The organism is Roseburia sp. 1XD42-34 (assembly GCF_009917385.1).
Lineage (GTDB): Bacteria > Bacillota > Bacilli > Bacillales > Amphibacillaceae > Virgibacillus.
In genome coordinates this window covers 1-57,671 of the sequence record NZ_QWLJ01000016.1, presented here as the reverse complement: position 1 = coordinate 57,671, position 57,671 = coordinate 1, and the positions used below count along the sequence as shown (strand labels likewise).

52 protein-coding genes are annotated in these 57,671 nt (G+C 36.4%); 6 read left to right on the top strand and 46 right to left on the bottom strand.

The genetic code is table 11. From position 1 onward, the window contains the following. Positions 1-226 precede the first annotated feature (226 nt). Positions 227-466: a DUF362 domain-containing protein gene (locus D1839_RS10775; RefSeq protein ID WP_120379906.1), complete on the top strand. Its 240-nt coding sequence runs from the start codon at positions 227-229 to the stop codon at positions 464-466. 69 nt (positions 467-535) lie between these two features. On the opposite strand, the gene D1839_RS10770 is transcribed toward D1839_RS10775, so the two are convergent. Then, positions 536-805 carry an acylphosphatase gene (locus D1839_RS10770; RefSeq protein WP_120379905.1) on the bottom strand — a complete coding sequence of 90 codons (270 nt, stop codon included), beginning with the start codon at positions 803-805 and terminating at the stop codon, positions 536-538. Positions 806-931: 126 nt separating this feature from the next. On the opposite strand from D1839_RS10770, the gene D1839_RS10765 reads away from it, so the two are divergent. Continuing rightward, positions 932-2,473 carry an FAD-dependent oxidoreductase gene (locus D1839_RS10765; RefSeq protein WP_199690072.1) on the top strand — a complete coding sequence of 514 codons (1,542 nt, stop codon included), beginning with the start codon at positions 932-934 and terminating at the stop codon, positions 2,471-2,473. 265 nt (positions 2,474-2,738) lie between these two features. Here D1839_RS10765 and D1839_RS10760 read toward each other — a convergent pair whose 3' ends face one another. The 40 genes from D1839_RS10760 to D1839_RS10565 all read right to left on the bottom strand — a co-directional run bounded on the left by D1839_RS10760 (position 2,739) and on the right by D1839_RS10565 (position 51,477). Further along, a complete protein-coding gene (locus D1839_RS10760) occupies positions 2,739-2,876 on the bottom strand; it encodes a hypothetical protein (protein WP_158589646.1) in 138 nt (45 codons plus the stop codon). 12 nt (positions 2,877-2,888) lie between these two features. Continuing rightward, positions 2,889-4,157: a helix-turn-helix domain-containing protein gene (locus D1839_RS10755; RefSeq protein WP_120379903.1), complete on the bottom strand. Its 1,269-nt coding sequence runs from the start codon at positions 4,155-4,157 to the stop codon at positions 2,889-2,891. A gap of 454 nt (positions 4,158-4,611) precedes the next feature. Beyond that, positions 4,612-5,460, bottom strand: a complete 849-nt coding sequence (locus tag D1839_RS10750) for an MBL fold metallo-hydrolase (RefSeq protein ID WP_120379902.1) — start codon at positions 5,458-5,460, stop codon at positions 4,612-4,614. Positions 5,461-5,464: 4 nt separating this feature from the next. Continuing rightward, positions 5,465-5,914, bottom strand: a complete 450-nt coding sequence (locus D1839_RS10745; RefSeq protein WP_120379901.1) for a MarR family winged helix-turn-helix transcriptional regulator — start codon at positions 5,912-5,914, stop codon at positions 5,465-5,467. Between the two features lie 179 nt (positions 5,915-6,093). Continuing rightward, on the bottom strand, positions 6,094-6,717 hold the full coding sequence (locus D1839_RS10740) for a DJ-1/PfpI family protein (RefSeq protein ID WP_158589645.1): 624 nt from the start codon (positions 6,715-6,717) through the stop codon (positions 6,094-6,096). A 136-nt stretch (positions 6,718-6,853) separates the two neighbouring features. Beyond that, complete coding sequence (locus tag D1839_RS10735) at positions 6,854-7,258, bottom strand: VOC family protein (RefSeq protein ID WP_120379930.1); 405 nt, start codon at positions 7,256-7,258, stop codon at positions 6,854-6,856. Positions 7,259-7,397: 139 nt separating this feature from the next. Beyond that, the gene (locus D1839_RS10730; RefSeq protein WP_120379899.1) at positions 7,398-8,171 is read right to left on the bottom strand and encodes an ABC transporter permease; all 774 of its coding nucleotides are present in this window, start codon (positions 8,169-8,171) and stop codon (positions 7,398-7,400) included. Continuing rightward, a complete protein-coding gene (locus D1839_RS10725) occupies positions 8,168-9,097 on the bottom strand; it encodes an ABC transporter ATP-binding protein (protein ID WP_120379898.1) in 930 nt (309 codons plus the stop codon). Before D1839_RS10725 ends, D1839_RS10730 begins: the two co-directional genes overlap by 4 nt. Further along, complete coding sequence (locus D1839_RS10720) at positions 9,081-9,830, bottom strand: MerR family transcriptional regulator (protein WP_120379897.1); 750 nt, start codon at positions 9,828-9,830, stop codon at positions 9,081-9,083. Before D1839_RS10720 ends, D1839_RS10725 begins: the two co-directional genes overlap by 17 nt. 703 nt (positions 9,831-10,533) lie before the next feature. Further along, the gene (locus tag D1839_RS10715) at positions 10,534-13,002 is read right to left on the bottom strand and encodes an FtsX-like permease family protein (RefSeq protein WP_158589644.1); all 2,469 of its coding nucleotides are present in this window, start codon (positions 13,000-13,002) and stop codon (positions 10,534-10,536) included. Further along, positions 12,999-13,763, bottom strand: coding sequence for an ABC transporter ATP-binding protein (locus tag D1839_RS10710; protein WP_120379895.1), 765 nt, complete (start codon positions 13,761-13,763; stop codon positions 12,999-13,001). Before D1839_RS10710 ends, D1839_RS10715 begins: the two co-directional genes overlap by 4 nt. Before the next feature lie 715 nt (positions 13,764-14,478). Then, a complete protein-coding gene (locus D1839_RS10705) occupies positions 14,479-15,027 on the bottom strand; it encodes a GNAT family N-acetyltransferase (protein ID WP_120379894.1) in 549 nt (182 codons plus the stop codon). Between the two features lie 984 nt (positions 15,028-16,011). Continuing rightward, complete coding sequence (speG, locus tag D1839_RS10700; protein WP_120379893.1) at positions 16,012-16,533, bottom strand: spermidine N1-acetyltransferase; 522 nt, start codon at positions 16,531-16,533, stop codon at positions 16,012-16,014. 404 nt (positions 16,534-16,937) lie between these two features. Further along, entirely contained in the window at positions 16,938-18,092 is a 1,155-nt protein-coding gene (locus tag D1839_RS10695; RefSeq protein WP_120379892.1) for an MFS transporter, read from the bottom strand. 158 nt (positions 18,093-18,250) lie between these two features. Next, positions 18,251-18,805: a TetR/AcrR family transcriptional regulator gene (locus D1839_RS10690; RefSeq protein WP_120379891.1), complete on the bottom strand. Its 555-nt coding sequence runs from the start codon at positions 18,803-18,805 to the stop codon at positions 18,251-18,253. A 578-nt stretch (positions 18,806-19,383) separates the two neighbouring features. Next, positions 19,384-20,271: a hypothetical protein gene (locus tag D1839_RS10685; RefSeq protein ID WP_120379890.1), complete on the bottom strand. Its 888-nt coding sequence runs from the start codon at positions 20,269-20,271 to the stop codon at positions 19,384-19,386. Next, positions 20,258-21,190, bottom strand: a complete 933-nt coding sequence (locus tag D1839_RS10680) for a WD40/YVTN/BNR-like repeat-containing protein (RefSeq protein ID WP_120379889.1) — start codon at positions 21,188-21,190, stop codon at positions 20,258-20,260. The genes D1839_RS10685 and D1839_RS10680 overlap by 14 nt, the downstream gene beginning before the upstream one ends. A gap of 126 nt (positions 21,191-21,316) precedes the next feature. Next, entirely contained in the window at positions 21,317-21,979 is a 663-nt protein-coding gene (locus D1839_RS10675; RefSeq protein ID WP_120379888.1) for a CPBP family intramembrane glutamic endopeptidase, read from the bottom strand. Between the two features lie 525 nt (positions 21,980-22,504). Then, positions 22,505-23,428: a cysteine synthase A gene (gene cysK / locus D1839_RS10670; protein ID WP_120379887.1), complete on the bottom strand. Its 924-nt coding sequence runs from the start codon at positions 23,426-23,428 to the stop codon at positions 22,505-22,507. A gap of 60 nt (positions 23,429-23,488) precedes the next feature. Further along, positions 23,489-23,914 carry a PH domain-containing protein gene (locus D1839_RS10665; protein WP_120379886.1) on the bottom strand — a complete coding sequence of 142 codons (426 nt, stop codon included), beginning with the start codon at positions 23,912-23,914 and terminating at the stop codon, positions 23,489-23,491. A gap of 112 nt (positions 23,915-24,026) precedes the next feature. Further along, complete coding sequence (locus D1839_RS10660) at positions 24,027-24,821, bottom strand: ABC transporter permease (RefSeq protein ID WP_120379885.1); 795 nt, start codon at positions 24,819-24,821, stop codon at positions 24,027-24,029. Positions 24,822-24,928: 107 nt separating this feature from the next. Then, positions 24,929-25,564 carry an ABC transporter ATP-binding protein gene (locus D1839_RS10655; protein ID WP_286164779.1) on the bottom strand — a complete coding sequence of 212 codons (636 nt, stop codon included), beginning with the start codon at positions 25,562-25,564 and terminating at the stop codon, positions 24,929-24,931. Between the two features lie 657 nt (positions 25,565-26,221). Continuing rightward, a complete protein-coding gene (locus D1839_RS10650; protein ID WP_199690071.1) occupies positions 26,222-27,085 on the bottom strand; it encodes a 5'-3' exonuclease in 864 nt (287 codons plus the stop codon). A gap of 3 nt (positions 27,086-27,088) precedes the next feature. Continuing rightward, positions 27,089-30,733 (bottom strand): dynamin family protein, encoded by a 3,645-nt coding sequence (locus tag D1839_RS10645; RefSeq protein WP_158589643.1) that lies wholly within the window; start codon positions 30,731-30,733, stop codon positions 27,089-27,091. A 612-nt stretch (positions 30,734-31,345) separates the two neighbouring features. Further along, complete coding sequence (locus tag D1839_RS10640; protein ID WP_120379883.1) at positions 31,346-32,239, bottom strand: ABC transporter substrate-binding protein; 894 nt, start codon at positions 32,237-32,239, stop codon at positions 31,346-31,348. Positions 32,240-32,242: 3 nt separating this feature from the next. Further along, positions 32,243-32,995 carry an ABC transporter permease gene (locus tag D1839_RS10635; protein ID WP_120379882.1) on the bottom strand — a complete coding sequence of 251 codons (753 nt, stop codon included), beginning with the start codon at positions 32,993-32,995 and terminating at the stop codon, positions 32,243-32,245. An 18-nt stretch (positions 32,996-33,013) separates the two neighbouring features. Then, a complete protein-coding gene (locus tag D1839_RS10630; protein ID WP_120379881.1) occupies positions 33,014-33,982 on the bottom strand; it encodes an ABC transporter ATP-binding protein in 969 nt (322 codons plus the stop codon). A 10-nt stretch (positions 33,983-33,992) separates the two neighbouring features. Further along, positions 33,993-34,646, bottom strand: coding sequence for an ABC transporter permease (locus D1839_RS10625; RefSeq protein ID WP_120379880.1), 654 nt, complete (start codon positions 34,644-34,646; stop codon positions 33,993-33,995). 697 nt (positions 34,647-35,343) lie between these two features. Further along, complete coding sequence (locus D1839_RS10620; protein ID WP_120379879.1) at positions 35,344-36,873, bottom strand: acyl-CoA carboxylase subunit beta; 1,530 nt, start codon at positions 36,871-36,873, stop codon at positions 35,344-35,346. Between the two features lie 17 nt (positions 36,874-36,890). Then, positions 36,891-37,670 (bottom strand): enoyl-CoA hydratase, encoded by a 780-nt coding sequence (locus tag D1839_RS10615; protein ID WP_120379878.1) that lies wholly within the window; start codon positions 37,668-37,670, stop codon positions 36,891-36,893. 49 nt (positions 37,671-37,719) lie between these two features. Then, positions 37,720-37,929 (bottom strand): acetyl-CoA carboxylase biotin carboxyl carrier protein subunit, encoded by a 210-nt coding sequence (locus D1839_RS10610; protein ID WP_120379877.1) that lies wholly within the window; start codon positions 37,927-37,929, stop codon positions 37,720-37,722. Positions 37,930-38,018: 89 nt separating this feature from the next. Then, a complete protein-coding gene (locus tag D1839_RS10605; protein WP_120379876.1) occupies positions 38,019-39,356 on the bottom strand; it encodes an acetyl-CoA carboxylase biotin carboxylase subunit in 1,338 nt (445 codons plus the stop codon). Beyond that, the gene (locus D1839_RS10600; protein WP_120379875.1) at positions 39,346-41,001 is read right to left on the bottom strand and encodes an AMP-binding protein; all 1,656 of its coding nucleotides are present in this window, start codon (positions 40,999-41,001) and stop codon (positions 39,346-39,348) included. Before D1839_RS10600 ends, D1839_RS10605 begins: the two co-directional genes overlap by 11 nt. A gap of 18 nt (positions 41,002-41,019) precedes the next feature. Continuing rightward, positions 41,020-42,162, bottom strand: coding sequence for an acyl-CoA dehydrogenase family protein (locus D1839_RS10595; protein ID WP_120379874.1), 1,143 nt, complete (start codon positions 42,160-42,162; stop codon positions 41,020-41,022). 87 nt (positions 42,163-42,249) lie between these two features. After that, positions 42,250-42,858 carry a TetR/AcrR family transcriptional regulator gene (locus tag D1839_RS10590; protein ID WP_286164781.1) on the bottom strand — a complete coding sequence of 203 codons (609 nt, stop codon included), beginning with the start codon at positions 42,856-42,858 and terminating at the stop codon, positions 42,250-42,252. Positions 42,859-43,061: 203 nt separating this feature from the next. Then, a complete protein-coding gene (gene parC / locus D1839_RS10585; protein WP_120379872.1) occupies positions 43,062-45,515 on the bottom strand; it encodes a DNA topoisomerase IV subunit A in 2,454 nt (817 codons plus the stop codon). 19 nt (positions 45,516-45,534) lie between these two features. Then, positions 45,535-47,493, bottom strand: a complete 1,959-nt coding sequence (gene parE / locus D1839_RS10580; RefSeq protein WP_120379871.1) for a DNA topoisomerase IV subunit B — start codon at positions 47,491-47,493, stop codon at positions 45,535-45,537. 962 nt (positions 47,494-48,455) lie between these two features. Then, the gene (locus tag D1839_RS10575) at positions 48,456-48,875 is read right to left on the bottom strand and encodes a CoA-binding protein (protein ID WP_120379870.1); all 420 of its coding nucleotides are present in this window, start codon (positions 48,873-48,875) and stop codon (positions 48,456-48,458) included. A gap of 18 nt (positions 48,876-48,893) precedes the next feature. Beyond that, positions 48,894-50,417: an ABC transporter permease/substrate-binding protein gene (locus D1839_RS10570; RefSeq protein WP_120379869.1), complete on the bottom strand. Its 1,524-nt coding sequence runs from the start codon at positions 50,415-50,417 to the stop codon at positions 48,894-48,896. Next, on the bottom strand, positions 50,410-51,477 hold the full coding sequence (locus D1839_RS10565) for an ABC transporter ATP-binding protein (protein ID WP_120379868.1): 1,068 nt from the start codon (positions 51,475-51,477) through the stop codon (positions 50,410-50,412). Before D1839_RS10565 ends, D1839_RS10570 begins: the two co-directional genes overlap by 8 nt. A 333-nt stretch (positions 51,478-51,810) precedes the next feature. Here D1839_RS10565 and plsY point away from each other — a divergent pair, with 333 nt between their 5' ends. The 4 genes from plsY (at position 51,811) to D1839_RS10545 (ending at position 54,401) form a co-directional block, all read left to right on the top strand. Beyond that, positions 51,811-52,392, top strand: a complete 582-nt coding sequence (plsY, locus tag D1839_RS10560) for a glycerol-3-phosphate 1-O-acyltransferase PlsY (protein ID WP_120379867.1) — start codon at positions 51,811-51,813, stop codon at positions 52,390-52,392. A gap of 519 nt (positions 52,393-52,911) precedes the next feature. Then, the gene (folE2, locus tag D1839_RS10555; RefSeq protein WP_120379866.1) at positions 52,912-53,844 is read left to right on the top strand and encodes a GTP cyclohydrolase FolE2; all 933 of its coding nucleotides are present in this window, start codon (positions 52,912-52,914) and stop codon (positions 53,842-53,844) included. 17 nt (positions 53,845-53,861) lie between these two features. Then, on the top strand, positions 53,862-54,086 hold the full coding sequence (yidD, locus tag D1839_RS10550; RefSeq protein WP_120379865.1) for a membrane protein insertion efficiency factor YidD: 225 nt from the start codon (positions 53,862-53,864) through the stop codon (positions 54,084-54,086). A 15-nt stretch (positions 54,087-54,101) separates the two neighbouring features. Then, entirely contained in the window at positions 54,102-54,401 is a 300-nt protein-coding gene (locus D1839_RS10545) for a HesB/YadR/YfhF family protein (protein ID WP_120379864.1), read from the top strand. A 62-nt stretch (positions 54,402-54,463) separates the two neighbouring features. Here D1839_RS10545 and D1839_RS10540 read toward each other — a convergent pair whose 3' ends face one another. The 5 genes from D1839_RS10540 to D1839_RS10520 all read right to left on the bottom strand — a co-directional run bounded on the left by D1839_RS10540 (position 54,464) and on the right by D1839_RS10520 (position 56,897). After that, positions 54,464-54,763 carry a hypothetical protein gene (locus D1839_RS10540; protein WP_120379863.1) on the bottom strand — a complete coding sequence of 100 codons (300 nt, stop codon included), beginning with the start codon at positions 54,761-54,763 and terminating at the stop codon, positions 54,464-54,466. Beyond that, positions 54,747-55,190, bottom strand: a complete 444-nt coding sequence (locus D1839_RS10535; protein WP_120379862.1) for an acyl-CoA thioesterase — start codon at positions 55,188-55,190, stop codon at positions 54,747-54,749. The genes D1839_RS10540 and D1839_RS10535 overlap by 17 nt, the downstream gene beginning before the upstream one ends. 146 nt (positions 55,191-55,336) lie before the next feature. Then, positions 55,337-55,561, bottom strand: coding sequence for a small acid-soluble spore protein Tlp (tlp, locus tag D1839_RS10530; protein WP_120379861.1), 225 nt, complete (start codon positions 55,559-55,561; stop codon positions 55,337-55,339). A 160-nt stretch (positions 55,562-55,721) separates the two neighbouring features. Further along, a complete protein-coding gene (locus tag D1839_RS10525) occupies positions 55,722-55,856 on the bottom strand; it encodes an FbpB family small basic protein (protein ID WP_199690069.1) in 135 nt (44 codons plus the stop codon). A gap of 453 nt (positions 55,857-56,309) precedes the next feature. Next, a complete protein-coding gene (locus D1839_RS10520) occupies positions 56,310-56,897 on the bottom strand; it encodes a TlpA family protein disulfide reductase (protein WP_120379927.1) in 588 nt (195 codons plus the stop codon). Positions 56,898-57,671: the final 774 nt, after the last annotated feature.

Below are 57,671 nucleotides of genomic sequence, written 5' to 3'. Positions count from 1 at the left end.
CACTACACCCCAAAAGATTAAGGGAAGAAGTCTGATTTTTGGGGTGGTTATTATTTTTTATGAAGATTGACAGGAATAAAGACTTGGTAAGCTGTTGTTACCAACTAATCGTTAAGTTTACGTTATCCCTTTCATTTTTTGCTATAAATGCGTTATAATAACTAGTACAATCATTAAATATCTACTTACTATTTGTTGGATGGATCGAAGAAGGAGGAGAGCCGTCTTGGCTTTTGTAATTACATCACCATGTAAAGATGAAAAATCAGGAGAATGTGTGGAAGTTTGCCCTGTTGATTGCATTGAAGAAGGGAAAGATATGTTTTATATCGATCCTGATATATGTATTGATTGTGGCGCTTGTGAAGCTGTATGTCCAGTAGAAGCTATTTATATGGAAGATGAAGTTCCTGAAGAGGAAACAGAATATATAGCGTTAAACCGAAAATTTTTTGAAGAACAATAAAGTGTTGAAAAAGCAAGCTGCTCTACAGCAAGCTTGCTTTTAGTTATGTAGCGTTAATCAAACGTATATTTATCTGACAGAAAACTTTGTATAACCAGCTTCATTTTCGTAAGTCCGTTGGTCAATATGAGACACCTTTATGAAAGGGTTCATACCGTTTTCTAAAGCATTTATAAATCGCTGCAGATTAGTTTCACTACCTTCTGCTTCTAATTCGACTGTTCCATCATCTTTATTTTTAACCCAGCCTCGAATGTCTAATTCCATTGCTTTCTGTTTGGCAGAATAGCGAAAGCCCACTCCTTGTACGCGACCATGAAAAATGGCGTGTATTCGCATATTGATCACCTCATTTAAAATTATCCATTAATGATAAAGGTTAATCCATACTGAACGACTAAAAGAAACAATTGCTGCCCATACTATGTATAAATTATAAACATGGATAGAAAGGAGCGAAGGCTCTTGGTTCATTTGCCTCAACACTCTCAATCTTATTGGCGTGACACAGCAAAGCTAAAAAAATTTCCACCGTTAGATACTTCCATTCATACAGAAGTGGGGATCGTTGGTGGGGGAATTACAGGAATTACAACAGCTTATTTGTTAACAAAGCAAAATGTAAAAGTTACATTGATCGATGCAAATCCTATTTTAAAAGGAACTACTGGTCATACAACAGCTAAGATCACTGCCCAACATGGCCTCATTTATGATGAGTTAATCCAGCATTTTGGACTAGAACAAGCTACTCTTTATTATAAAGCAATGGACGAAGCTAAGCAATTTATCGAAAACACTGTAAAAGAATTACAAATTAGGTGCGATTACTATCAGGATAATGCGTTTATTTATACCAATTCTGATCAGTGGAAAAATGATTTAGAAAAAGAAAAAACTGCTTATGACCAATTAGGGATCAAAAGTGAGTTGCTGGAAGCAATGCCATTGCAACTTCCAATGAAATTAGCTTTACAAATGCATAACCAGGCTCATTTTCACCCATTAAAATACTTAACTGCACTACTTGAAGAAAGTGTAAAGAACGGCTTAACTGTTTATGAAAATACCGTTGCGGTGGATATAGATAATAATAGTCATCTAAAGCCTGTGATTGTAACCAAAGAAGGTCATCAAATCACATGTAATCATATTATTTCTGCCTCTCATTTTCCGTTTTATGATCGAGATAGCTTTTATTTTACAAGGATGTATGCGGAGCGTGCGTACGTAATAGGGATCCAATCAACTGATAAGTATCCAGGTGGAATGTATATTAATGCAGAAGCTCCAACTAGATCTGTGCGCTCCACGAAATGGGATGGAAAGGAACTATGGTTAATTAGTGGGGAAAACCATAAAACAGGGCAAGGCAAACCAACACATGAACATTTTAAATCTTTACAAGCATTCGCCGAGGAAAACTTTACCGTAGCATCCTATGATTATCGGTGGTCAGCGCAAGATTTAACAACATTAGATAAAATTCCATATATTGGTTACCTGAAGAAGTCATCACCTAATATTCTTGTTGCTACAGGGTTCCGCAAATGGGGAATGACCAATGGAACTGCTGCAGCTAATATATTAACCGAATTAGTAATGCAGATAGAAAATGAATATGCTGATCTGTTTGATCCATCACGATTTAAAGCTGATCCAACAATAAAAAAATTCATACAAACGAATACAGACGTAGCAAAACAAATGATACAAGGTAAATTAGATAATACAAATAATCAATTCGATTTAGAACAATTAAAAACCGATCAAGCAACAGTTACACGGATAAATGGCAAACGATCTGGAGTTTATAAAGATACCGAAAATCAACTTCATATTGTCGATACAACGTGTACGCATTTAAAATGCGAAGTGGAATGGAATTCTGGTGAACGTACATGGGATTGTCCGTGTCATGGTTCGCGTTTTTCATATACAGGAGAAGTTATTAACGGACCAGCAAACAAACCTTTGAAGAAAATGGATCCAGATAAACTGAATTAAAACCAAAAAACCTTACGATGATAAATAATTCATAGTATGGTTTTTTTGGTTTTGTCTCAATATCACAAGAATACTTAGCTTCTGAGACAATAAACCATTAACTTCCGATAATATATATTATGTAAACTAGAAACAAACTGCTAAAAACCGTTACCAATACATACTGTCCCTCATGTCCAATCACCAAAAAAATCCTGCCTAATAAACCTCTTATTTACAAAAACGTACCAAAAATGAAGTTGTAATCCATTTTTGGTACTTATAATTAAATATTCTCTATTTCGATTGGTGCAATTGTAGGCCTTGGTTGAAGTGTTGCTGAATCCTCATATTGATTATTTGCAAATAATAATCCGCCAATTAGAAGTGCTCCATATGATAATGATAAGACAACTTTTTTCAAGCTATTCCTCCTCTACAAAATGATTAACTGATCATAGCTACTATTTGCCAATTTATAATATTGTACAGATGCTTTATACTTACCTATTTTTTCTAAATGAACTGCTAGCATTTTTGCGTAAAATACTAAATGTTGAAATTCTTCTTTTCTCTTTAGATAAGGTATAAAATCATCTGCTAATACTGATTTAAACTGTTTTAGATCTCCATCTAGCAAACATGTATATACTTGCAAAATATAATCATAAAGTTTGGTATAGTACCTCTTATCGGTTAAATTCAATATTTCTTTCGCATGCTGCAAGTACTCTTTTGCATTATCATAGTCTCCAATTGTGTAAAGCTCTTGAATTAAACGAGTAAGTGCTTCTAGTTTCGGTTTATCTGTTAAATTTTTATTTTGTATAGCTATTAAATAATGTTTAATTGCCTCTTCAGAGTTTCTCATTATCGAGTGAAGGTAGCCAAGATTATAATGCGTTAGATGGGTTACATCCTCGTTGTTGCTTAATTCGGCTAGTTTCAATGCCAAATTGTAGTTTTTCATGGAAATATCTGGCTTTTTAATTCTTTGATAAGCAATACCTAATAAGATATGGCATTGAGCACAACGAATAAAATTATAATTACTTTGAAAAACTTCCATGGCCTGTTTCGCGTATTCAATAGCCTCTAGGTCTTCCCACAATTTACTATGTTCAATGGAAATTGCATATTGTAAATCTGCGACCTCTTCATTATTGATATTAGCTAAACGAGTAGATTCTTCCGCAAGTTTATAATATTGCATAGAATGTTGATGATCTTCCTGAAATGAGTAATAATTCCCTTTAAATTTATACCAGTAATATTTAAGTGTAGGGTTAAATGAAGCTGCCATCTCATGAAGCTCATTAATTTTATATAACGCATTTACGAAATCACGCAAGACGCAATAGTAACGAATTTTATGGATTTCGAACATGAGGGTTTGATCATTAATACTACGATCCATCAGATTTTCTAGTTCTTCATACTTCGTGACCATCTCTTGTTTGTCAAAATGGTCAAATAGCATTCCGTACCATTCTTGACATTTTTCTGCAATTTGTACATCTGTCGTATCCGTGAGTTCAATTTCTAATCGGTTGCATAGTAATTGGATGATCTCTGGGCTTGCTTTTGTCTTCTTGTTTTCTATTTTTGATAAGTAGGATAATGAAACAATGCCTTCTGACAGTTCCCCTTGTGTCATATTGCGCTTTGTTCGCTGTAATTTGATAATAGAACCTATATCTACCAAACTTTATCACCTACCAATCTCCAATTAATCTATTATGTATCTAGTATTATTGTAACATAAATCCAAAAAATGGCTATTGGGAAAATAATTGGATTTTTCTACTACTTTAACAGCAGATTGCTATAATTAATTGATTGGTTTTCCTCATATAGGAAAATTGCTGTGATTAATCCTTTTTACAGAACAAAGGCTCAGGGCAAAGGCTCAGGGCGCCCGTTTAGCAACGTAGCGACTGGAACGAATCAACTAAAGATAAAGGAATCAAGGTGAGGCCAACCAATGATGATGACTTATCGTAGGGCGATTTCTTGAAGTCGCCTAGGTGATGGGTGCTTGCGCCGTACATGGCTATTCCGTATTTACTTATTTCCTCTGATTTTTCTGTCATTTAATCAACAAGAACCTTTCTCTATAAATAATAGTTTTCTGTTTCAAGAAAACTAAATTAACCACCCTATAATCCATTCATAAAACAATAAACAACTTCTTCTTCTAACTGACTTAATTTACGGTTTAATTGTGCGGATAACTCATTAACCAAATTCAAGTGGTTTCTTTCGTGCTTTTCAGTTAAATTGCAAATTAACTTCAATAAATTTATATATCCTTTGAAATCTTCTTTAGCCAATAGGGGTTCATGTGAAAGCACATAAACATCAGCATCAAACATTTCAATATTTTCGAGGAGGTGTCTAACATTATCAACCTTATACTGCGGTTGTTGTGTGTATATACTTGGGTATAAACAGTCCCCTAGGAAAAGGACTTTTTCCTCCTTTGCAAAGATAAGTGATGAATCATCAGAATGATCCCCACCTACATGTTTGACTACACACTGAATACCACCTAAATCAATCTCCAATTTGTCTTTAAACGTAATATTAGGTAGTGCGATAGTGATATCTCTGTCTGCTCCAAATTCTTTTTTTATCATTTCTGAACAAAACGAATTCTCCAAACCTTTTTCTACACGATCTGCTAAAGCTTCGTCAGTCCAATCATATTCCACCATTTTTTCAAGATGTGTTTTTGTATGTTCATGAGCGATAGTGAACTTGTTCATTTCATTTGCACCAAAGCTATGATCCCAATGCCAATGGGTTAATACGACAGCATGATGGTTCTTAATTTGACATCGATCTAGTTCATTAAGAAATAACTTAGCATGTTTAGCAGAATTTCCCGTATCGATAATTAAAGTTTGGTGCGTACCACATATGGCAGACAGTATTGGCCGGTCAGTTTCAGGGTCATGTGGTAAATAATGTATGCGATCGGTTAGTTGTTTTAATTTTTTCTCCATTATGCTAACTCCCTTTGTTTTTTGTAGTGCCAACAATTTTATTTAATGTGGCAAGAACATTTTTTAAATCCGTTAACGTTACTTTTGAGTAATATTTTTCCACTAGAATATGGTCAATTCTTTTAAGAACCTTTTGAAATTCCTTCCCCCTCTCTCCAAGATAAATCAAGGTTTCTCTGCGATTTTTTGAATTCTCTCTACGATATATCAATCTCATTTCTTCAAGTTTAGAAATCACTTGGCTTACCGCACTTTTCGAAATATCCAAATGGTTTGCAATATCTTTGGCAATTACTGGTTCATTACGAATGATGTAAAACATGATAATTTCTTGTTGCGGAGTTAAATGAAAGCTCTCTAATTTCTCAACCTCTTTGGCTTCTTGTAACACCAATAACTTAAATTGCTCGAATTTTTGGTTGATTTTGTCTATCATTATTATGTAATCATCCATTGATTTATCACCCCCCTACTTTATAATTTAAAGTTTAGTTAAGTTTACTTAACTATTTGATGTTTGTCAACGATTAAGAAGATTCGGTATATTTGTGAAAAAAATCACTAACATTATTTATGCTCTTAAGTTCCTGATCATTTCACACTGTAACATCTCCCCAACTCTATATTTTATTTCTATTTATGATATTCAATAGTTTTAGCGGTCCTCTCAGCAACCGTCTTTCCCATTATTTGTTCAACTAGATATAATGCCATATTAATTCCTGAGGATACTCCTCCTGAGGAAATAATGTTACCATCATGTACAACTTTGCAATCAAAAGCTACTTTTACATTAGGGTATGTTTTTTGTAATATATGTAATGCTAAATAGTGCGTTGTTGCACGTTTCCCATTCAATAAACCCGTTTCACCTAAAATAAATGCTCCCGTACAAACGGAACAGATATATTCAATATGTTTATGCATTAATATCCATTGTTGTAATGGTTCATTTTTCGCTACAGCTTCTACCGCTCTTAAAGGCCCGCCGGATATTATTAAAATATTTAAATCTGGATGCTTATGAATGCTATAGTCAGGTTCTACCGATATACCAGCATGTGTTTTAATTTTTTCTCCAGTTTCTGTAATGGTTTTGACTTCAAAAGGTCGTATTGGTAATAACTGTTTTTTATAAAGCGTTAGCATTTGTTCAGCTTTATTATTTGTAGTTAATGAAAGAACTTCTGCTGGACCAGCAAAATCTAGGATATCTACGTAGTCAAAAAGTAAAATGCCGATTTTTTTCTTTTTCAATAAATTCATCCTTCCTTATAGAACAGTTGTAAGAGAGTATGCTCCCTCTACTATTAGCAGAGGGAGCGAACGATATGCACATATATAGCAATCTGATGCTATCTAAGTAATGTTATACTTTACTTAGACATCCATATCATACATAGGAGCGGTTCATAAATACGACTCTCCATCCATCTGGGTCTTCAATGGTAACTCCTTTTTCCTTCCAATATTCATTTTCAGGTTCTACCTCTTCATATCCCATATCGTCCATCCGCTTCACTAACTGATTGATTTCATTCTTGGCTGGCATATAAAAAACAAGTAGATTATCCTTCGTTGGCGCCGGACAAGGGCTGCCGTTCTCATGGGAGGTGAATTCCAAATGGTAGTCCGAGTGTGGAAGACCAAATATAACTCCTTTATATCCTCTCGTTCCATGGAACTCTTCTATTTTAGTTAAACCAATACCCTCTTCGTAAAATTGAATGACTTCGGTAAATTTATCCGTAGGTCTTGCGATCCGTATTTGTGCTGCGGAAAAATTTCTAAAATCCATCAGCTCACCTTCTTTCAAGTCTAGTTTTTTTTCTTTATATAATTTTTGAACTTTCCTAGAAATATACGAATACATATACCATAATAGATTAATTAATACGAAACAAGTAACTAGTTCTATTTTTTGAATCTTATTCATTCTATAACGTTTTTTGATATTTTTGAAACGCTAACAGAACAAGTGCGCAAGAGACAATAAACATCAAAACTAAATAACTACTATTAGGTATTACAACTGACCAATCTGGTTTTGTCGTAATAACTTCTCTTCCTGCTTCTACTGCCCAATTCAGCGGATTAAAAGCAGCAAAGTTTTCAACCCAATTTGGTACCAGTTTAAGTGGAATAAACATTCCGGAAAGAAATATAAGCGGCATTGTAATTAAACTGGCTGCAGCAGTTAGGCTTTCTTCTTTTAGAACGAATAATGCCACAGTGGTTGATAATATCCCCATTCCCAACCCCAATAATACAGCAATGGTGGTAAGTTGGATGATTCCAATTAGTCCTCCTGAAAATGTTGCTCCTAATAAAGCTGCTACACCAATCATAATCAATGCTTGAATAACCATCGTTACGGTTTCCTGCAATAAAGCTCCTATTGCGATTGCCGAACGATACATCGGTGAAATTAATAGACGGTCAAGAATTCCTTCTCTGTGGTCGTTAATAATCCCTAAGCCAGCATGAGCTCCAGCTATCATCGTACTCATCATAACAATTCCAGGTCCTAAATATTCAATGTATGATTCACCGCCAAATCCAGGGATATCTGCCATACTTGAAAATACTTCACCGAATAAAAACATCCATAATACTGGTTGAATAATCGTCATTAAAACAATAAACGGAACGCGAAAATAGATTTTTAACGAGCGAACAAATATCCATAGTGTATCTGTCAATAGTTTCATTCTGCTCCCACCTCTACGCTCAATTTTTTACCTGTATATAGAAGGTACACATCTCCAAGATCAGGCTTGGAAACAGTAACAGATGAAACATTGATCTGATTTCCTCTTAATTTTTCTAAAATTCCCGCTAGTTTTTGCTCTCCTTCTTCTACCATGACCAACAATTGATCCTTATCCTCTAATGTTTGATACGATGCTTGTAAAATAGAATAAGCTTGTGCTTGTTTATTACACATAATAGTAACGGTATCTTTTCCAACTTTGCTTTTTAATTCCTCTGCTGTTCCTTCTGCGACAATCGTTCCATCATTAATAAAAGCAATCCAATCAGATAATTCATCTGCTTCTTCCATATAGTGCGTAGTAAGAATGACGGTCATCCCGTCTGTATGTTGCAGCCGCTTAATAGTATTCCATAATTCTTTACGTGCTTCTGGATCTAATCCAGTCGTAGGTTCATCCAGAAACAGCAATTTTGGTCGATGAATAATTCCCATAGCAAGATCGAGCTTCCTTCTCATGCCTCCAGAATAATTTTTGCTTAGTCGACCCGCATCTTCTTGTAAATGAAATACACGTAGTAATTCATCCACTCTTTCTTTTAACTTCTTCCCTTTAAGTCCATAGATCCTTCCTTGCAGCATTAAATTTTCTCTTCCTGTTCCCATCGGATCGACGCCAGACGATTGGGAAACGCAACCAATTAAATGTTTATCTATTTTTTTATTCCCAAAAATCAGGATTTCCCCTTCATCTGGATAGGCTAAGGAAGTTAGCATACGAATCGTGGTTGATTTCCCTGATCCATTTGGACCAAGTAAGGAGGATATCTTCCCTTCTGTTAGTTTTAATGTTAAATTATTTAACGCAACAACATTTTTCTTGTATTTTTTCGTCACATTTTTCATCTCAACTGCGTGTTTCACTTTTTATACCTCCTCTCTTTTCTTTTATAAGCATCGCTTCATTAATAAAATTCACCACATCCTTCGTCATGGGATAAAACATTACGCCATCACTTTCTTCATTTATTGCATTCCATGCGTGATCAAGAAATTCTTTATCTTCGCCAAACATGTCAACAACGCCTTCTATCCAACGATCTGCAAGCTTTTGAGCGATCTCGGATTCCGGAGCGGCATGTAAATTTTCTTTTATTTCATTAATAAGCTCCACCCATATCTCCATTTTATCTTCATCCATATTAACCGACAGTATTTTTTCTTTTTCTTCTTCACTCATATACTGATTCAATATCGTATCGATTTTGTTGTTTTTCTTTTGGAATAACTGCATGATTCCAAAAACCAATTCCCAATTTATTTCCTTCTCTATTTGGATCGTATATAGGATGGTACGTAACGATTGTTCTAATTCTTCAATATGCTTTTTCTGTTCTTGCACCATTATTAATTGTTCACCAAATGCATCTTCCCATGAATTTGACGGTTCCTGCAAAATACACTGTATCTTATCCAATGAGAATCCTAAAAATTTTAATGATAAAATTTGTTCCAATCGAAATACTTCCACTTCGCCATATAATCTATGTCCCCCTTCTGTTGTGCTTTGTGGTTGAAGCAAGCCAATTTCATCATAGTAATCCAACGTTCTTACTGTAACACCTGTCTTTTTAGACAGTTTTCCAATGGTGTACATGCGTTCATAGCCTCCTTGTAATTGCTACTTTAAGTATAAAACAGCACGTAACGTTTGATTCAAGCTTTTTTATTTGAAATGCAAGAAAAAAAGATCTACTCCAACAATGAGGAATAGATCTATTGAGGTGTAGTGTAGTAGGGATAATGTGATATACAACGATAAAAAATCCCAATATAGAAAGCGATAATTCTCTATAAAGCGTAACCTTTGTAAAGGACATTAAAAAAGCCTGGATTAGTTGTAAGAAGGTAAAGAGGATCTCTATAAGGAAAAGAGATCCTCGTTTGATATCTATAGTGATTTTTTCCAATGGGGATCCTAATTTATCGCAAATGGGTTCTATAAGCCATGGATTAGCGCTTTGCTTTAATCAGTCGCTTCCTTGGAGGTGACCGCTCTTAGTCATACGAGAACCTTAAAATCGATTATTTTCCCTCCATAATTAAATAATTTTGCAATAGCCTAGCCGTTATCTTTCTGCTTTTTTCTTTTGTATTAAATAAAGAGTGAATTTCTGACTTATTCCCCCCTAATCTTTGCCATAGTAAATTTATTATCTACTTGGGGTTATTTGAACCGTTTCAATTTACTATAGTAAGATAGAGACCAAACCCCTTTAGCCAGTACTTTGCGTTAATTTTTTTCGATAAAAGAACAACCCGCTTTCCTAAATCCAGTTCTCTCCCTCCCAATCCGTCTTCTATTTATTATCCCGTGTCAATTCCTGCATGAGCGAGGATTTACCTATTTTATTTATGATTGGTAACAATACAGAAAAGATGACAAACAATGAGCTGAAAGTAATACCTAACAATAAAGTAATATCAAAATATATAGGTACCGGATCAATTAATCGGATTGCATAGATTAAGATAACACCGATAATAAAACCAGATACTAGGCCAATAGAAAGATAGAGAAAGACTTGCGTTAGAATATATCTCCTTAATCCTCTGTTAGTTAAGGAAACAGCGCGTAGCACAGCAAATTCTTTCCTCTTCATTTGAAAACTATTTATTAGTGTATTGACCACTCCTAGCAACACACTAAATATAATAATAATGAGGACAATAATAAAAATATACCAACGTTGAACGAACATTTTATTGGATTGTTCCAAGGCGTGATTAATATTACTAATATAGAGTTCCGGGTATTTATGATTCATATCCACTAACTGATTCATTGTATTATCAATCTGGTCTGTTTGAATAAAGGCTCTTCCAAATTCAGCATCCTCAGCACCTACCATGCTATTATCCCAATCGATTAGTGCATCGCCCCATTCAGGCATCTTTTTAACAATGGAGACAACTACTAGATTTCCGGATATAGTTTCGTATTCCTGATTAATAAGATTAACCTCTAATCTATCACCAACCTTTATTCCGTTCATTCTTGCAAATTGTTCTTCTAAGATTATACCATTATCTTCCCATTTAAAGGGACTTAATAATCCTTGTTCCACCATTTCCTTCGTCTCAGCAAAGGCGTAATCAAATGAAACAGACTGATTCCCCTTTTGAAGCGTCCCTGCATAGTACAGACTCTGCATACTACTATTTTTCACATCATTTAATTGCTCTATTTCTTCTTTCACCTCATGACGATCCACGTTTGATTGAAATTCAAACTCATTTTGAATGACAATGTCAGTAGGATACTGATTTTTAATATATTCTTGCTCGTTAATCTGGATACTTCTCATAAAGGTAGAACCAAAAGTCGAGATGGTTATCATGACACTAATACTTAAAATGATAAAAATATTTTTTCTTACCTGTGGAATTAAATTTTTTACTGCTAAATAAGAAATTCGTCCAAATAAACGATTAATCATCGCTAAGAGCATTTTTAATATGTTGGAAAGATAGATAGGAATGAAACAATAAAATCCGACTAATAAGAACAGCATACCAAGCAATGTTAACATTGCCATATTATTTGATAAAACACCTAAAAGCAGTAGGAGCATACTGAACATGATTGCTAGAATACCAGTCCATTTTATGACATTCCGGTATGGTATATCTAACATTTCATTATCTTGCATGACAATCATAGGTAATATTTTAGTACTTTTTACAGAAGGATAAAGCATGAACAGTTGAATAATGATAATACAGCTAATAGTAACGACTAACGTAATACCAAAATTTAGTCCCGTATGTGCAACCGATATAGAAAATATTTTCTCCATCCAAGACCTTAGAAAATGATAACTCAACAAGGTTAATAACAAACCTGATGCTGCACCTATAATATTAATAAACAACGTTTGTAATAAGATGATGCTAAATACTTGCTTTGTAGATGCACCGATGGAACGCATAATAGCAAATTGGTTCTTATACTTATATAGGAAAATATCAAAATTAGAAATCATTATTAAAGAGGTAACTACTAAAATCAGAACGGATAATACGATAATAAATTGATTGAGCAAGCTCAAATTAACTTGTTCAACCGAGTCAGCTTGTGCGACTTCCATTGTAAATGCTGAATCCAATTGTCTAAGCTTATCAATATAAGCAAACAAATCTGAGTCTGAATGTAGTTTGATTAAGATTTGTGTTGCTTCTTTCATTTCTCCTGTTCTTCTGTCTTCCAATTCTTGAACAGAACTCCAAGACATCAAAATAAACGCTTCTTGCATTTCCTCTGTTGGGCTCTCAGCATTAGTTACTTCTTTAATCGTATACGTCTGTTCCTCTAATGTAATGGAATCTCCTAGTTGAACCCCTAGATTTTCTGCTAATCTTTCGTTGATGATGATATCTTCACGATCCAGTTCACTATTAAAATGAAACCTACTCTTTGCTAACCGATCATTCTCCACACCGACAACAAGGACTTCCCCATCGATTTTGTCTATGTTTGCATAAGAGATGAGTACTTTCGAATAAGCATCTATATCATCAGATAAAATCTCATGCATTAAATCAGAATCAATATGTTTCAGCTCAGACGGATCATACCCAACCGATAAGTCCATCTCTCCGTATTGTTGCTGCACGTCATCTACAAGTGACTGTTTTCCATCAATGATGAATAGGAGCAATGTATTAATAATAATGATGGATAACATGACGCCAATGATGGAGGAAAATACGATAAACTTATTTTCCCTGAAAAAGCGTAGGGCTAAATTATTAACGGATTTAATCATAATGAACTCTCCATAATGACTTTGAATTCCTGTAAGATACATTCCATATCAGAGGAATCGTTTCGACAATGATATTCATTTTTAATACTTCCATCATGAAAGAAAAGAACCCTATTAGCGAATGATGCAACATACGGATCGTGTGTCACAATGACAATACTCTGATTGAATGATTTATTAATTTCTTCTAAGACATTTAATATGCTAGTAGAAGTATTGAAGTCCAAATTACCAGTAGGTTCATCCGCCAAGATGAGGGGTGGGGAAGTGATTAATGCTCGACTAATCGCTACCCTTTGTTGCTGACCACCGGAAAGTTCTAGAGGGCGATGTTTTCTCCATTTAGTTAACTGGACCAACTCTAACATTTTATTCACGCTTGCCTCAACGGTCGAAAAGTTTACATTCTTTAGAATAAGTGGGAGAGCAACATTCTCCTCTACCGTTAAATCCTTCAATAAATGAAAAGATTGGAAAATAAATCCAACATTTTCACGGCGATATGTTGTTGCATACGGCTCTTTAAATATATTTTGATCATATATTCCTCTTATTTCAATCTCACCAGACGTCGGTTCATCCATTGCTCCTAATATGTTCAGTAGCGTACTTTTTCCTGAGCCACTTGTTCCCATAATAGCTAAAAACTCACCCTCTAACAAACTAAAATGAACGTCTTTTAGTGCCACCACTTTTTCGTCCGCACTTTTGTAGACTTTGTTTAAATTTTTTACGGACAAAATAGCATGTGCCTCTCCCATTTAAATCACCTCAACTTCTAATTCCTCATCTTGATACCATTTAGATTGCGAAGTGTACATTTTATAATATAACCTTGTTTAATTAATTCTTGAAAGCTTCCTTCCTCCACAACTTCTCCTTTATCCACCAGTAAGTTCAAAAAAATAGATAAAGCAGTTAATATGAGCAAATTCCTAAAAGATTACCACTGTTATCTTTAAATTCAAAAAAATATACTCCGTCTTCAAATTTAATCTCCGTATAATGTTCAGTATTCTTTTTTATAATATCAAATATATCTTCTGTATTTTTCGAATAAAAGTATAATATTGCATGGTCTAATTTTTTAGTTGTAACGTTTTCTGTTTCGATTAACGTAAGGGGGGTTTCGCCAACTTTTAATGCTAGATAGTAATCTTCCTTAAAATCAATTTCAAGAATAAAATTTTTTTGTACCAGTTTAATGAATTTTCCGAATTATCCATTTGAATAAATGCTGTATCAGTTTTTTTTACTAATGGATTCATTAAAAAACTCCTTTCTGAATTTTATTAATTCATATAATTAATTTTAAAAAATAACATCTTTAAAACCACCACCGATAATTCCAACCTTTAAGGGAAAACCATTTCATCTATATTGCTCGCATATTAAGGTCATTGCAAGGTATTGCTAATGCGACTAAAAACCTTTAATTATTGCATAAATAGCGCAGCTAATTTAAATATGTTGGTACTAATCATTCTTTAAGAATTCGTCTTTTAATACGCTCATGATTATTGCATTATGATATTCTCCATCATAAAACAATACTTCTCTGCGAATACCTTCTTGTTTAAATCCTAGTTTTTCATACGATTTTTTTGCTCTTGTATTAAAGTCAAAGACTTCTAATTCTATTCGATGTAAATTTAGTTGTTCAAATCCATGGGTTATCAACCGTTCCATTGCTTCTGTACCATAACCATTACCCCAGTATGCTTTGTTAAATAGAGCGATTCGTACGGAAGCATTTCGATTTTTATAGTCAATATCCGTTATTGCTAGATCTCCAATACAAAGATCGTTTTCTTGTAGACAAATTAACAGATCCATTCTACTCTGATCAGTAGCAGCAGATATAATAAACTGTTCTACACCCCTAAGACTAAATACGGTTTGTGTTCCTGTAAGCCGTCTTGCTTCACGATCCCAAAGGCTTGCATACAACATAGGTATGTCCTTTTCTTCAATGGGTCGTAAGTAGATCCGTTTTCCCTCGATGAATTTGATTGGTGTCTCCATTATTCTTACCTCTTTTCTGTTATTGTATTTGGTCATGACTATTGCTTTTCTTGTTATTTGCGTAAATACATTGAATCACATTCCAATTAATGGAATAAATCGTTAAAAATAGAGCAATAAGCAGTAACTATAATTAACCTCTACCTTTACAAACTTTAAGAACCCCGTACTGAATACCTAGCACTTCATTTGAATACTCCTTGTTATCTTAATTAAGATAACGGCGTTAATTTATCAGTTACCGCCTAGCAGTTTATCATTAGCCGCTTATCACTATTATGTTGCAAACTAGAAAAATGAATATTCGGAAAACAATCGCATTTTTTATTTTTTGAATATATGTCCAATATTGAAACCAATTTTTCCCTAAATAAGGAAAATTTGGTTTCAATAATTTGTACTACTAAATCCTTAACAAAAAACTTATGTGGGTAGCCATGAGCTGCATAATACTCTTCTTTCTTTACGAGTCCTACTCTCTAAAAGTTTTTTGTTTAACCATAATTGTTTAAATGCCGATCCTAAATGAATATCATTTTTATATTTTTTCATCTTTTTGATTCTGCGATAATCTTGTTAAAACCGCTTTATCTTACTTGGATAACCATACTTCTCGTACCACGGCTAGAGACAAGATAACCTGATAACCGACCCTAAATATCAATAAGTTTAATGAACCAAATTTTTTAACCTTTTCGACATAACACACCCCATCGGCAGTAAAGTATTTTTTTGAAATACTTTACTATTGAACGATAAGGGATTAATAAGGAAAACCAACCAATAATCTTCTATAAAGGTGGACAAATACCTAGTAAACCCTTTTTCCCCTTGTTTTTTTACAAAGCAAACGGAAAACTATCATACAGTTCTTGAATAGACTAAAACACATACTAGTGAATGTATTGGTGAAGCTTTATCGCGTTTCCATATAAAAAATAAACATATTGAAATTCTGCTATATACTCGCTTATGATCCGTAACTTATGCTTTGTTAAGATATTCACGCTGAAAGATACACATACGTAACACATCGTGGTAGCTTCCATTTACAAAAAATTCTTCTTTTAATTCTGCTTCTACAGCAAAACCCAGCTTTTTATAAATATGAATTGCTTTTTCATTTTGTTTATCAACAATGAGGTATAGTTTATGCAAGTTTAACGTTGCAAATGCATAGTTCATTGCTAATTTCGCTGCATGAATGGCATATCCTTTGCCTTGATGATCGGGGGAAATGATAATTTCAAACTCTGCATTGCGGTGAACATGATAATCAATATAAGCAATATCTACTAAACCAATTTTTTCTTTACCTTTTCCTTCTACGATAAAACGTCGTATATGATGATCCTGAGCTTGCTTCTCATACATTTCCTTTAACCTTGCAAATGAATAGTATGGCTCTTCAAACCAATATGACATAATTTTTGGGTCGTTAGCTAACTTGTGAATAAACGGTAAATCTTCTTCCTCTAAAACGCGTAATTGTAAATGTTTCTTCAATTTTATAAACCTCCATAATAACTTGTTACGAATAATTGTAAAATCAGTATAAACTGAACAAAGGCGCATAGCGCCCGGTTAACAACGTAGCGACTGGAGCGAATTAACTAAAGTTTTAGGAACCATGCTCCTGCAACAGGAGTATGCCGACGTGGGGCGGCAAGCCCGTTGTTAGTCGGCCTTCCTCTTAACCACGAACCGATGATGACTTATCGTAGGGCGATTCGTGAAGTTGCCTAGTTGCTGGGCGCTTAAGCCGGACGTGGCTATTCCATTATATCGGTACTCATAAGCCAAATTTTTATGCTTTCTTAACTCTTAAAAAAAGGAAACATATTATAATCTACTGCTTCAGATAATTATATATGTTTTACCACTCTAAAGAAAACGATACTGCTTACCACCTACGATATAGATGGATATGTTTGCTTTTTCTTAGGGTTAATGAAACTAGCTAATAAACCAGCACACCCAAATATAATAAACGTAAATGCGTATCCCCAAAGGTCAATGAATAAACCAGCAGATAAAGAACCAATTACTTGCCCAACTGCTAATAATAGAAAAGGAACGCCAATTCCGAGCGAAGCATTATGAATAAATACCCGAATTCCCCAAACAAGTATGACACCTGTTAAAAATATATAAGAGCCACCAAATATTCCTGCAGCAGAATATGCGATAAACCACTTTTCAGGCGAAACGGCTAAAAGGATAATAGCAACAGATAATAGTATAGTAGCAAATTTATAAGAAAAAGATAAGCCTTTCTTTTCTATGAGTGAACCAGAAAAGCCACCTAAAATACCTAAAACACCAATAACGACCCAAAATATGGATAATTGCCAATCCTCATATTTTCCAGCGCTTTCAAAAAAAGAACGTGAGAACGTCCAAAATACAGCTGAGCAAGTTCCTAATAGAACGGAAGCAACACCCAGTCTTAAAGCTCCCTCTACCCCTTTAATCGAATAATCTCCTCTTTTTAATATCATTCGGGTGGAATACATCGTTTCCTTTGGGATAATTTGGAGATTCCAAAGCAATGTTATACATGTTAAAAATGCATAAATAAAATAGGTGATGCGCCAATGTGGTGTTAATAATATCGCACCTAATCCAGAAACAATAATACCAATACTTGTACCAGAATTAATCCAAGTATTTGCTGTTCCTTGCTTTTTCTCTTCTATCCAAAGTGAAATCGCAGCTCCATAAGGAGGAGATACCAGCCCTGTACTAGCGCCGGCTAGTAGAACACCTAATCCAAGTATATAGATATTTGGTGCTGACCCCATCAACAGCAGCCCAAATAGTGCAGCAAGACCAGCGACAAAAATCATTTTCCGAGGACCTTTCTTAATAGTTATAAGGGTTGAAAGGCTTATCGTTAAACAAAAAGCTATATAGAATAATGCAGAAATGGTTCCAGAGGTAACATCAGAAAATTGTAATGAATCTTGTATATCAGGAAGTAGCAATCCGAAACTAAACCTAGCTAGTCCGTATGTGGAAGCGATCATTGCTATACCAGGTAAGATAAGCCGCAATAATTTCATGGTACCCCTCCTTGGCTTATATAGATAGATCGGTCTTTCTATTTTTATTTGCATATTTTCCTTATTGGTTATCATTTGCTATCTGCCTATCTGTGGAGAACCAAGTTAAGTACTTTTTCCACCTTGATTTTGACACATAACGTTTTAAAAACAAAAAATTACGAAGCCTGCTGGACAAGTTCCCGAGCCATCGCAATCGAGTGTGAGGTTGCTTTCTCTACGCCAATTAATGTCGCCATCGAAGCCATTCCTTCTAGCAATAAAGTAAATTGATTAGCCAAATCTTGCTGATTTTCCTTTCCTTTTTTAAAAGCTAATTGTTGAAAATAACGAAATAGTTTAGATTTATGATTTCTAGCTATGCTCTCTATTTCGTTATTTTCACCTGCATAATCTTCAATTGCTCGTAAAAACATATCTCCTTTAAACGAATACTCCTTTAACCACCGACTATGTGCCTCTACAGCAAGGATAAATGGAGAATCGGAGTCCACATCAACATATCGATCCAAGTAAGACCAGTAGCGCTTTTCACGTTTTTTGAGAACTTCTTCAACTAGTTTCTCTTTGGAGGAAAAATGATTGTATAATGTCATCGTTGCTACATTAGCTTCTGTAATAATTTGCTTTAAACCAACGCCGCGAAATCCTTTTTCGTAAAATAAACGTTCCGCAACTTCTAATAAAGCTTCTCGTTTCATTGATGAGCTCATATTTTTCACTCCTTATTACTGTAGAATGAACATTCTATCTATTATGGTAGCAACTCCTAAAATGAGCGTCAATTTTTAAAATATAGCATATTTGAACCATTTACACCAAACGAGAGGACATTGTTGCAATAACTTTCATTAAGGTAAATCCCTGAAACTTACCCTTTCTTTATTCCGTCTATTGCTTATGTATTCTGTTCTCTGGAGGTTAATCTCCAGAGAACAGAATAATCAACATCCATTCCAATTGGTTTCAGGAGTAAATAAACGATATCCGTCATCATTTGAAATGAATAAGGTGTATAAGTTTCGAAGCTGCTTTCAAAAGTATTGGCTAGTAAAAATCAACGATTAAGAGGAATTACTATACTGTCCCAGGTTCTTATTGGCATTGCCTATTTTTTTCTCTTTTGCAGCCATCTACTACCGATTTTCGGATAATTAAACGGATCAGACAGGTGCTGTTATCTCCTGCCTTGACATGTTCCGTACACACTCTATTACAATTAAGGTAAAAATCACACAGCACTTATATACGTAAATAAATAGTGTTGACTTACAGATTACATGGAGTGATTTCATTTTTCAGCAGGTTTAATCAGACCACTTTCCCTGCCACGATATTCAAGCTTTATTGGTTGATTATCTTCCATTGTTGCTTTGTATAACGTAATAGTTCCTGTTTGTTGTTTTCCATCGTTGATTGCCTCAGCATCAAAGTTTTCATCTAATGCAATCGTCCATACAGCTTGATTATCTTTTATTAATACAAGGGCAAGTGTTCCATACTGAATGACTTGATCCCAATTAAACGTTTCAGAAGTGGCTTTTGTTATAATCGTAATCCCTTCTGTGTTATTTCTCATCGCTACACTTTCGCCACCCCATCTCCCACGGGTAACTGCTCCTACTTCATAGTAAGAACCCCCTATTCCGCGATCACCATATGTAGCAATAAATTGCTGGAGCTTGGCATCTGGAGATTTATAGGTAACCGCAGCTATATCATTTGCTAACCAGTCTATTTTAGGTGTACTACTTATATCTTCCGGCAGCTTTTGGTGTGGCATTGCTAAAATACCTAATTTGGTCCGATAATATGTAGCCTCTTTTGTATCCACCTGCTTTTTTATGGATAATATTTGTTTAAAGTCAGGTGAAATGCTGATGATATTTTTTATTTGCTGATTAGTGGAAATGAACAACCAACTATTTGCAATTGCAAATATTCCAAAGCTAGTAATGACAAGTAGTCTCCATATTTTTGATAGACGTAGCAAAAACAAAAGCGCTAATGCTAAAAAAATAGCGAAACTTATATTAAACAAGTAAAACAGACGATTATCAACGTACTCTACTTGAGAGTAATTGGATTGAATAAGCAAAAAGCCAATCTGACCACTGAATAGTAAAACCGCTAATAGAAACAGCAACCAACCTGTTATACGTAATCTACTCTGTTTCAACTGATTCCACCTCCGATACGAATTTCCATGTTTCTCCGCCGTCGGTTGATTTAAATTTCCCTTTTACTTTTCCACCTTTATAATCTCCATTTGGCCCTTGTTGTACAAGCATGATGAGGTGATCACCTACTTTTTTAGGAGTTTCCGCAGTCACAAAATGTAGCTTATATTTATCTGGCACGTGAACTTTTGCTTGTTTCCATGTCTGCGCTGTATCTTTTGTTACATAAAGCTCTGGTGCTTCAGGGTTAATGGTACCATAGGACAGAAAGCCCGTGCTTTCATCAATAAATCCACCATTAGCAATCATTCTTGCAGTATTTGGTCTTGATACTTGTCTCCAGCTTTTACCGCCGTCAAAAGTAAGGTAAACACTGGAAGCTTCTTGAGACATCGTTCGACTACCTGAAAGTATGGTATAACCAAAATCATCATTCAAAAATGCTACTTTCCGAAATCGAATAGCTGGATAGTTTTCAACGATAACCGATGTTTGCCATGATTTTCCTTTGTTTAAGGAGTAAGTTATTCCAACAGATCTCTCTCCTTTTGGATGCAAAAATACCGTACGTTCTTTAGAAAGTATGTAACTTTGTGGTATCAGTTCATCCTCCCTTCCGTTGTAATCTCCAGCAAACAAAAGATGTTTCTCGATTGGAACATGAATCCAGTCTATGCCTTTGTTGTAGGTGACGAACAGTTGTTCATTTTCTATAGCATAATCGACAGTTTCATTTGCGACCAATGAATCAGTTGGATTTTCGTCTTCTTGTAAATCTGTTTCATCGGTCGCTTTCCCTTCTTCTGTATCGTGATCATCTATAAGTGAAGCTTTTGAAAGTGTTTGCTGGTAAATAACAGTAGCAATGATTAATCCAATCAACATAAGAGCAGAAATACCAGACAATATTGTTTTCATATGAAGGCTCTCCTTTTTTTAGAAAAATTTCATGCACAAAAGGGATATGTCATTTCGGTTTACACAAATACGTGCCGTGATAGAAAACTAGCTTTCTGTGCCTACATTAGCTTTTTAATCGAAAACTTAAAAATAAAATAACGTCATTCCAATGATAATAATCATCATGTCTGCGCATATATGAATGATCCATGAAGACCAGATCGTTCGATTTTTTTCATTTACCTTATGAAAGACCATAGCAATTCCCCAAAGACTGATAAAGCAAGTACTGATTAAAACAGGACTAAACCATAGAGCAATCATCGGAATATGGTAGGTTGCGAATAGGAGTGGGCTAAAAAAGTAGCCGATTTTTCTCGGCAGATGGAAAAAGATAAACCCGCGAAAAAAATATTCTTCCAAAAAGGAGTTCACAAATGTGATATAAATACCTACAAAAATAAACCCTGTCGCCGTTATTCCTAATCTGCTAGTTAAATCATATTTAATTTGATGAACGGAAAAATAAGGTGAAAGTAATAAATAAGCAACTAAAACAATACCAGCAGATAGTACACCGAGAAAAAGTAACCGTAACCAATTTTGTTTAGTTAATTTCTCTAAACTTAAAACATCACGGAAACGAAAATCGCCAAACAGCCTTGCATATATCCAAATCACGAGGAAAAATAAACTGATTTTACTTATCGTCTTTATGGGATAATTAATCTCTAGACCATGCTCTATAAACGCAAGCAAGGCGCAAATAAGGGTAGAGCTACTAATAATATAGGTGATTTTTTTCATCCTTTCCCCCCTCTGCGGCTTCTTTTTCCAACACCATTGAGCTCTAATAATATTATTTCACGTGAATAAAGGCTGGGGCGCCCGTTTAAAAACGCGTAGTGGATGGAACGAACCAATCGAGATAAAAGAAGCGTTCTACTAAAACAAGGGTATGCCAACATCTGGACGAAAAGCCCGTGGTTAGTCGACTTCCTCTTAGTGATGAAGCGATGATGACTTAGCTTAAGCGCAATAGAGTGAAGTCACCTAGTTGCTGGGCGCATGCTCCTGACGTGACTATTCGACCATTTCATTCACCACCAGCGTCCCATACTATCGTTTTCTATACATTAAAAAAAGCTATACTTTATCCTACCATATAAAAAGCCAACGATCACGAGGATTTCGTTGGCCTTTTATAATAATCGTTATAAATAACAAAATGCACATCCTGTAACTATAACTACTAATGAATATGAACACTTTTCAAATCCCCTTATACCCAAACCATTACTAGTTGAACAACCTTTAAAACGCTATGCTAAATTATTTTTCAGCAAATAAATTCATACTTAAATAACGTTCACCTGAATCTGGTGCAATACAAACAACTTTCTTTTCTCTTCCTAGTCGCTTTGCTACTTGAATGGCAGCAAAGACCGCTGCTGCGCCAGATAGCCCGATAAATATGCCTTCTTTTTGACCAAGTTGTTTAAAGAGATCAACGGCATCTTCATCTCTAATTTGCATAATTTCATCATAAATAGACGTATTTAATATCTCAGGTATAAATCCCGGACTCGTACCGACAAGTTTATGTTTACCTGGTTTTCCTCCTGATAAAACAGGCGAACCTTTTGGTTCAACCACAGCGATATGAATATCGGGAAGCTTTTCCTTTAACACTTCACCAGTACCAGTTACCGTTCCTCCAGTACCTGCTGTACACACAAACGCGTCCAGTTCCCCATTCATTTGCTCCAAAATTTCCAGAGCTGTTGTTGTTTTATGAATATCCGGATTTGCTTCATTCTCAAATTGCTGCGGAATAAAGCTTGCGGGATGTTCTTTTTGCAATTCCAGTGCTTTTTTGATCGCTCCAGGCATTTTTTCTTCGCTAGGTGTCAGTACAACTTCTGCCCCGTATGCCTTTAAGATATTCCTTCGCTCCGCAGTACTGTTATCTGGCATGACAATAATCGCTTTGTACCCTCTGGCTGCAGCATTCATTGCTAAACCAATTCCAGTATTTCCGCTAGTTGGCTCAATTATAGTATCACCTGGTTTTAAAAGTCCTTGTTCTTCGGCAACTCTTATCATATTATAAGCTGCTCTATCTTTGACACTTCTACTAGGGTTATACATTTCTAATTTCACATACAGATCTGCTGCATCATCAGGAACAAGTTTATTTAGCTTTACCATTGGAGTATCTCCAATTAGTTCACTGATATTTTCAACTACACGCATTTTCCATCCCCCTTTTATAACAAACATGCTATTTTTTTGATTCATCCGTTATCATTCTAATTAAGAGAGCGATTGTTTCAAAGACCTTTCTATTTTAATATGTGGGTTAATAGCAACGAGTGCTTGTAAAAATTGATGCTTATCTTGCGGAGAAATGCTCGTTACGTTAAATTTTCCGCAGTGAAGCACCATTCGATCTAGTGATAAAGCTGGTGCTGCAATTAGTGGATTTTTTTTCGCTTTAAAGATCACTTGAATCTCTTTAATATGAATGGTTTGGCGAACCGGTCCATAGCGGATTTTTAGTTTTTCACCGATAATCCGATAATCCGTACGAAACCAAAACCATAATAAAAGCCCAATTAATGGGAGAATCAGTAATACGGATAACAAGTTTCCTGTGCGGATCGGTATAAGCAACCCTATTATCGAAATTCCCCATAAGAGAATGGTAATCCATCGATCCTTCTTGGAAGGAAACACCATAGATTTTTCCTCCTGCATGTTTTTTCTTTATTATAAAAGGAATACAACTATTTTTCCAACCGTACCTATCGGATTAAAGTAATTTCTTTTCAGTAGTATCATCCTGTGTCACTTATTGATCGGAAAACTTCAATTGTGCGCGCTGATTAAAGAACACTTTATATGCTAAATGGAGGAAAATCACTACCGTTATAGCCACCGTACCAGCTACACCAAGCATAATTGCAATTTGATATTTAACCGCACTAACCGGTGAAGCTCCTGCGATGATTTGCCCTGTCATCATACCTGGTAAAAATACAATACCCATACCGACCATGGAATTGATGGTCGGAAGCATTGCGGAGTCAAATGCTTCATTAATAATCGAATGAGACGCTTCTTTAGGTGTTCCTCCAAGCATTAAAGCTGCCTCTACCTTTTCTTTTTGCTCCCTCATTCCAATGAGTAATTGGTTCACTCCTAGGGTAATCCCTGTCATGGCATTTCCAATAATCATGCCACTAATTGGAATGAACAGCTGTGGATTATACCACGGGTCTAACTGTAATACAACAAATAAAAAATAAACCATACTTACAGATATACCTAATACCATGGCAACAGCAATTGCCTTTTTGACCGATACATGAATTGCTACACTTGCACGTTTATATACATTGTAAATAGCAAACCCAAGCATAAATAAGACAATGACTAACGTGATCATTGGATGCGGATTTTCAAACACGATCATTAATAAATAACCAACAAGGATTAACTGTACAGTCATTCGTAACGTTGAAATAATGATAAGTTTCTCTCTTGGTATACCTTTTACACGGACAATCATCCATAAAATAACAATGAAGACATAGGCGAATAATAATTGCCAAAAAGTTAAATCTATCGAAGTTGTTTCATTCATTTTTTAAGCTCCTTTCTAATAATTAGCCGTTCCAAATTCAAAGCATTTTAATATCAATAGCTTGTTTGAATATGAAACCTGTAATCAATGCCCTTATATGACAGCAATTACGAGGCGTTTTTACTATATAAATTCATTTCAATAGTAACGTCTGCCACTCGTTCTGCTAGTCCAAGATCATGGGTGATCATAATTAACGATTTATTTTCAGACTTAATAAAATCAATAAACGCATCGATGACTTCATCCGCTGTATCGCTATCTAACGCGGAAGACGGTTCATCCAATAAAAAAACGTCGGCGTCTAGTAACGTGGCTCTCGCTAAAGCAAGTCGTTGCTTTTCCCCTCCTGATAAGTCGTTGGCTGGAGTATCCAATGATTTATGCAAAGATACACGTTTAAGAGCTTGTTGAAGTGTTACCTCATCCGCCGTACTTAGACCAGATAATCTTTGACCGATTTGCAAATTATCTTTAATCGTTCCCGGAAACATAACCGGCGTTTGCGGAACCATAGTAATAGAACGCCTTAGTTCAATCGGGTCCAATTGTTGAATATCGTTACCACGGTAAAAAATGGTGCCTTCGTCAGGAGAGTCCAAATGGTTTAATAATCGAAGAAAAGTTGATTTTCCACTCCCACTTTTTCCGATAATACAAACAATTTGATTTGCTGGAATTTCTAACTGACTTACTTCTATAATTTCATTTACTTTTACATTTTCAATACGAAACAATAACATATTTATCAACCTCACGACAGAATTTTTCACTATAAACGTCAATAATATATACTTACGTTATTCATTGAGCAATTGAACTTTCAAATAAAACGATAACAAAGCATGATATAAACAGAATTGTTTCATTCAACTTTTACTATAAATTATTTTCTTAGCTTAACCAAATAAAACGAATTCATAATAAAGCAACTTGCAAGAAACATTCAACCAGAATTAACAGATCCACGCAAGCGATTGCTCTTTTAGCAACATCTTATTTTGTCAGGCAATTCTTATAAAAAGAAATTATTTTCGTTCTTAATAAAGAACATAAAAATAAACCCAATAAAGGGTATCCGGGTTACCCCCTCCCTGTATAGCGCATACCCTGCAATTTTGTTATATCCCTGCATAATAAGATGGGATTGCTCATGTTTTACTAGACTAAGAAGCAATACAAAAACAAAAGGACAACCAATAAGCTAAGAACAGTTCATTGGTTTGCCCTTTCTACTAATTAGATAGTTTATTTTACCCACATATAAGGGGCTATAAGGATGTAGCTTCGGAGTTGAATAATCTGTATACTTCAACAGGGAGATAACAGCGCCTAAATGCCCCATTTTCTTAACAATCAGTGAGGATGAATGAAAACCCACCACTGATTGAAGAACTACTTTACACGAGCTTGTCTAAATATTTCCATTCAAACGATTGAAATGTACTAATAATATGCTCCCGATCATAATCCCATAAAGCTTGTTCTAACTCACACGTAATTGGAACATCACATTTAATTTCAGCGAGACGCCTTGATAAATGTAGCATTTTCATGTTTGCTTTCATCTTTGTTTGAACACCTTTTGGCAACGTATCTATATTTGCGATCATATCCTCAATAGTCCCATGCTCTTGGATTAATTTTAATGCTGTTTTTTCGCCAATTCCTTTGACACCTGGATAATTATCGGAAGGATCCCCCATTAACCCTTTCAAATCAATAATTTGTTTAGGATGGATGCCTTTCTTCTCATAGAAATTAGCTTGATTAAACAGGTCATAATTCCCTTGGCCTTTTTTCATAATGGCTACTTGGATACCATCGTCTACCAATTGCAAAATATCTTGGTCGCCGGTCAGAATCGTTACTTCATGATCAGCACCGTACATCTTTGCTAAAGTTCCAATACAATCATCGGCTTCATAATTCTCTAAGCCGATATTCGGCATATTAAAGCTATCTACCACTTTTTTGGCTAAGTCAAATTGCGGTATCAACTCTACCGGAGGTTCGTCACGATTGGCCTTATAAGCAGCATACATTTCTGTTCGAAACGTTTTACTTCCCATATCCCAACAGCATACGACGTGTGTTGGTTGAAATGTGTTCACTGCATCTAGAAAATAACGCAAAAATTGATAAACGCCGTTTGTCGGCACCCCTTCCCTCGTTTTCATAAAATTACCACGGAATGCAGTAGCAAAAAAACCTCGAAATAATAACGCCATGCCGTCCACTAACATAATTTGATGTTTGTTCAATGTTTATCCTTCTTTCTGTTTATAATCCGCTAAAATGGCAGACACTTCATGCTGTTTGTTGATTAATTCTGGCAGCGAAACGTTGGAAGTGATCATTTCATGATAGCTATCCATATGTTTTTGCAACTGTATAGCAATGTTCTCCTTTAAATCTGATATAAGCTTTGTCCATTGCTCTTCATAAAATGCGTACATTCGATGTTCATTTACATCCATATATTCCTTCACTATTGGCTGCAAAAACCCATATATTGCTTCTTTTGTTCGTTCCTTTTCGTTTTTGGCAAAAAAAGTTTTTTTGTTTTTGTATGACTGAGCCATACGATTTAATGGTTGATAGTCCATTGCTGGAAAGGCTTCGGGAAAAACAGGAGTAACTATATCTTTCCTGTCTATTTCCGCAAACATAAATGATGGATCAACGATTTGGCTTTGCTTTTCGATAAAACGGTATACATCCAGCATAGAATCATTCATAAATGCTTCTATTCGCAAAGAAACAGCTTGTAGTTCCCGCATCAACTCTGTTTGGCAGTATGCAAGCAAATTCTTTATGCAATCCAAAAGTTGCTTTCTTCCTTCTTTACCAGATTCCGTAATGGTGGTGGGATTAAACGTTTCTTTAAACATATCATGGAAGCGAATCGAAAACCGCTCCAGAACATAATATAGTTGCTTTTGAATTTTTTGTTTGACTTGGTTGAAATACGGAACAGCTTTTATGTTATCTATTATTTGTTGTATTTGCTGATGCTTTGTTTCAATGGATTGTTTCAACGTTTCTTTCTCTTGTTGATCTAACTTCTGGGAGGCAATGAATTGCTGAAGCTGTTGCTCCAATCGTTCTATATCCCGAAAAGCAGCTGCCACAGCCAATTTCGTTAAGTCCCGATGAATAAACGGATAAAAATCGGTTTCAAATGCTGCCATTAGCTGATCCGACTGTTTATGAAGTTGCTTTTCGCTTAATGCTTTCCTACTGGAGACAGGATACAGACGAGGAAAACGAATCCCTAATTGGGCTAATTGTTCCGTAACATATGTTGACACTAGCGCTAGTTCTTCCTCATCCTTTGCTAAATCAGCTGCATTAACGATAAAAAACATTTTATCTAATTGAAAGGAATCTTTTACTCTTCCTAATTGCATAAGGAAATTTTTGTCAGCTCGATTAAGCGCATGATTATAATACGTTACGTAAAGAATGGCATCGGCATGTTTTATATAATCAAAGGCTACATTTGTATGTCGCGCATGGATAGAATCTGCTCCTGGTGTATCGACTAGACTAATCCCTTGACGTGTTAGCTCACAATCATAATAAAGGTCGATCGTTTTGACAAAGCACGCCTTCGTTTCATCTGTCACATAGCTTGGAAACGCATCGATAGATAAGTACATCGCCTGACCTAAAAGTTGTTGCATAGAAGCATAGCCGTTTAAAACTGCTTGCAAATATGCTTGATACATGTTCTCTACCTCTTCGTGTCGGTATAGTTGTTCTTTATCTATCCATGCTATTAACTCTTTTAGACAATTAGATTCAGGAGAGAATTGTTTCGTCATCGTCATGATTTCTTTGACTAACTCCTCCTGTTTTTTTAATTGTACAATTACTGTTCCATGTCTATGTGTGTTTGTTACAGGGTGAATTCGATTGATGGCTGCTGTGGTTGGATTTGGCGATACTGGTAAAATAGCTTTTCCCATTAGTGCGTTTGCAAACGATGATTTACCAGCACTAAACGCACCAAATAATGCCATCGTATACGTGCGATTTTCCAAACGATACTGTTTACTTTTTAAATCATCCATGATCGATTGAAACCCTGGTAGATCTTTAACGATGCTCGTTGTCTGTTCGATCGCGTTAACAGTTGTCTCTACAGGATGACTTGCTCCCGTTTCTTTGCTAGATATTTGTTTTTCAACCGTTAATAAACAATCTTCGGAACCTGCCATTTGCCGTTCTTTCAATGCCATTGGTTGAGCTACAAATGTAACGCGTTGTTTTTGTTGGAATAAAATTTCTTCTATCTTTGCGATCGTCTTTTCCCGTGAAGGGACTTCATGATAGATCGCTTCTCTAACCAGGTTTTGTTTGCGGGTTAATGTTTTTTCTATCGCATGATAATGATTTAGCTTTTGCTCTATGCTGCTTATCTCCTTTAATTGGTCCATCAGTTTTGTGTATACAGGCTGGATCCGGTCCTGGATAGCCGCTTCTACCTGATCCCATAACGCATTCGCTTGTTGTTTCGCCTGAATTTTTATTTCGTGTGCCAAATCATTCGTATATTGGATTATGGATTCCCCATTAAGTGTAGCCCCGTGCTTGATTGTTTCTAGTAAATCCGCTTCTTTGATCAAAATCGTAAACTGTTGCAGCTCATCTCGCATTTGTATGTTATCCACTTTATATTCCTTCAACACTAGCAACCACTTATCCCGCAGCTTCCACTGTAATCCCGCTTCCACAGTTTTCTGTAAATCAATTCGAAATTCGTGTAAACGTTTTTTTCTTTCTTCACTCGTTTTTTTCTTTGTTCCTAATAAACCAACTTTGAAATCACGTTGCTGCGATTCTAAAAAGGACGCCGCTTTATCTCTTAGTGCGGCAGGCATTAAATATGCATTTTTTAATGTCTGCTGTAAAGCTTTATAAAAGTCCGTTTTCAAATCAGATTTCTTTTGCTCGTATGCATTCAATTTATTTTGGATAGTAGATTTTTTGCTAAGCTCTTCTTGTTGCTTCGTTGAAATGTAATATGTTTCTAATTCTTCTTCAAATTGCTCCTGAAGAAAGACAACATGTTGTTCTATTACGTCATTCAAGCTATGCTGACGGTCTAATAACTCCCACTTACGGACTGTTAATAGCTCGTGTAATGTGTGTTGAATTTCCTGAAATTGATTATGTTCTAAGTCAGGTTCATATAAAGAAGAATAAAATATTCTCTCCGGTTTGATTTCCCATCCATCGAATGTCTGTCTTATGCTTTCTTTAAAGCTAGTAAAAGTGAGCTCCGACTCTTTATGTTTATCAATTTGATTAATAATGACATAGAATGGTATATTTTTTGCTTGTAGATCTAGCAAAAATTGCAAATTCACTTCCGATTGTACATGATTATAATCCATCACATAAAACAGTGCATCCATTAGGTGTAGTGAACCTTCTGTCATTAATCGATCCGCATCATCTGCAGCATCAATACCCGGTGTATCAATAAACGCTGTCTTCGCTGGTAACAGTGGTTCTGATGTGCTGATTTCAATTTTTTGGATATTATCTTTATCCATGGAATATTGCTTCAACATATCGAGATCAAACGGCTCTTGGTATTCTTCGGGAGTGCTATGCTTGAAATACACCCGAACCCTACCCTTGCCAGATGTGATTTTAACGATATTCGCACTTGTTGGAATGGGACTGTTTGGTAAAATGTCCTTTCCTAGCAATGCATTAATCATGGATGATTTTCCAGCAGAAAAATGACCAGCAAAACAGATCATAAGCTCCTGACGCTTATATTTATCGTAAAGCTCAATTAATTTCTCTGCGCGAATATCATCTCCGTTTTCAAGTACTTGTTCATATACCGCAACCAGTTGATGTAGCACATGTGGTGCGGCTTCTTTCACCATGATGTTTTCCCCCATAATTCTCTCACGCATCCCTTATCCTTTGTACTAGCGTCTATTATACGAGATATGACCCTCTATTTCTACTAATAGTTTTTATTAATGGTTTACATAATAATATTATGATTCACTATTTACTTAAAGCTTCCGACTTCAATAAAGTGAAACTTCATTCAGTTAGGGTTTTCTTCCAACTCCTACTGAGTGTTAGTACCTAGAAGGGTAATCACCTAAAGGCCCTAAAATGAATCGGGCATGTAGGTACGTTTCCTCCCACTTAGACCTTTTGTATTAACTCATGCTTTTGAAGTGAGAGTCTTACGGCATCTACATGCGAGATAAATAGCCAAAACTAGAGATACAACACCTAAATCCTTGATTCGATCCACTAACCATGAAAAGAAATCCCCTCTATAGAAGGTTCACTTTATCTCGGTTTCTCGGGAGCTCGCGCCTTTATTCACAGAAGAAAAATCCGAACCACAACTCTTTAGGAGAGTTCTAACTAGTTCGGATTTTTGTATCTAAAGTAAAATGCTTTTATTAACAAAATTTATTTGGATGCATCCAACCTATTGGTGATTTTGCGCTTCAATGATGAGTGTCACTTTTTGCTTATTCTTCTAATAATCCATTTTCTATTAAAAACTGTTTGGCAACTTCGTCTACACTCTTCTCTTCAATATCCACTAAGTAATTTAAATTACGCAAAGTTTCATCTGTCAATATTTCAGCTAATGGCTTAGTTATTTCTTCAATTTCTGGATATTTTTCTTTAGTTTCTTCAGTGATAGCTAATGCGATGTTGTAAGGCGGGAAAAATTGTTTATCATCTTCTAAATTAATTAAGTCAAATGCTTCAACTCTTCCGTCTGTTGCATGACCATTTGCTAAATCGACTTCTTCTTTCGCTAAGGCCTTATAATTAAGTCCATAACTCATTTCTTTCACACTTCCATCTTTAAAATTAAAGTTATACGTTTTTTCCAAACCAGGTATTCCATCAGGACGATTTGCAAACTCTGAATCAGAAGCAATCGTAAATGGACTGTTAGATTCGTTCATATATTTACCTAAGTCACTTAACGTTTTTATTCCTAAGTTTTCTGCATCCTTCTTGCGCATGACTACAGTGTACGTATTATTTGCTTCTGCTAAATTACTCCAATATATTTCGTTTTCTGCTTTATCTATTTTTTTGACCTTATTAAAAGCTTCTTGTTTATCATTGATTGGCTCTTGATCTAAATAAGTAACTAAAGCTGTAGCCACGTAATCCCAAGTGACATCTACTTGCTTATTCTCTAACGCCTGCCGTAATGCAGCACTCCCCATATTGCTTTTTTCATCAACCACAAACCCATTATCCTCTAACAGCAGAACTGTCATTTTGGCTAAGAGAAATTGTTCTGTAAAGTTTTTAGCCCCAACTGTAATTTTCTTTTTATCACTACTACAACCAGAAATGACTAGACCTATTAAAATTAAGGCTATAACTAAGCGTTTCATCCATTATTCCTCCATATGTTGTATTTTTCTAGCTAGACGCAACCCTTTGGGATCAACCATCATTTGAACTCCCTTTAGTAGATAATCCATGGCAATAGCTAATACGGTGACTGGAACAGCTCCAGAAATGAGATAGGTATGATCAAACATTTGTATTCCAGTAAAAATCCATACCCCTAAACCACCGCCTCCAATTAAATAAGCAAGAGCAGCAGTTCCCACATTAATAACTAAAGCAGTCCGAATCCCAGCCATAATAGAATATGCTGCATGAGGAAGCTCTATTTTCCACAAAATTTGTAAAGAGGTGAGCCCCATTCCCTCCGCAGCATCGATTGTCTGCTTGTTAACAGATTCTAAACCTGCGATTGTGTTTTGCAGGATAGGCAGAAGTGAATAAATAAATAACGCTACAATGGCAGCTTTGATTCCAATTCCTAATATTCCCATGGCTAGAGCTAGTACAGCTAAGCTCGGAATCGTTTGTCCCAGATTTGCCATGTTCACAATGAGCCAATCCACTTTTTTAAACATCGGTCTAGTTACCAATATACCTAGTGGAACAGCAATCAATACAGCCAATCCGCCAGAGATGAATATAATTGTAATATGTTGCTTTAATAACGCAAGAAATTCAGTTGCTTCATTCGTAATATGAGAAAGCATATTGTTTGTTATTGCCCAATAAAAAAAAACTATTACGATTATGCTAAAAAATAGTTTTACTATAATGGCTATTCGCTTGTTCCAACTCATTATTTCACCCTTCCTATGTCACAGCAGCTTTTGCTGTTCTAAGCGAATAAATTGTTCAATTACACTTATATCTACCATTCCCAACAGCTTATCTTGTTCGACTACTGCGAGCTGCTGATACCCCTGATGTAATAACATAGAAAATACATGATGTAAAGAAGCGTCCAAGTTTATGGATGGCTTATCATTTATATCAGTAATGGAACATAAGTTTACTTCTTTAACTAGGTCCCTTAGCGTATAAAGTTTTAAACTTTTTAGAATACGATCTTCACCAACAAATTCCTCCACAAAATGGTTTTTAGGATGTAGCAATATCTTTGCAGGAGTATCGGCTTGCATCATCTCTCCGTTTCGCATTAATACAATTTTATCTCCCATTTTTACAGCTTCATCCATATCATGACTAACGAATAGTACCGTTTTTCTTACTTCTCGTTGGATTTGTAAAAACTCCTCTTGTAATCTTAAACGGATAATTGGATCAAGTGCTCCAAACGGTTCATCCATTAACATAATAGGAGGATCTGCAGCTAAAGCTCGAGCAACGCCAATACGTTGCTGCTGTCCGCCGGATAGCTCATGCGGGTACCTTCTACGGTATTCATCGGGGTTCATTCCAATTAACTCCATTAAATAATGAAATCGCTTTTTTTGTTTTTCTCTGTCCCAGCCTAATAAGTCCGGAACAATCATTACATTTTTTTCAATAGTCATATTTGGAAATAAGCCGTTGCTTTGAATGACATATCCGATTTGTCGACGGACTTTAATTTTATCAATTTGTTTAATATTTTCTTTATGAAGAATAATTTCCCCAGAGGTCATTGTTTCTAATTGATTGACTAATCGCAGTAAAGTTGTTTTTCCACACCCAGAAGGGCCAATTAAAATCGCCATCTCACCTTCTTTTACGTGCAAATTAATACCACGCAATGCTTGAACCTCATCATTATATACCTTGGAGACTTGTTTAAATTGAATCACGAAACCACCTCTAATTATTAATTCCTTTTGGCGTAAATTTTACTTGAACAAATTTTAAAATTAAATCTGCAACAATTGCTAATATAGAAACAACTATTGCGCCAGCTAAGACCATCGTATGGTTAGACCTAGAGATTCCCTGATTAATTAACACCCCTATCCCGCCCGAACCTATGAAAGCTGCAATGGTTGCAATCCCAATATTTAAAACTGTTGCCGTTCGTATCCCTGCCATAATAAGAGGCATCCCATTTGGAATTTCCACACGGATGAGTCGTTGAAAAGTTGTCATACCAATTCCTTTTGCCGCATCACGAATTTTTGGATCTACATTATTAATGGCAGTATACGTATTCCGAATAATAGGGAGTTGAGAATATAATATTAACGCTATTAATGCTGGTAAAAACCCAATTCCTTGATCAATAATAGAAAGCAACGGAATCATAATGCCGAATAAGGCGATACTAGGAATAGTCATAATAATAGAAGCTAGGTGTAGAATCGTTTCTGCTAATGCTTGATTCGTTGTTAAATAAACACCAAGAGGAACACCGATGAGTATAGAGATAATAATTGCGATACTTACTAGCTCTATATGCTCTATCGTATATTGAATAATTTGTTCAGCATTTTGATTAATAAAGTTTAGCAAACTTTCCATTTTATCAGCACCTCCCTTAAAAAGTCAATACAAAGTTTGTGACATATTTAACCATACCATGAAAGAATATGAACCACAAATGAGGGAAGGCTGTCCAAAACAGCTATAACAATATGTTTATTAAGGAAAACTTCTATTTTATTCGGTTTTAATAATAAATCCCATGTTTTTTTTAGATTTTGGCAATATTTCAAGATCAATTAACGAAAGAGAACAAACGTTCCCATTTTTCTAATGTAGCCCACGCATAAAGACAATCGTCTAGATATTTTGAATGTAGAAATTAAACTAGTAACCTTTTACAATCCCATTTCTCGTTCGCTATTACAAAGTGCAAATGTAACATTCAAGACTTTTTCCCTTTATGAAACGCATAACCCTTTTTAAAAGTTTCTTTATTTCATCGTTCGGTTTGAAGTTTATGCGTGATGAAAAATGTTTTTCTCTCCTATAAAAAGCATAGAGAATCTAGAAATACGGTAGATAAAGAAAATGATAGAGGATGTATTCTCGAAATCCTTATTACTTGTGGTTTAATCGGGGACTTAACCCTCTGTTAGCTGAAGTTTGCCTCCATCCTAACTTGTAAAGGATGGAGGCTTTCTGTTGTAAAGTAAGGAGCAAGTATAAAGGAAAGCTCTTCCATATGGCTTCATTTACCTTTCCGCTATTTGTAAGCAGTCTAGAAGTAAGACTGCTAGACTGGATATACACCGTGCTTTCTTTCCGTAAAGGTTACTTTTTTAGAATCGTAAAGAGAAAAGCGCATGTTTAACTCTTCTCGCAGCTTTTCAGGATCGATAATAGCGTCTACAACCATTTCTGATGCTAAACGATAAATATCGATGTCCTGTTTATATTCTGCTTGTTTCTCTTTAATAAAGGCAGGTCGATCCGCTTCTGGCAATGCTTGAATTTTGTTTGCATATACAGCATTCACCGCCGCCTCAGGTCCCATGACAGCAATTTGAGCGGTTGGGAGTGCAAGGCAACAATCTGGTTCAAACGCAGGTCCTGCCATAGCATAAAGTCCTGCTCCATATGCTTTTCTTACAATAACTGAAATTTTTGGAACTGTAGCTTCACTCATCGTTGCAAGCATTTTGGCTCCGTGACGAATAATGCCGGCGCGCTCCACTTTTGTTCCGATCATAAACCCTGGTACATCAACTAAGAACAATAATGGAATATTGAACGCATCACAGAGTTGCATAAATTTGGCTGCTTTATCCGCGGAATCTGGAAATAAAACGCCACCTTTCATTCGGGGTTGATTAGCGATAATTCCGATGGCGCGACCATCTATTCTTGCTAGCCCAGTGATTAATTCCGGCGCAAATTTTTTCTTTATTTCACAAAAGCTATCTGCATCAATTAACCGCTCAATAAGATCATACATATTGAAAGGAGCATTTTGGTTTTCTGGAATTAAATCAGTAATGCTTTTTTCAAAACTTTTGGCAGCTTTTGCTGCCTTTATTTCTGGTTTATGCCTAAAATTAGCTGGAAAATAGTTTAAATATAGTTGCGTGAACTCAATTGCTTCCTGCTCTGTTTTAGCTAACACATCGCCGACTCCAGAGACGGAACAATGCATCGCTGCACCACCCATCTCTTCTAAACTCACTTTTTCCCCAATGACTTTTTCAGCCATCCGTGGGGATCCTAAATACATCGATGCATTTCCATCAACCATGATAACTATATCGCAGAAGGCTGGAATATAAGCACCACCCGCTGCCGATGGACCAAACAAGAGACAAACTTGTGGAACGCGTCCAGATAATTTTATTTGGTTATGAAAAATTCGACCTGCCCCTCTTCTTCCTGGGAACATTTCTATTTGGTCAGTAATCCTTGCCCCTGCAGAATCGACTAAATAAACCATTGGTACTTCCAATGCCAATGCTGTTTCTTGGATACGAATAATTTTTTCCACCGTGCGTTTTCCCCAAGAACCTGCCTTTACCGTCGAATCATTTGCCATGATACAAACGGACTGACCATTCATTTTTCCAATTCCAGTTACAACTCCATCTGATGGTAATGTATCGTCCATACAATTTGCAAAAAAGGCATCTTCTATATCCAAATCACTGTCTAATAATCTTCGCAGCCGCTCTCGTACAAACAGCTTCCCTTTTTCTTCATTCTTTTGATGATACTTTTCTTTTCCACCGCTTTTAATCGCAGCTACTTTTTCATTAAATATCTTTCTGTAGGACATTCTCCCTTTCCCCCCGTTTAATTTCCCTGATAGTTTGGTGTTCGTTTTTCACGAAAAGCTTGTAATCCTTCATGACGATCATTCGTTGGAATGGTCTGCTGATAAGCAAGTCGTTCAATAAGTAGGCCTGTTGCTAAATCGGTTTCCATTCCTTTATTTATCGCCATCTTAGCTTGCCTAAGTGCAATAGGACCATTTTTTGCGATAGTTACTGCAAATTGTTTCACCCTGTCGTGTAATTCGCTTCCTTCTACAACTTCTTCTACTAATCCAAGCTGAAAGGCTTTTTCGGCAGTAATACGTTTAGCACTGTAGATTAATCGCTTCGCTTGCCCGATTCCGATTAAACGAGGCAGCCGCTGTGTTCCTCCAGCTCCGGGGATAATAGCTAAGGATGTTTCTGTAAGTCCCATCTTTACATGACGAGCAGCTATTCGAATATCACATGCTAATGCCAGCTCTAAGCCACCACCAAAGGCAACACCATTTAGAGCCGCTATAAGCGGCATGGATAAGTTTTCCACCATGGTTACTGTATCTCCAATCGCAGTAACCGCGGATATCACTTCTTGATCGGTCATCGTTGCTCGTTCTTTTAAATCTGCCCCTGCACAAAAGGCTTTTTCTCCTTCACCAGTAAGAATCGTACAAAAGATGGATTCATCCTGCTCCACTTTTTGAAGCACCATTTGTAATTCTTCTAATAATGGTTGCGATAACGCATTTGCTGCTTCAGGTCGATTTATTTTTACAATGGCAACGGATTGTCGCTTTTGTAAATCTATGAATTTCCCCATGCCTAACCCCCTTTCCACTTTGAACACTTAAAAGCTTACACATCCGCCATTATTCAAGGACCGCAATAACATCCCCTTCGTTGACAAAATCCCCTTCCTGTACTTTGAATTCTTTTATCGTACCAGACTGTTCAGCTGCGATTGGGATTTCCATTTTCATCGATTCAAGAATGACTACGTCTTGACCTTCTTCTACCTTTTCGCCTTTATCTACTGTTATCTTCCATACACTGCCTGCCATAGTTGCTTTCACTTCCATTTTAACATCCTCCTTGTTTGCGCTACTTTTTCCAAACATATTGTGTTTATATATGTTAAATAAAATTCCCCTTTAACATGTTTTCAGCTTTATTTGTAATACCTTTCTAAAAAAGTAGTGGTTGTATTACCAGCTTGAAATTGCTCATGTTCCACAACAGCTAATAACATAGGGATATTTGTTTTAATACCAGAAATTTTATACTGAGATAATGCAAGTTTTAATCGATCGATCGCTTCTGCTCTTGATGAGCCATGAACGATGAGCTTTGCAATCATTGGATCGTAAAATGGTGTGACGTCATAGTTGCTATGCACTGAAATTTCGTTACGGATATATTCTCCCTCTGGCGGTTGAAATACATCAATCCGCCCAGGTGAAGGGAAAAACGTCTTCGGATCTTCTGCATAAACTCTTGCTTCTATGGCATGACCCTGAATCGAAAGTTCTTGTTGTGCTAGCTTTAACGATTGACCACTTGCTATTTCCAGCTGTTTTTCTACAATATCCACTCCTGTTATTTCTTCTGTTATTGGATGTTCTACTTGAATCCGTGTATTCATTTCTAAAAAGTAAAAATTCTCCTGCTTATCTACTAAAAACTCGATAGTACCAGCGTTTGTATATGCCAAAGCTTCTGCTGCCTGAACTGCTTTTTTACCCATTTCTTTCCTAGTTGCATCGGAAATAAATGGAGATGGTGCTTCTTCAATCACTTTTTGATTTCTCCGCTGAATTGAACATTCGCGTTCAAATAAATGAACTACATTCCCATGATGATCAGCTAGCACTTGAATCTCAATATGTCTGGTATCTTCCAACTTTTTTTCAATAAACATTGATCCATCACCAAATAAGCTTTGGGCTCGTTTAGCATTATTTGTAAATGCCGATTTCAGTTCAGCTTCGGAATGCACTACTTGCATGCCAACTCCCCCGCCTCCTGCAGATGCTTTTACCATTACTGGGTAGCCAATTTGACTAGCATATAAAGCAGCCTCTTCCACTGTTGCAACAGCTCCGTCCGTTCCAGGAACAACAGGAACTCCTGCTGCTTGCATTGCTCGTCTAGCTTCAATTTTACTCCCCATTTTTTTTATAACATCACTTCTCGGGCCAATAAACAATAATCCAGCTTGTTCACATTGTTCAGCAAACTCGGCGTTTTCACTTAAAAACCCATAGCCAGGATGGATAGCGTCAGCCTTCACGTCTTTTGCTATTTCAATGATTTTTTCTGCATTTAAATAGCTCTCCTGCACTCTAGGAGGACCAATTAAATAGCTTTCATCCGCCATTTCCACGTGAGGTGCGTATTGATCAGCTTCTGAATAGATGCTAACTGTTCGAATATTTAATTTTTTACACGTGTGAATAATTCGTGCGGCAATCTCTCCTCGATTTGCGATAACAATTTTATTGATCATGATCTGCCCCCTCTTCACTTAGGCTTCGCATTGCCATTTCTTTCAAGCGGTATTTTTGAATTTTTCCACTTGCTGTCATAGGATATTGGTCTACAAATGCAATATACTTCGGTATTTTATGCCACGATATATTCCCTTCACAAAAAGTTCTTATGTCCGCTTTGGTTATTTTTCTATTTTCTTTAGGTATAATCCAAGCCATTATTTCTTCGCCATATTTTTCATCTGGAACTCCAACTATTTGGACATCGAGAACATCTGGATGCTGGTATAAAAATTCTTCAATTTCGCGCGGATAAATGTTTTCACCACCACGGATAATCATATCCTTCATGCGACCAGTAATTTCTAAGTAACCGTCTGGTCGCATCAAGGCTAAATCTCCAGTATGCAACCAGCCCTCTTCATCGATTGCAAGCTTGGTTGCCTCTGGATTATTATAATATCCTTTCATCACATGATACCCTCGTGTCACCAATTCGCCAGGAACTCCTTTTGTTTGCTCTTTGTTTGTTCCCGGAATAACTATTTTCACTTCTACATTTGGATGAGGTGTTCCAACTGTACTTACTCGTAACTCAATTGGGTCATCTGTTTTCGTCTGACTAATAACTGGAGATGCTTCTGTCTGGCCATATGCTATAGTTATTTCATCTGCTCCCATCTTTTCCATTACTTTCGTCATTACTTCCATCGGACAAGGAGAGCCTGACATAATACCCGTCCTTAAACTGGACAAATCATACCGCTCAAAATGGGGATGATTCAGCTCGGCAATAAACATCGTCGGTACGCCATGCAAAGCTGTACATCGTTCTTGAGAAACGGCTGCTAAAACTTTCTCGGGATGGAATTGTTCCACTAAAACCATGGTTGCTCCTTTGGAAACAGCAGCTAATACGCCTAATACACAACCAAAGCAATGAAAAAATGGAACTGGAATACACAATCTGTCCTCATTTGTTAGCTTCATGCAATCGGCAATTTGGTTTCCATTATTAACAATATTATGATGTGTTAACATAACCCCCTTTGGAAACCCTGTTGTACCTGAGGTGTATTGCATATTAATAACTTCATGTTCTGTTAAACTCGTTTTCCGTTCCCATAAATCCTCATCTGATATTTCTTTTGCCGCATTCAACACATCATGCCAATTATAAGCAAAAGGATAACTAGTACTTCCTAGAATAATAATATTTTTCAGCTTCGGTAAAGCTTTCGATTGCAAGTTCCCTGGTGTTGCTGCTTCCAATTCTGGACAAATGCTTTTTAAAACTTCAATATAGGAAGTTCCTTTATAATTTTCTGCCATCATTAAAGTGTTCGTATCGGACTGCTCCAATAGATACTGCAATTCACTAGCCTGATAGTTTGTATTTACAGTCACTAACACAGCGCCCATTTTTCCGGTTGCAAATTGTGTAGTCAACCATTCTGGTTTATTATCTGACCAAATAGCAACATGTTCTCCCTTGTCAATCCCCAATGCCATTAGGCCTTTTGCTGCTTGGTTAACTTCTTGATTAAATTCCTGATATGTTTTTCTAAGTTTTAATTCTGGGTAGACAACCGCCTCATGCTCCGGATATAATTTTACTTGTTCCTCTAAAAGCTCTCCCACGGTAACATGTAAAAGTGACATGAATATCCCCCCGCTCCTTTAACACCCTAAGTGTCTCGCAATAACTAGGCGCTGAATTTCTGAAGTTCCTTCTCCAATCTCCAACAACTTTGCATCACGTAAATAACGTTCCACTTCATACTCGCGCATATAACCATAACCACCATGAATTTGAATCGCTTGATTCGCTGCACGAAAAGCAGTTTCTGTAGCATATAACTTTGCAAAAGAAGCTTCTTTGCCGAAGGGCTTATCTTCATCTTTCAACCAGGCAGCTTTATGTACCATATTTCTAGCTAACTCCACTTCCATCGCCATGTCAGCTAATTTAAATTGGATCGCCTGAAAATCAGAAATTGCTTTACCAAACTGCTTTCGCTCTTTTGCATAGGCTAACGCTTTTTCTAGTGAGGCTTGGGCAATCCCTACACCAAGGGCAGCTATTGATATACGGCCTCCATCTAGTGTGTACAGGAACTGTTTAAACCCTTTTTCTGGATCTCCTAACAGGTTTTCTTTAGGTACGCGCACATTGTCTAGCACAATTTCGGCCGTATCTGAACCACGAACTCCCATTTTGTCGTAATTACTTGTGATTGTAAGCCCTTTTGTGTCGGTCGGAACAATGATAGCAGAAATAATATTTTTATCTCGACTATCCTTTCCGGTGACAACGGTTACAATAAGTGTTTCCGCATAACTTGCATTCGTTATATAGCACTTCTCTCCGTTAATAACGTATTCGTCACCGTCTACCATTGCAGTTGTCTTCGTTCCGCCAGCGTCTGAACCAGCGTTGGGCTCTGTTAGTCCAAATGCCCCAAGCGCTTTCCCTTCAGCTAATGGAACTAAATATTGCTGTTTTTGTGCTTCTGTGCCGAAGTAATATATTGGGCTTGCACCTAATGAAACAGCTGCAGCATAGCTTAACCCTGTACTCCCGCAAACACGGCCAATCTCTTCTACTGCTAATGCATAAGATAATGTATCTCCGCCAGATCCACCATATGCTTCTGGAAAAGGGATTCCTAATAACCCAAGCTCGCCTAACTGCTTAAAAATATCAACTGGAAAAGTAGCTGTTTTATCAATTTCAATCGCACGCGGCTTAATAACCGACTCGGCAAAATCCCTTACCATCTTCTGAATCATTGTTTGTTCTTCCGTTAATGAAAAATTCATGAGCATCCCCCTTGTAAATTCGGCAGTTTGTCTCCTATCGATATTACTCGGACCAGACCGACTGGTTGGTCTTTGCTTACCAAATGATCATTCCCATACATCTGTATCATCGCGTATTACTCGATTATGTGACTTAAAACTAATAGCTTCGTTTGGCAAAATAGCTTGTAATATAAGCTCGATAAATATATCACTGATTTCATCAATTGTGTTCTTCCCTTTTGGTTGATACCATTTATACGTCCAATTAACCATTCCTAATATTGCCATACCTGTTATTTCAACAGGTAAGTCTCTGCGAAACTCCCCATTTGCTTGGCCTTCCGTAATGGTTTGCAGGATTAGTTGCTTAAATTGATCTCTTTTTTGTTTAATTTGCTGTTCATACTCTGGATTCAAATAAATACTTTCCTGATAAAACACGGAAATATGAGGTTTGTAAATGTCAAATACTTTTACAAAATCTTTAATAATTGCTTTTAATTTGTCTGTAGGAGAAATGCAGCTATTATTTGCGTATGCTGCTTTTTCGAGTACATAGCTAATAAACGCATCGTGAATAACGTAAAGTAATTCTTCTTTAGAAGTGAAATGGTGATAAAATCCACCTTTGGACGTTTCCGCTTTTTGTACAATTTCATTTACCGTTACACCATGAAAGCCTTTCTTCTCAAACAACAATAATGAGGATTGAATAATTCTTTCTCGTAAATCCGTTCCCGATCCCCCCTTTCTTGTATACGTTTACATTATCATAGTTAGCAGAAATTTTAAAGTGTTTATACGAATTCAATTAGTTACGATGCATAAAAACTTAGCGGTTTAATGGCGGAATGACTTCTACCATTAAACCGCCCTTGGCTTTTGATTCATCATACAAAAGAAGCAAAGAGGGGAGATTAAATTTCTTCTTCGTATTCGAATGGTTGTTCGTAACGAATTTGTTTCCAAGTCTCGATGACTTCTCCGTGGTTATCTGTATCTATGATAAATGAGCCATTACTGTACCTATCACTGTTGGATAATTCAAGTGGGAATACATGATGTACCTCGCCGTCTTCTGTTTTAAATTGAATTGTATCTTGCTCCTTGACTAGGAAAAACCCACGTATCCGATGTGGCTTGCTTTTCAGCTCACGTAGCATTTGGAGTCCTCGCTTGGCTCGACTCGTTTTTTCAAATAAACTTAGTTTCATTCGTTTACATGCACCTCGTTGCGTGAGAATAACTAACGAAGGATCTGATAAATCATCAAATACTTGACCACTTACCACTTGTTCGTCTTCTTTTAACTGAATAGCTTTTACGCCAGCTGCTCTTTGGCCAACCACTGATATTTCAGATTCATGATACCATAACCCGTAGCCTTTATCGGAAGCAACGAACACATCTTTGTTACCATCTGTTTGATGGACATTAATTACTTCGTCCCCAGCTTTTAGATTAAGAGCGATGAGCGCTTTTCCATGTCGTTGAGCTTCATAAAGTTTAAATTGACTTCGTTTTACCATACCGTTTTTCGTGAAAAATAATAAGTAGTTATTTTCAGGAAACTGGCGCACCGGAATACAATTTATTATTTTTTCCTCTTTCTCTAACGCAACAATATTAGAGAGATGCTGTCCGATGTCTTTCCAACGTATATCAGGTAATTCATGAACAGGTATATAAATATATTTTCCTTTGTTGGTGAACAGAAGCACTTTATCCGTAGTATTCAATTCAGCTAAACAAATAATATGATCCCCATCCTTCATGGCGAAATCTTCACCGTTAGAAGCGCTATAGGATCGCAAACTGGTACGCTTTACATAGCCATCTTTCGTAACAGACAACAACACATCCTCGCTAGCAACCACCACTTCAATATCAATCTTCAGTTCTTCAATTTCATCTTCTATGATCGTTAATCGCGGGGAACCATATGTTCTTTTCAATTTTCTTAAGTCTTTTTTAATGGTTTGTAATAGTTGCTTTTCACTGCCTAAAATGAGCTCCAATTCTTTAATCCGCTCTTTTAAAGCTTTTGCTTCTTGCTCAAGCGATGTAATATCCGTATTAGTTAACCGATAAAGCTGTAACATGACAATAGCTTCTGCTTGCGGCTCAGTGAAAGAATAGTTGGTAATTAGCTGTTGCTTTGCATCCTGTTTATCCTTAGACGAGCGAATTGTTTGGATGACTTCATCCAAAATAGAAATCGCTTTGATTAATCCCTCTACGATATGAGCGCGGTCTTTTGCTTTTTTTAAGTCAAAAGTAGTTTGTCTCGTTACCACTTCTTTTTGGTGGGCAATATATGATTTTAGTAGCTGATTTAACGATAATTGTTGTGGCGTTTTATCTTGAATAGCAACCATATTAAAATGATACGTTATTTGCAAATCCGTATTCTTAAATAAGTAATTTAATACTCCTTCTGCGTTGACATCTTTTTTTAACTCGATAACAACTCGTAAACCTGTACGATCCGTTTCATCGCGAACTTCTGCAATTCCTTCTACTTTACGGTCAATTCGTAATTCATCTATTTTTTTAACCATACTAGCTTTATTTACTTCATAAGGGATCTCATCAATAATAATCTGTTCTCGACTACCGCGAACAGATTCAATTCTCGTTTTTCCACGGACCACTATTTTGCCGCGTCCTGTTTCGTATGCTTTTTTTATCCCATCTTTTCCTTGAATAATCCCGCCGGTAGGAAAATCAGGTCCTTTCATAACCTTCATTAATTCTTCTGTGGTTACAGAAGGCTTATCAATTTTAAGGATGACTGCATCTAATACTTCTGCTAAATTATGTGGCGGAATATCTGTTGCATATCCAGCAGAAATTCCAGTCGATCCATTTACAAGCAGATTAGGGAATTTAGCCGGTAAGACAACTGGTTCTGTGTCAGTATCATCAAAATTAGGAATAAAATCAACGGTATCTTTATCAATATCCCGCAGTAACTCAGAAGCGATACTTGAAAGCCTTGCTTCTGTATAACGCATTGCAGCTGGTGGATCACCATCAATACTTCCGTTGTTTCCGTGCATTTCAACTAAGACATTTCTAACTTTCCAATCTTGGCTTAGTCGAACCATGGCTTCATAAACAGAAGTGTCTCCATGAGGATGATAATTCCCAATTACTGTTCCCACCGTTTTAGCTGATTTTCGAAAATTTTTATCATGTGTATTTTTTTCTTCATGCATCGCATAGAGAATTCTTCGTTGCACTGGTTTTAAACCGTCTCTGGCATCAGGTAATGCTCGATCCTGAATAATATATTTGCTGTACCTTCCAAATCGGTCACCTATCACTTCTTCTAACGGAAGGTCTAAATATGTTCCTGGTTGCGTCAAACCAAGCCCTCCTTAAAAATTATTCATCTGTTTGAATTTTATCATTTTCTAAAATGTTAGTCGCATCATCCAAGCCAAATTCCACGTTTCCTTCAATCCATTTTCTACGCGGTTCCACTTTATTACCCATTAATGTTGTTACACGACGCTCAGCTCGAGCAAGATCATCAATAGTTACTCGTATTAGCGTGCGTGACTCGGGGTTCATAGTTGTTTCCCAAAGCTGGTCAGCATTCATTTCTCCTAGCCCTTTATAGCGTTGCAATGTATATCCATTTTTAAACTGCTGAATGACTCGCTTCATTTCTTTTTCATCCCATGCATATGCTATTTGCTTCTTCTTCCCTTTTCCTTTTGCAATTTGATATAGAGGTGGCAAAGCAATATATACTTTACCAGCTTCCACGAGCGGTCGCATATATCGGTAAAAAAACGTAAGCAGTAAGACTTGGATATGTGCGCCATCTGTATCCGCATCCGTCATAATAATAATTTTGTCGTACTGCACATCTTCTAAATCGAAGTCACCACCAACACCGGCGCCAATGGTATGAATAATCGTTGAAATTTCTTCATTTTTAAAAACATCTTCCAGCTTTGCCTTTTCAGTATTAATCACTTTTCCACGTAATGGAAGCACAGCTTGAAACTTGCGATCTCTACCTTGCTTCGCAGAACCGCCAGCTGAATCCCCCTCAACAAGGTATAATTCATTTCGTTTGGCATTTTTAGATTGAGCCGGGGTAAGCTTTCCACTTAGTAACGTTTCTTTTCTTCTACGCTTCTTTCCTGACCTTGCTTCTTCGCGTGCCTTTCTTGCAGCTTCTCTCGCTTCTTTTGCTTTTATCGCTTTTCTAATAAGTGAATTAGCTATATCTGGATTTTCTTCAAGAAAATAGGTTAACTTTTCAGACACAACCGCATCAACGACCGAACGAGCCTCTGGTGTACCTAGTTTCCCCTTTGTTTGCCCTTCAAATTGTAATTTTTGCTCAGGGACACGCACTGAAACAATAGCTGTAAACCCTTCTCGAATATCCGTACCTTCTAGATTTTTATCTTTTTCTTTCAGCAATCCTGTACGTTTTGCATAGTCATTAAAGGTCCTTGTAACCGCTGTTCGTGCACCAGATTCATGTGTTCCTCCATCTTTTGTTCGGACATGGTTAACAAAAGAAAGCATGCTCTCCGCAAAGCCATCGTTAAATTGAAAAGCAAAATCCACTTCAATTCCTTGCTGTTCCCCTTCAAATGCTACGACAGAATGAAGTGTATCTTTTTCCTCGTTTAAATACTCGACAAAAGCTTTCAAGCCATCTGGAAATTGATATTTTTCCATTTGGTCATGTCTTAAATCGTGTAATTCGATCGTCAAACCTTTTAATAAAAAAGCAGACTCTCGCAAACGTTCCGATAACGTTTCATAGTCATACACCGTGGAAGTAAAAATAACGGGATCAGGTTTAAAATGAATCGTTGAACCGGACTGTTTCGTTGATCCCTTTTTTTCTAATGTGCCTACAGGCTTCCCACCGTTTTCGAAGCGCTGAAAATACGTCTTTCCATCACGATGGATAGTAACCTCAAGCCATTCGGACAATGCGTTTACTACAGATGCACCAACACCATGTAGTCCTCCACTTGTCTTATAACCGCCCTGTCCGAATTTACCTCCCGCATGTAAAATGGTAAAAATAACCTCTAACGTTGGCTTCCCAGAGCGATGCATACCAGTAGGAATACCTCGCCCATAGTCTGTTACGGAAATGCTATTATCTTTATGTATTGTTACTTTAATGACATCGCCAAATCCAGCCAAGGCCTCGTCTACCGCATTATCTACAATTTCAAACACGAGATGATGCAGTCCCCTATGATCTGTACTTCCAATATACATTCCTGGCCGTTTGCGTACAGCCTCAAGGCCTTCTAGAACTTGGATCGAGTCATCGCTATATGAAATAGGTTGTTTTGTCACTCCGTACCTGCTCCTTTCATTTCTGTAAATACTATATTAGAACGAACGTTTGTTTATGTAAAGAAGAAAGGGAATCCTACATTTGTGCATCATTCTTTTTTCCTTTAAAAAGTGTGTTGATTATCGTCCAGGGAGGTAGTTCGGGAGATAGCGAGAGTTCAACCACCGGAGCCTATGCTCATCCTCCTCTGAGATAGCTATACCACATAAGGTTATGACCAAAAGACCTATACACAGAAATAAATTTCCCTCTAAGCTAGATCTTCCACTCATCCTACTTGGATTCCCTTTGTAGGACGAAAGAGTTGCATAAGTTAATAACACTGTGGGAAATTTTCTTTATATCTCATACAAAAACAAAGGGCCCTTATTTCAGCAACATATTCTTCCTATTTTAACCATCATTACTAAATATACTATAGAGACAAGTGGCTTGTTTTGCAAGAATGATTTATATACAGAGTCTTTCAAATGTATATGGGAGCTACTTTCCCCCATTTCATTTTCTATAACATAACATTGATTTTAAAGAACTTTACCTGTATATAAGGTGCTAGAAAAATCCAGCTTCATCTATGGAGACAATCTGTACATTAGCAATGTGTAATTAGGGAATGGGTTTTTCCAGAAGGCTAGATAAAATATTCATCATATGTCTTTGTTTAAACTATTCTTGCCCTTATCTCCCAATCGATTGCCTTGTTCTGTTGTTCAGCAAGAATACGAATATAATAAATAGACCTAAATTATAAATAATTAGTGCTTCGTGACAATAAGGAGTTTTTTGGGAAAACAAGTAGTCAACTTGTGCCGCTATGATGCCATTACGTCATGAAGGATACGACGTCGGTAATCATACTAATAATACAGATATTATTGCGACGTAAAATAGTAAGTTAACAGGTAATAACCATCTCAGCATGAGAAAAGGATGACGTATGACTGTCACCCTTATACTTGTCCTATTTTTTCACCAATACAGCATGCACCACTTTGATACACAGATCCATTATAACGGTAAAGTCATGCTGTTTTAAATAGTGATATGCTTCTTCATTCATAATACCTTGTTGGGCCCAAAAAATTTTACAATTTGTTTGGGTGGCCTCTTTAGCAATTTCTGGTAAGAATTCTGACCTTCGAAAGATATTAATTATATCAATCGGCTCTGGGACTTCTGTTAATGAAGCATAAGCTTTTTCCCCCAGGACTTCCTCTACTGTAGGGTTAACAGGAATGATTCGGTAACCCTCTTGCTGCATGATTTTTGCAATTTGATAAGACGTTCGTTCTGGATTATTTGATAATCCTACGACAGCAATTGTTTTTGCAGAAGTTAAAATTTGTTTCAACTCTTCGTTTGTTGGATTTTCCCACGTCATGTAATGCCCTCCTTATGGTTATTCAAGCAACCCTTGTTCCATTAGAAACTCTCTTGCTACCTTTTCCGGAGACTGATCCTCATAATCTACAAGGTAATTCATTTTCCTCATTTGCTCATCCGTTATTTTTCCACCAAGCTGGTTCAATATCCCTTCTAGCTCAGGATATGCTTTCAGTGTTTCATTGCGCAACAGTGGCGCACCTTGATATGGTGGAAATAAATTCTTTGTATCTTCTAAAGCGACTAAGTCGAGCTCTTCCATATAACTATCGGTAGCGTATGCGTCAATTATATCCACTTCCCCTGATATTATGGCTTCTTGTCTGAGCCCAGGGTCCATGGTATTTACATCCGAAATATTCAAGTCATATACGTCCTGCATTCCAACATAACCATCGTATCTATCCTTGAATTCCAATGTAAACCCAGCTGTCAGCTGTTCTTCCACTTGTTTTAAATCTTCCATCGTTTCCAGGTTATACCGTTCAGCTATTTCTTTCGTCGTTGCTATAGTGTACGTATTATTATAGTCCATTGGCTTTAAATATGCCATATCAAACTGTTCTTTCATTCCCTCTTTTGCTTGTTGATACACCTCTTTTTCCTTTTGGCTAGTTGCATTTTCTTCTAGATGGGTAACAATAGCAGTACCACTAAATTCCGGATAAATATCAATACTCCCTTGTTCTAATGCATTGAATACAAATGCTGTTTTTCCTAAGTTCGGCTTTAATTGAACATTTAAATCCGTATCCGCTTCAATTAATTGCTTATACATATTCATTAAAATTGCTGGCTCCGAACCTAATTTCCCTCCAATAACGATGTCTTCTTGCTTGTCTGATTGAATGATAAACGGTGTTACGACAATGAGTACAGCAATAAGCAACATGGCTATCAGGGATTTAACGCCAGCTTTTTTGGAAATACGTTCAAATCCTCGTAAAATACCATCTAAAACGATGGCGAGCAAAGCGGCAGGTATAGCTCCTAATAAAATAAGATGAACATCTGCTCCACGGTCTAGGCCTAATAAAATGATTTCACCTAAACCACCTGCACCAATTAAAGCTGCTAATGTCGTTGTACCAACAATCAATACCATAGACGTTCGAACACCTGCCATCATCACGGGCATCGCAATTGGTAATTCGATCTTTACTAACCGTTTAAATGAATTCATGCCCATTCCTGTTGCAGCTTCAATATAAGCTTGGTCAACCTCCTTAATTCCTGTATAGCTATTTCGCAAAATTGGTAATAGTCCATAAGCAGTTAAAGCAATAACAGCTGGTAAAGTTCCAATACCAAAAAAAGGGATCAGAAAGGCCAATACCGCAAGACTTGGAATCGTTTGTAATATAGCAGTAAGACCGATGATTGGCTCAGCTACTCTTGGGTATCTTGTTAAGATCAGCCCTAAAGGGACGGCAATTGAAATTGCAATAATTAATGAAATAAGCGATATTTGCAAATGCTCCCAAATGGTTTCAACGAGCATCCCTTGGCGATTTTGAAATACCGTTATAAAGTCATTCATTGGTTAAGCCCCCTGTTAAATGAGACTTAGTCTTTAAATATATAATTATGTCGCGATAGCGAAGGACACCAACAAGCCTGTCACCCTTTAATACAGGAAAAAATTCCTGTTTCTTTCCTTCTGTAACTTCAACCACATCAGACAAGGGAAGGTCATGTCGTAAATAGGTTCCTTCCGTTATCGTACCGTTTGCTGCTATTCCTACATATTTATTATACTCATCCTGTATAATATACACTTGGTCAGAATAATAGTCCCCTTGTTCAAAGGCATCTTCCTGTATAACGTAGTTCTGTGCTGAAACAGTAATAGCTTCAACAGGCGTTTCCCAAGGTGACTTATCTTTGCCAATGAATTCTTTTACGAATGAGGTTTCTGGATAACGTACAAGGTTTTCCGGAGTGTCCAATTGAACAATTTCCCCATGATTCATTAAGCATACACGATCACCTAATGCCATCGCTTCTTTTATATCATGGGTGACAAATAGAATGGTCTTTTTCACTTCTTGTTGCAATGCTTGAATATCTGCTTGTAATTGTTGTCTGCTTATCGGATCTAATGCGCTAAACGGCTCGTCCATTAAAATAATGTCTGGGTCCCCCGCCAAAGCCCGAATCACTCCGATACGTTGTTGCTGTCCCCCAGAAAGCTCTCTTGGCAGCTTTTTTTTATAGGTAGCTGGATCGAGTCCGACCATTTCTAATAGCTCAGCTGTTCGCTTACGAATTTTTTGTCGCTTCCATTTTTTTAATTCAGGGACAACAGCAATATTTTCTTCTATGGTCATGTGTGGAAATAGCGCAATTTCTTGTAACACATAACCAATATTCCATCGCAATTGATCAACGGGGAAAGCAGTAATATTTTCCCCTTTTATGTATATGTCACCGGATGTCGGTTCCATGAGACGATTGACCATTTTTATCGTGGTTGTTTTACCGCAACCGCTTGGTCCGATTAAAGTAACAAACTCTCCTTTTTGAACGCAAAACGAAATATCTTTTACAGCTTCTGTTCCATCTTGATAATTTTTATGAACTCGGTTAAATTCAATCATAACAGGCCTCCTTATTTAATTCCTAAGCCGTTTATATTTTCTTTTTCAGATATATTTTCAGCTATTTATGAACGTTTATGGTATACCCTTTATAGGTCCCTAACAAACATATCACTGATTTATAGGTTCTTAAATTCCAAACTTCATGCTAAAATAAAGAACAGCGTCCTTTCATTTTGTAGTGCAAGTACAGTTAATATCTGTGATGACAAAAATAATGAAAAAACAGCAATTTCAACATCATTGATTGCTTCTCCCGGTTCACTAAAGTTTTGGCATTATTTTTGTAGAAATAAAAATACATATCTCATTACACAGAAAGTAGGAAAAAGTATGGAATATATTGTATTTGCCCTTATAGCCTATTTACTCGGATCAATTCCATCAGCCCTCATTGTTGGTAAGGTTGGGTATAACAAAGATGTACGCCAGCATGGCAGCGGTAATCTTGGAGCAACGAATACCTTTCGTGTGTTAGGTGTAAAAGCCGGAATTATAGTTACTTTGGCTGACATTTTAAAAGGTACTGTTGCAACGCTTATTCCATTATTATTTGATGCAGATGTTCATCGCCTTGTTATTGGGTTATTCGCAGTTGTAGGTCACACTTATCCGATCTTTGCCAAGTTGAAGGGTGGAAAGGCTGTAGCGACTTCTGGAGGAATCATTCTTGGAATTAATCCATTATTGTTTATTTTAATGATATCGACATTCATTTTTAGTTTGTATATTACTAAATATGTCTCGCTCTCATCCATGATAACTGGTGTTGTTACAGTTGTTCTATCATTTATATTTCGAGATACAGGGTTAATTATTGTCACCTCTTTACTAACGATTTTTGTTATATACAGGCACCGGGAAAATTTGAAACGAATAAAAAACAAAACCGAGCCCAAAATAACTTGGATGTAATTGTGGTTTAAATCAAGGTTTGCACATAACTAAACGTTCATGTAAATTCATGGAACTTCGTAAGTCATTTTAGAATAGAGCGTGGAAAAAAGTACTGTTATATACAGGTGGTTAGCTAACACGGACACTATTTGAAAACCCAAGGAAATGTGAATAGAGGTTATGTATTCTATCCTTCATTTCTAACTGCCGATTTAAACGTGTTGGTGAAGGAACTCTCCTTGTCCCATAATAATGCCGCTTTATATTTTAAAGATCGAATGAATTGTAAATTTATGAAATCAGATCTTTTGGTTTAACACCTTCGTATCTAGGTTAACGTATAAAAGCGACGATTTAAAACTTTTACAATATAATACTTTTGCTTTAGCGATATAGATATCGCCTACCTAGTATATAGATGCTGTGATGCCCCCGCTTAGGCTTTTTTTGGATAATAAAATTGGAACAAAACCTATAAATTGATTATCATTTCTTCGTAACGTATACTTTAAAAGTATAAAGAAAGGGGGTAATATGATGGATCATCAAACAAAAGCTTTTCCGATTAAACAATTACCTTCTAAAGAAAAGCGCCATCAATTATTTGGTTCTGTAAAGCCAGCCCCGCGAACAAAACCTGTTGATAAAATGCATATGGCGGATTTACAGAATACCAAAAAGGATTTTTTATTTGATTTAGATGCGGTCGGGGTAACTAAGGTAAAGAACCCTATTATGATATATAGTTCTTTAGCACCGTATACACAAACAAGTATCGGTCAATTCACGTTTACTTCCAGTTTAAAACAAACGAATAAAGGTACGAACATGAGTCGGTTTATGGAGCAATTGGCACATTACCAAAAAAACGGTTTTTCTACTGAATTAAATGTTTTAAAAAAGTTTACCAAAGAAATCGCCAAGCGTGTGGAGCAACCAGATGCAACATTAGAAGTGAACTTTCCTTGGTTTTTTGAAAGACAAGCCCCGGATACTAGTCTTACTGGCCTAAATCATGCTGATGCCGGGATTCGAATAGAATATCACGAATTAAAAGGCTTTTATATTTATTTGTCGTTATCAGTAGCAATTACAACCCTATGCCCTTGTTCTAAAGAAATAAGCGAATATAGTGCTCATAACCAACGTGGAAATGTTATAATGGAAATAAGTGTTAGTGAAGACTATCAAGAGGAAAATCTTGATTGGAAAAAAATATTACTAGAAGCAGCAGAAAGCAACGCTAGTGCAAGATTACATCCTATTTTGAAACGAACAGATGAAAAAATGGTAACAGAGCAAGCCTATGAAAACCCACGTTTTGTTGAAGATATGGTTCGATTAATAGCAGCTGATTTATATGAGACTTCCTTTATTACAAAATTTAAAGTAACCTGCCAAAACGAGGAGTCCATCCATCTGCACGATGCTATTGCTGCAGTAACTTATGATAAAACCAAAGATGTGTAAAATAAAGAAGGGGTTCTATGAAGAATATCTTCATCGGTTTAATTAAATTTTATCGTGCTGCGATCAGCCCATTTAAGCCTCCCAGTTGCCGTTTTTACCCAACGTGCTCGGAATATGGGCTCGAAGCTTACAAGCGATTTGGCGTTTTGAAAGGCACATACTTAACAATAAAACGGATTAGTAAATGCCATCCCTTTCATCCTGGCGGTATTGATCTGGTACCTGAGAAGAATAAGAAATGAAAAGGAGCTGTCACCATGGACATACAAATAAGTAAAGAAGCAGCGAAATGGTATAAAGACGAGTTAGATCTAGAAAAAAACGAGAAATACATCCGTTTTTTTGTGAGGTATGGAGGGTTTGGCGGAAATATTCCAGGGTTTTCTCTAGGAGTTAATAAAGATGAACCAGTAGAAGTCCATGCTTCCAATGAAGTAGAAAACATCACCTTTTATGTAGAAGAAAAAGATGCATGGTATTTTGAAGACAGCGATTTAAAAATTAAGTTTAGCAGAAAAAAACAAGAACCAGAAATAACTTATGTAAAAAGAGCTTAGTTTCTAAGCTCTTTTAGCCTGCCCCCGAGATGTCCTTAACTCACTTGAATAAAAGCTACACTTCATAATTGAAATCGTTCTATTTGTTGCCACTCGCCTTCTTGTTCTAATATGTATTTTTGTTTTTCTCCAAATAAGTCAAAATGTGGAAAACCATCCTTTTGATCAATCCATTCAGGCGGTAAGTCATAGCTTTTCCCCCAAAGCGCTAATTTCTGAATATCTATACAGCCTACTTTCGTCACAGTATTACAATCTGGGAATCGTTCATCCAACCAGAAATGCGTTAAGAAAGCGACTTCTCCTGCTTTGACCTTTTGTTTCCAAGTCGTTAATTCCTTACGACTAATGCCGAATGCCACGTTCCTTCTTCCCTTCTAATTGACTCTTATAGGCTTGGTGCCAATCTGGAAAAGTCTTTTTTAATGACAAAGGACGAAATGTCTCCTTATTAACGATGACATGCTCGGTTGTTCCACTAACAGCAATTTCTTCTTTCTCGTTTAAAATATGATAGCCATATACTGTACGAATTCCGTTATAAGCTTCCAACCATGTCTCCACAGTTACTTGATCACCATAACGAATTGGCTTTTTAAAATGAATTTGTGCGTTAGTAACAGGTGATACAACTTGGTGTGCTTCCATTTCTGTATATTCCAAGCCAAGGGATTCAATAAATTTAGTTCTGCCAATTTCAAACCAGACTAAATAGTTTGCATGATAGACTACTCCCATCTGATCTGTTTCTTGATAACGTACTTCAATTGGTGTTTTAATTTTTGGCAATGAAGGATTCCTCCTAGATAAAACTATTTTTCTCTTTTTAGCTTAACATATTATTGGAATTCCTTCCTCTTCCAGCTTTTACAGACAATTAAAAGTAAATAACCCTCTGCAATACAGTTCGTATCTTAAGAGGGTTAACGAAAGTATTAGTGTTGATTTTTGTACTCATCTTTAATTTCTTGTCGCATACCTTCAATAGCTTGTTCTCTTCGCTTATTCTTTTCCTTAATAGCTTCTTTTTCTTCGCCTGAAGAAAATTGCATGGTCTCATGCGCTTTTTCAATATTTTGGATCGTATCCTGCACCATTTCTTGTAATTTTTCGACATTATCACTGCGATCATCAGGATTTGGTTGATATCGATCTGACATGGAAATAACTCCTTTCATTTTTTGAATTCGTTTTTAGTTTTCCAAGATGTTGAAAATCTATACCCCTTCCTGTACTTAACTACAGCTGTTTCTCATGTATCTCTTTAATTGCAAAAAACAAGCGTAACCGCCATTTCTCACTCCGGTTACGCTTTTATCATTATGCATTTTTCCTTTGTATGTGTTTTCTTTTTGCTTCTAGCTTCTCCTCTATCTTTTCCATTAATCGTTTATCTGCTAAAATAGATTGCCGATTTTCTTGCACCAATTCATCAAATGTTCTGCCTTTTTTCAAAGAAATGGTCATCTCCTCCTTTTAAGAAGCAGGATAACCATTCTTTCATTAATATATACGTTACTTTTGTATGAGGTTTTATATTTAATGTACATCATATATTCAAAGCTCATTCACCAGCTTATTGGCCTATGTGGTCTAGGGGAAAAGGTTTTCATTTCGATGTAAGAGCTGTAAAACTCACCTAGAGAACCGCTAGAATGATACACAAAGAAGCCTAAATGAATGATAATGGCTAGTTTAGTTCCAGCCACTGGTTCACCAAGAATATCAGGTACTTGGATGATTTGTCAAACTGACCTCATTTCTGAACGTTGAAGTAGTATATATTATAAAAAGCTATCTGTCTGAACATAAAAGTCAGCAGCTAGCATTAAGATAGGCAAAAGCTTCCTTTAAATTGTGCTAATTGTTTCCACCTGTTTTAATTTACCTTACGTCAAACTACTATTTTTACATGGATTCAATTGCTTCCTTCATAAGGTCGTAATCCATGGGACCAGGATGTATTTTAGTGATTTTTCCTTGTTGGTTAATAAAGTAAGTGGTAGGCACAGCAATAATCTTATATGCACTTCGGACTTTAGCTTTTGTATCCAAAGGAATTGGATACGTATATTGATATTTTTCAATGTATTCAGCTACATTTTCTTTTTTATTTTCTAATTCTGTTAAGTTGACAGCTACCATCTCTACTTCGTCATTAAAATCATCATAAAATCTTTGCATCTCAGGCATTTCCTCGCGACATGGTGGACACCACGTTGCCCAAAAATTTAAAATCACCTTTTTCCCTCTTAGTTTGGAGAGTTGTAGTTTTTCTCCGCTCAATGTATTTAACTCAAAATCTGGTGCCATATCTCCAATATCATGGGTCTCTTGGACAGATGAAATCATTCCTCCTTTAGTATCCGTATCACCTGTTACATCATACTTATTGGCTGTAGTTGATTCTGAATCGTTCTTTTGCTGAATGTAATTGAACAGTACTCCACCAGCTAATACGAGAATAAGCAAAACACCTACTATTCTTTTAACCATAAACATATCCCCTTGCTCTTTCATGTTTGACCGGCTCTCTCTTGATCATTGTATTTCCCCTTATTGCTACTAGTTTTTCTTAGCAATCTTCTCTCATGGTAGATTAATTGACTAGCATCTGTAAAGTAAACAGTCTATATTTAGAAAAATGTTGTGGATACAGCTTGAAAAGCTTAAAATTATCTAGAATTAACAACGGTCAGAAAAGTCAATATTACAATTAAGGAAATATTTACTGAAATATTCAAATCCATCCTTTGAAAAAAGTCAGTAAACTATTGTAAATAGAAGGTTATTTTATGATGGTTATAAAAATTTTAAGAACAAAAGCACAGGTCGCCCGTTTAGCAACGTAGCGAATGGAACGAATCAACTAAAGATAAAGGAATCGTGGGGAGGCACGAACCAATGATGACTTATCGTAGGGCGATTCGTGAAGTCGCCTAGTTGCTGGGCGCTTAAGCCGGACGTCTATTCCGTTATCGGTATCCCAATGCAACAATTTTTATACTCCCTCTATATACTAACGTTTTCTCTTGTTTTCTTTGTTTTTCTTAGAATTTCATTTTGTTTTTTCTTTATCAACCATATTTAAGACGGCATAGGAATAAATTTTAATGTAGAAGGGTGCACTTAATAAGCCATCCTTCTCTTTTTGAAAAAAATGGGGATTATTACTGCTATGATTGCACCCTTATTCCCACTATACTCATGGTGACAAACCCTCCCACATCTCACAGCGTCATTTGCGCATACATTCCTTCGTTCGGTCTA

Excerpts from the sequence above, each read along its gene's own strand:
- D1839_RS10770 (WP_120379905.1), bottom strand. The coding sequence starts at position 805 with ATGCGAATACACGCCATTTTTCATGGTCGCGTACAAGGAGTGGGCTTT.
- D1839_RS10750 (WP_120379902.1), bottom strand. The coding sequence starts at position 5,460 with ATGGAGAAAAAATTAAAACAACTAACCGATCGCATACATTATTTACCA.
- D1839_RS10745 (WP_120379901.1), bottom strand. The coding sequence starts at position 5,914 with ATGGATGATTACATAATAATGATAGACAAAATCAACCAAAAATTCGAG.
- D1839_RS10735 (WP_120379930.1), bottom strand. The coding sequence starts at position 7,258 with ATGGATTTTAGAAATTTTTCCGCAGCACAAATACGGATCGCAAGACCT.
- D1839_RS10730 (WP_120379899.1), bottom strand. The coding sequence starts at position 8,171 with ATGAAACTATTGACAGATACACTATGGATATTTGTTCGCTCGTTAAAA.
- D1839_RS10720 (WP_120379897.1), bottom strand. The coding sequence starts at position 9,830 with ATGTACACCATTGGAAAACTGTCTAAAAAGACAGGTGTTACAGTAAGA.
- D1839_RS10715 (WP_158589644.1), bottom strand. The coding sequence starts at position 13,002 with ATGATTAAATCCGTTAATAATTTAGCCCTACGCTTTTTCAGGGAAAAT.
- D1839_RS10710 (WP_120379895.1), bottom strand. The coding sequence starts at position 13,763 with ATGGGAGAGGCACATGCTATTTTGTCCGTAAAAAATTTAAACAAAGTC.
- D1839_RS10705 (WP_120379894.1), bottom strand. The coding sequence starts at position 15,027 with ATGGAGACACCAATCAAATTCATCGAGGGAAAACGGATCTACTTACGA.
- D1839_RS10695 (WP_120379892.1), bottom strand. The coding sequence starts at position 18,092 with ATGAAATTATTGCGGCTTATCTTACCTGGTATAGCAATGATCGCTTCC.
- D1839_RS10690 (WP_120379891.1), bottom strand. The coding sequence starts at position 18,805 with ATGAGCTCATCAATGAAACGAGAAGCTTTATTAGAAGTTGCGGAACGT.
- D1839_RS10680 (WP_120379889.1), bottom strand. The coding sequence starts at position 21,190 with ATGAAAACAATATTGTCTGGTATTTCTGCTCTTATGTTGATTGGATTA.
- D1839_RS10675 (WP_120379888.1), bottom strand. The coding sequence starts at position 21,979 with ATGAAAAAAATCACCTATATTATTAGTAGCTCTACCCTTATTTGCGCC.
- cysK (WP_120379887.1), bottom strand. The coding sequence starts at position 23,428 with ATGCGTGTAGTTGAAAATATCAGTGAACTAATTGGAGATACTCCAATG.
- D1839_RS10665 (WP_120379886.1), bottom strand. The coding sequence starts at position 23,914 with ATGGTGTTTCCTTCCAAGAAGGATCGATGGATTACCATTCTCTTATGG.
- D1839_RS10660 (WP_120379885.1), bottom strand. The coding sequence starts at position 24,821 with ATGAATGAAACAACTTCGATAGATTTAACTTTTTGGCAATTATTATTC.
- D1839_RS10655 (WP_286164779.1), bottom strand. The coding sequence starts at position 25,564 with ATGTTATTGTTTCGTATTGAAAATGTAAAAGTAAATGAAATTATAGAA.
- D1839_RS10645 (WP_158589643.1), bottom strand. The coding sequence starts at position 30,733 with ATGGTGAAAGAAGCCGCACCACATGTGCTACATCAACTGGTTGCGGTA.
- D1839_RS10640 (WP_120379883.1), bottom strand. The coding sequence starts at position 32,239 with ATGAAACGCTTAGTTATAGCCTTAATTTTAATAGGTCTAGTCATTTCT.
- D1839_RS10635 (WP_120379882.1), bottom strand. The coding sequence starts at position 32,995 with ATGAGTTGGAACAAGCGAATAGCCATTATAGTAAAACTATTTTTTAGC.
- D1839_RS10625 (WP_120379880.1), bottom strand. The coding sequence starts at position 34,646 with ATGGAAAGTTTGCTAAACTTTATTAATCAAAATGCTGAACAAATTATT.
- D1839_RS10620 (WP_120379879.1), bottom strand. The coding sequence starts at position 36,873 with ATGTCCTACAGAAAGATATTTAATGAAAAAGTAGCTGCGATTAAAAGC.
- D1839_RS10615 (WP_120379878.1), bottom strand. The coding sequence starts at position 37,670 with ATGGGGAAATTCATAGATTTACAAAAGCGACAATCCGTTGCCATTGTA.
- D1839_RS10610 (WP_120379877.1), bottom strand. The coding sequence starts at position 37,929 with ATGGAAGTGAAAGCAACTATGGCAGGCAGTGTATGGAAGATAACAGTA.
- D1839_RS10605 (WP_120379876.1), bottom strand. The coding sequence starts at position 39,356 with ATGATCAATAAAATTGTTATCGCAAATCGAGGAGAGATTGCCGCACGA.
- D1839_RS10600 (WP_120379875.1), bottom strand. The coding sequence starts at position 41,001 with ATGTCACTTTTACATGTTACCGTGGGAGAGCTTTTAGAGGAACAAGTA.
- D1839_RS10595 (WP_120379874.1), bottom strand. The coding sequence starts at position 42,162 with ATGAATTTTTCATTAACGGAAGAACAAACAATGATTCAGAAGATGGTA.
- D1839_RS10575 (WP_120379870.1), bottom strand. The coding sequence starts at position 48,875 with ATGACGTGGGAAAATCCAACAAACGAAGAGTTGAAACAAATTTTAACT.
- D1839_RS10570 (WP_120379869.1), bottom strand. The coding sequence starts at position 50,417 with ATGAATGACTTTATAACGGTATTTCAAAATCGCCAAGGGATGCTCGTT.
- D1839_RS10565 (WP_120379868.1), bottom strand. The coding sequence starts at position 51,477 with ATGATTGAATTTAACCGAGTTCATAAAAATTATCAAGATGGAACAGAA.
- plsY (WP_120379867.1), top strand. The coding sequence starts at position 51,811 with ATGGAATATATTGTATTTGCCCTTATAGCCTATTTACTCGGATCAATT.
- folE2 (WP_120379866.1), top strand. The coding sequence starts at position 52,912 with ATGGATCATCAAACAAAAGCTTTTCCGATTAAACAATTACCTTCTAAA.
- yidD (WP_120379865.1), top strand. The coding sequence starts at position 53,862 with ATGAAGAATATCTTCATCGGTTTAATTAAATTTTATCGTGCTGCGATC.
- D1839_RS10545 (WP_120379864.1), top strand. The coding sequence starts at position 54,102 with ATGGACATACAAATAAGTAAAGAAGCAGCGAAATGGTATAAAGACGAG.
- tlp (WP_120379861.1), bottom strand. The coding sequence starts at position 55,561 with ATGTCAGATCGATATCAACCAAATCCTGATGATCGCAGTGATAATGTC.
- D1839_RS10520 (WP_120379927.1), bottom strand. The coding sequence starts at position 56,897 with ATGGTTAAAAGAATAGTAGGTGTTTTGCTTATTCTCGTATTAGCTGGT.